Annotated in this window: 61 protein-coding genes (1 of these 61 only partly in view); 7 read left to right on the top strand and 54 right to left on the bottom strand. The window is 32.3% G+C overall.

What is annotated here, in order from left to right:
• From CKV72_RS01695 to CKV72_RS01580, 25 genes are all read right to left on the bottom strand, one after another.
• Nucleotides 1-1,130, bottom strand: the 5' portion of a protein-coding gene (locus tag CKV72_RS01695) for a hypothetical protein (protein WP_095177290.1). Its footprint begins 82 nt before the window's first position; 1,130 of the gene's 1,212 nt are visible here — the first part of the coding sequence; it begins with the start codon at nt 1,128-1,130; its stop codon lies beyond the left edge, outside the window.
• A gap of 11 nt (nt 1,131-1,141) precedes the next feature.
• Nucleotides 1,142-2,158: a hypothetical protein gene (locus CKV72_RS01690; RefSeq protein ID WP_197696945.1), complete on the bottom strand. Its 1,017-nt coding sequence runs from the start codon at nt 2,156-2,158 to the stop codon at nt 1,142-1,144.
• Nucleotides 2,159-2,172: 14 nt separating this feature from the next.
• Nucleotides 2,173-3,024, bottom strand: a complete 852-nt coding sequence (locus tag CKV72_RS01685) for a phage distal tail protein (RefSeq protein WP_095177289.1) — start codon at nt 3,022-3,024, stop codon at nt 2,173-2,175.
• A gap of 10 nt (nt 3,025-3,034) precedes the next feature.
• On the bottom strand, nt 3,035-6,268 hold the full coding sequence (locus CKV72_RS01680; RefSeq protein ID WP_095177288.1) for a phage tail tape measure protein: 3,234 nt from the start codon (nt 6,266-6,268) through the stop codon (nt 3,035-3,037).
• A 179-nt stretch (nt 6,269-6,447) separates the two neighbouring features.
• Complete coding sequence (locus CKV72_RS01675) at nt 6,448-6,768, bottom strand: type II toxin-antitoxin system RelE/ParE family toxin (RefSeq protein ID WP_095177287.1); 321 nt, start codon at nt 6,766-6,768, stop codon at nt 6,448-6,450.
• The gene (locus tag CKV72_RS01670; RefSeq protein WP_095177286.1) at nt 6,755-7,021 is read right to left on the bottom strand and encodes a type II toxin-antitoxin system Phd/YefM family antitoxin; all 267 of its coding nucleotides are present in this window, start codon (nt 7,019-7,021) and stop codon (nt 6,755-6,757) included. The genes CKV72_RS01675 and CKV72_RS01670 overlap by 14 nt, the downstream gene beginning before the upstream one ends.
• A gap of 89 nt (nt 7,022-7,110) precedes the next feature.
• Nucleotides 7,111-7,266: a hypothetical protein gene (locus CKV72_RS12195; protein WP_169712335.1), complete on the bottom strand. Its 156-nt coding sequence runs from the start codon at nt 7,264-7,266 to the stop codon at nt 7,111-7,113.
• A gap of 11 nt (nt 7,267-7,277) precedes the next feature.
• Nucleotides 7,278-7,577 (bottom strand): phage tail assembly chaperone G, encoded by a 300-nt coding sequence (gpG, locus tag CKV72_RS01665; protein WP_095177285.1) that lies wholly within the window; start codon nt 7,575-7,577, stop codon nt 7,278-7,280.
• A gap of 3 nt (nt 7,578-7,580) precedes the next feature.
• Nucleotides 7,581-8,147, bottom strand: coding sequence for a major tail protein (locus CKV72_RS01660; RefSeq protein WP_095177284.1), 567 nt, complete (start codon nt 8,145-8,147; stop codon nt 7,581-7,583).
• The gene (locus tag CKV72_RS01655) at nt 8,148-8,474 is read right to left on the bottom strand and encodes a hypothetical protein (RefSeq protein WP_095177283.1); all 327 of its coding nucleotides are present in this window, start codon (nt 8,472-8,474) and stop codon (nt 8,148-8,150) included.
• Nucleotides 8,471-8,833 (bottom strand): HK97-gp10 family putative phage morphogenesis protein, encoded by a 363-nt coding sequence (locus CKV72_RS01650; RefSeq protein ID WP_242955753.1) that lies wholly within the window; start codon nt 8,831-8,833, stop codon nt 8,471-8,473. Before CKV72_RS01650 ends, CKV72_RS01655 begins: the two co-directional genes overlap by 4 nt.
• 1 nt (nt 8,834) lies before the next feature.
• A complete protein-coding gene (locus tag CKV72_RS01645; protein WP_095177281.1) occupies nt 8,835-9,161 on the bottom strand; it encodes a phage head closure protein in 327 nt (108 codons plus the stop codon).
• Nucleotides 9,158-9,448 carry a head-tail connector protein gene (locus CKV72_RS01640; RefSeq protein WP_095177280.1) on the bottom strand — a complete coding sequence of 97 codons (291 nt, stop codon included), beginning with the start codon at nt 9,446-9,448 and terminating at the stop codon, nt 9,158-9,160. Before CKV72_RS01640 ends, CKV72_RS01645 begins: the two co-directional genes overlap by 4 nt.
• Nucleotides 9,449-9,485: 37 nt before the next feature.
• Complete coding sequence (locus CKV72_RS01635; RefSeq protein WP_095177279.1) at nt 9,486-10,658, bottom strand: phage major capsid protein; 1,173 nt, start codon at nt 10,656-10,658, stop codon at nt 9,486-9,488.
• 33 nt (nt 10,659-10,691) lie between these two features.
• On the bottom strand, nt 10,692-11,390 hold the full coding sequence (locus CKV72_RS01630; RefSeq protein ID WP_242955731.1) for a head maturation protease, ClpP-related: 699 nt from the start codon (nt 11,388-11,390) through the stop codon (nt 10,692-10,694).
• Nucleotides 11,374-12,654: a phage portal protein gene (locus CKV72_RS01625; protein ID WP_095177277.1), complete on the bottom strand. Its 1,281-nt coding sequence runs from the start codon at nt 12,652-12,654 to the stop codon at nt 11,374-11,376. The genes CKV72_RS01630 and CKV72_RS01625 overlap by 17 nt, the downstream gene beginning before the upstream one ends.
• 13 nt (nt 12,655-12,667) lie before the next feature.
• Nucleotides 12,668-14,230, bottom strand: coding sequence for a terminase large subunit (locus CKV72_RS01620; protein WP_095177276.1), 1,563 nt, complete (start codon nt 14,228-14,230; stop codon nt 12,668-12,670).
• Nucleotides 14,230-14,700 (bottom strand): phage terminase small subunit P27 family, encoded by a 471-nt coding sequence (locus tag CKV72_RS01615; RefSeq protein ID WP_095177275.1) that lies wholly within the window; start codon nt 14,698-14,700, stop codon nt 14,230-14,232. The genes CKV72_RS01620 and CKV72_RS01615 overlap by 1 nt, the downstream gene beginning before the upstream one ends.
• A gap of 152 nt (nt 14,701-14,852) precedes the next feature.
• A complete protein-coding gene (locus CKV72_RS01610) occupies nt 14,853-15,311 on the bottom strand; it encodes a gamma-glutamylcyclotransferase family protein (protein WP_095177274.1) in 459 nt (152 codons plus the stop codon).
• Between the two features lie 146 nt (nt 15,312-15,457).
• Entirely contained in the window at nt 15,458-16,375 is a 918-nt protein-coding gene (locus CKV72_RS01605) for an amidoligase family protein (protein ID WP_095177273.1), read from the bottom strand.
• 93 nt (nt 16,376-16,468) lie between these two features.
• A complete protein-coding gene (locus CKV72_RS01600; protein ID WP_095177272.1) occupies nt 16,469-16,657 on the bottom strand; it encodes a hypothetical protein in 189 nt (62 codons plus the stop codon).
• Nucleotides 16,647-17,387, bottom strand: coding sequence for a virulence-related protein (locus CKV72_RS01595; RefSeq protein WP_095177271.1), 741 nt, complete (start codon nt 17,385-17,387; stop codon nt 16,647-16,649). Before CKV72_RS01595 ends, CKV72_RS01600 begins: the two co-directional genes overlap by 11 nt.
• A 117-nt stretch (nt 17,388-17,504) precedes the next feature.
• A complete protein-coding gene (locus tag CKV72_RS01590; protein ID WP_095177270.1) occupies nt 17,505-18,401 on the bottom strand; it encodes a nucleotidyl transferase AbiEii/AbiGii toxin family protein in 897 nt (298 codons plus the stop codon).
• Entirely contained in the window at nt 18,401-18,763 is a 363-nt protein-coding gene (locus CKV72_RS01585; protein WP_242955730.1) for a type IV toxin-antitoxin system AbiEi family antitoxin domain-containing protein, read from the bottom strand. The genes CKV72_RS01590 and CKV72_RS01585 overlap by 1 nt, the downstream gene beginning before the upstream one ends.
• Nucleotides 18,764-19,119: 356 nt before the next feature.
• Nucleotides 19,120-20,376 (bottom strand): site-specific DNA-methyltransferase, encoded by a 1,257-nt coding sequence (locus tag CKV72_RS01580; protein WP_095177269.1) that lies wholly within the window; start codon nt 20,374-20,376, stop codon nt 19,120-19,122.
• 126 nt (nt 20,377-20,502) lie between these two features.
• Here CKV72_RS01580 and CKV72_RS01575 point away from each other — a divergent pair, with 126 nt between their 5' ends.
• Nucleotides 20,503-20,871, top strand: coding sequence for an AbrB/MazE/SpoVT family DNA-binding domain-containing protein (locus CKV72_RS01575; RefSeq protein WP_095177268.1), 369 nt, complete (start codon nt 20,503-20,505; stop codon nt 20,869-20,871).
• Between the two features lie 2 nt (nt 20,872-20,873).
• Complete coding sequence (locus CKV72_RS01570; RefSeq protein ID WP_095177267.1) at nt 20,874-21,164, top strand: type II toxin-antitoxin system RelE/ParE family toxin; 291 nt, start codon at nt 20,874-20,876, stop codon at nt 21,162-21,164.
• A 121-nt stretch (nt 21,165-21,285) separates the two neighbouring features.
• Here the strand turns inward: CKV72_RS01570 and CKV72_RS01565 are convergent, their stop codons facing one another.
• The 21 genes from CKV72_RS01565 to CKV72_RS01475 all read right to left on the bottom strand — a co-directional run bounded on the left by CKV72_RS01565 (nt 21,286) and on the right by CKV72_RS01475 (nt 43,485).
• Nucleotides 21,286-21,660 (bottom strand): HNH endonuclease, encoded by a 375-nt coding sequence (locus CKV72_RS01565; protein WP_095177266.1) that lies wholly within the window; start codon nt 21,658-21,660, stop codon nt 21,286-21,288.
• A gap of 432 nt (nt 21,661-22,092) precedes the next feature.
• Nucleotides 22,093-22,545 carry a type II toxin-antitoxin system PemK/MazF family toxin gene (locus CKV72_RS01560; protein WP_095177265.1) on the bottom strand — a complete coding sequence of 151 codons (453 nt, stop codon included), beginning with the start codon at nt 22,543-22,545 and terminating at the stop codon, nt 22,093-22,095.
• A complete protein-coding gene (locus tag CKV72_RS01555) occupies nt 22,529-23,206 on the bottom strand; it encodes a Panacea domain-containing protein (protein ID WP_095177264.1) in 678 nt (225 codons plus the stop codon). The genes CKV72_RS01560 and CKV72_RS01555 overlap by 17 nt, the downstream gene beginning before the upstream one ends.
• Nucleotides 23,207-23,458: 252 nt before the next feature.
• Entirely contained in the window at nt 23,459-23,890 is a 432-nt protein-coding gene (locus tag CKV72_RS01550) for a DUF1492 domain-containing protein (protein ID WP_095177263.1), read from the bottom strand.
• A complete protein-coding gene (locus CKV72_RS01545) occupies nt 23,880-25,259 on the bottom strand; it encodes an SNF2-related protein (protein WP_095177262.1) in 1,380 nt (459 codons plus the stop codon). Before CKV72_RS01545 ends, CKV72_RS01550 begins: the two co-directional genes overlap by 11 nt.
• Nucleotides 25,256-25,534 carry a PDDEXK family nuclease gene (locus CKV72_RS01540; protein WP_095178344.1) on the bottom strand — a complete coding sequence of 93 codons (279 nt, stop codon included), beginning with the start codon at nt 25,532-25,534 and terminating at the stop codon, nt 25,256-25,258. The genes CKV72_RS01545 and CKV72_RS01540 overlap by 4 nt, the downstream gene beginning before the upstream one ends.
• A gap of 300 nt (nt 25,535-25,834) precedes the next feature.
• Nucleotides 25,835-28,246: a virulence-associated E family protein gene (locus CKV72_RS01535; RefSeq protein WP_095177261.1), complete on the bottom strand. Its 2,412-nt coding sequence runs from the start codon at nt 28,244-28,246 to the stop codon at nt 25,835-25,837.
• Nucleotides 28,230-28,394 carry a hypothetical protein gene (locus tag CKV72_RS12190; protein WP_169712334.1) on the bottom strand — a complete coding sequence of 55 codons (165 nt, stop codon included), beginning with the start codon at nt 28,392-28,394 and terminating at the stop codon, nt 28,230-28,232. The genes CKV72_RS01535 and CKV72_RS12190 overlap by 17 nt, the downstream gene beginning before the upstream one ends.
• Nucleotides 28,387-28,716: a DUF7768 domain-containing protein gene (locus tag CKV72_RS01530; protein WP_338031791.1), complete on the bottom strand. Its 330-nt coding sequence runs from the start codon at nt 28,714-28,716 to the stop codon at nt 28,387-28,389. The genes CKV72_RS12190 and CKV72_RS01530 overlap by 8 nt, the downstream gene beginning before the upstream one ends.
• Before the next feature lie 44 nt (nt 28,717-28,760).
• Entirely contained in the window at nt 28,761-30,707 is a 1,947-nt protein-coding gene (locus tag CKV72_RS01525) for a DNA polymerase (protein WP_095177260.1), read from the bottom strand.
• 6 nt (nt 30,708-30,713) lie between these two features.
• A complete protein-coding gene (locus CKV72_RS01520) occupies nt 30,714-31,250 on the bottom strand; it encodes a DUF2815 family protein (protein WP_095177259.1) in 537 nt (178 codons plus the stop codon).
• A 1-nt stretch (nt 31,251) separates the two neighbouring features.
• On the bottom strand, nt 31,252-32,412 hold the full coding sequence (locus CKV72_RS01515; RefSeq protein ID WP_095177258.1) for a DUF2800 domain-containing protein: 1,161 nt from the start codon (nt 32,410-32,412) through the stop codon (nt 31,252-31,254).
• Nucleotides 32,412-32,666: an rRNA biogenesis protein rrp5 gene (locus CKV72_RS01510; RefSeq protein WP_338031790.1), complete on the bottom strand. Its 255-nt coding sequence runs from the start codon at nt 32,664-32,666 to the stop codon at nt 32,412-32,414. Before CKV72_RS01510 ends, CKV72_RS01515 begins: the two co-directional genes overlap by 1 nt.
• Nucleotides 32,635-32,808: a hypothetical protein gene (locus CKV72_RS12185; RefSeq protein ID WP_169712333.1), complete on the bottom strand. Its 174-nt coding sequence runs from the start codon at nt 32,806-32,808 to the stop codon at nt 32,635-32,637. The genes CKV72_RS01510 and CKV72_RS12185 overlap by 32 nt, the downstream gene beginning before the upstream one ends.
• 136 nt (nt 32,809-32,944) lie before the next feature.
• The gene (locus CKV72_RS01505; RefSeq protein WP_095177256.1) at nt 32,945-33,379 is read right to left on the bottom strand and encodes a sigma-70 family RNA polymerase sigma factor; all 435 of its coding nucleotides are present in this window, start codon (nt 33,377-33,379) and stop codon (nt 32,945-32,947) included.
• A gap of 249 nt (nt 33,380-33,628) precedes the next feature.
• Nucleotides 33,629-33,856 carry a hypothetical protein gene (locus CKV72_RS01500; protein ID WP_095177255.1) on the bottom strand — a complete coding sequence of 76 codons (228 nt, stop codon included), beginning with the start codon at nt 33,854-33,856 and terminating at the stop codon, nt 33,629-33,631.
• A 153-nt stretch (nt 33,857-34,009) separates the two neighbouring features.
• Nucleotides 34,010-34,390: a helix-turn-helix domain-containing protein gene (locus CKV72_RS01495; protein ID WP_095177254.1), complete on the bottom strand. Its 381-nt coding sequence runs from the start codon at nt 34,388-34,390 to the stop codon at nt 34,010-34,012.
• A 15-nt stretch (nt 34,391-34,405) separates the two neighbouring features.
• On the bottom strand, nt 34,406-35,200 hold the full coding sequence (locus CKV72_RS01490; protein ID WP_095177253.1) for an ImmA/IrrE family metallo-endopeptidase: 795 nt from the start codon (nt 35,198-35,200) through the stop codon (nt 34,406-34,408).
• 379 nt (nt 35,201-35,579) lie between these two features.
• Nucleotides 35,580-38,138, bottom strand: coding sequence for a hypothetical protein (locus CKV72_RS01485; protein WP_095177252.1), 2,559 nt, complete (start codon nt 38,136-38,138; stop codon nt 35,580-35,582).
• A gap of 144 nt (nt 38,139-38,282) precedes the next feature.
• Nucleotides 38,283-42,164, bottom strand: a complete 3,882-nt coding sequence (locus CKV72_RS01480) for a cell wall-binding repeat-containing protein (protein WP_095177251.1) — start codon at nt 42,162-42,164, stop codon at nt 38,283-38,285.
• 289 nt (nt 42,165-42,453) lie between these two features.
• Complete coding sequence (locus CKV72_RS01475) at nt 42,454-43,485, bottom strand: acyltransferase (protein WP_095177250.1); 1,032 nt, start codon at nt 43,483-43,485, stop codon at nt 42,454-42,456.
• 215 nt (nt 43,486-43,700) lie between these two features.
• Here CKV72_RS01475 and CKV72_RS01470 point away from each other — a divergent pair, with 215 nt between their 5' ends.
• Nucleotides 43,701-44,198 (top strand): SEC-C metal-binding domain-containing protein, encoded by a 498-nt coding sequence (locus CKV72_RS01470; RefSeq protein ID WP_095177249.1) that lies wholly within the window; start codon nt 43,701-43,703, stop codon nt 44,196-44,198.
• A gap of 229 nt (nt 44,199-44,427) precedes the next feature.
• Here the strand turns inward: CKV72_RS01470 and CKV72_RS12330 are convergent, their stop codons facing one another.
• From CKV72_RS12330 to CKV72_RS01450, 4 genes are all read right to left on the bottom strand, one after another.
• Entirely contained in the window at nt 44,428-44,931 is a 504-nt protein-coding gene (locus CKV72_RS12330; protein ID WP_242955728.1) for a hypothetical protein, read from the bottom strand.
• 360 nt (nt 44,932-45,291) lie between these two features.
• Entirely contained in the window at nt 45,292-46,578 is a 1,287-nt protein-coding gene (locus CKV72_RS01460; RefSeq protein ID WP_095177248.1) for an ATP-binding protein, read from the bottom strand.
• A gap of 35 nt (nt 46,579-46,613) precedes the next feature.
• Nucleotides 46,614-47,183 (bottom strand): tRNA 5-(aminomethyl)-2-thiouridylate-methyltransferase MnmM, encoded by a 570-nt coding sequence (gene mnmM, locus CKV72_RS01455; protein WP_095177247.1) that lies wholly within the window; start codon nt 47,181-47,183, stop codon nt 46,614-46,616.
• A gap of 317 nt (nt 47,184-47,500) precedes the next feature.
• Nucleotides 47,501-48,856 carry a phosphomannomutase/phosphoglucomutase gene (locus CKV72_RS01450; RefSeq protein WP_095177246.1) on the bottom strand — a complete coding sequence of 452 codons (1,356 nt, stop codon included), beginning with the start codon at nt 48,854-48,856 and terminating at the stop codon, nt 47,501-47,503.
• 401 nt (nt 48,857-49,257) lie between these two features.
• Between CKV72_RS01450 and CKV72_RS01445 the strand changes: the two genes are divergently transcribed.
• On the top strand, nt 49,258-50,082 hold the full coding sequence (locus CKV72_RS01445; RefSeq protein WP_242955752.1) for a PLL family lectin: 825 nt from the start codon (nt 49,258-49,260) through the stop codon (nt 50,080-50,082).
• A gap of 230 nt (nt 50,083-50,312) precedes the next feature.
• Here CKV72_RS01445 and CKV72_RS01440 read toward each other — a convergent pair whose 3' ends face one another.
• Nucleotides 50,313-50,780, bottom strand: a complete 468-nt coding sequence (locus tag CKV72_RS01440; RefSeq protein WP_089865699.1) for an iron dependent repressor, metal binding and dimerization domain protein — start codon at nt 50,778-50,780, stop codon at nt 50,313-50,315.
• 146 nt (nt 50,781-50,926) lie between these two features.
• Between CKV72_RS01440 and CKV72_RS01435 the strand changes: the two genes are divergently transcribed.
• Nucleotides 50,927-51,166: a FeoA family protein gene (locus tag CKV72_RS01435; RefSeq protein ID WP_089865696.1), complete on the top strand. Its 240-nt coding sequence runs from the start codon at nt 50,927-50,929 to the stop codon at nt 51,164-51,166.
• Between the two features lie 12 nt (nt 51,167-51,178).
• Nucleotides 51,179-53,284: a ferrous iron transport protein B gene (gene feoB / locus CKV72_RS01430; RefSeq protein WP_095177244.1), complete on the top strand. Its 2,106-nt coding sequence runs from the start codon at nt 51,179-51,181 to the stop codon at nt 53,282-53,284.
• Between the two features lie 86 nt (nt 53,285-53,370).
• On the opposite strand, the gene CKV72_RS01425 is transcribed toward feoB, so the two are convergent.
• The 3 genes from CKV72_RS01425 to CKV72_RS01415 are packed head-to-tail and all read right to left on the bottom strand — an operon-like array spanning nt 53,371 to nt 56,331.
• Nucleotides 53,371-54,336 carry an acyl-CoA dehydratase activase gene (locus CKV72_RS01425; protein ID WP_095177243.1) on the bottom strand — a complete coding sequence of 322 codons (966 nt, stop codon included), beginning with the start codon at nt 54,334-54,336 and terminating at the stop codon, nt 53,371-53,373.
• The gene (locus CKV72_RS01420; RefSeq protein ID WP_095177242.1) at nt 54,317-55,417 is read right to left on the bottom strand and encodes a 2-hydroxyglutaryl-CoA dehydratase; all 1,101 of its coding nucleotides are present in this window, start codon (nt 55,415-55,417) and stop codon (nt 54,317-54,319) included. Before CKV72_RS01420 ends, CKV72_RS01425 begins: the two co-directional genes overlap by 20 nt.
• A gap of 26 nt (nt 55,418-55,443) precedes the next feature.
• A complete protein-coding gene (locus CKV72_RS01415; protein WP_089865690.1) occupies nt 55,444-56,331 on the bottom strand; it encodes an acyl-CoA dehydratase activase-related protein in 888 nt (295 codons plus the stop codon).
• Nucleotides 56,332-56,455: 124 nt separating this feature from the next.
• Between CKV72_RS01415 and CKV72_RS01410 the strand changes: the two genes are divergently transcribed.
• Nucleotides 56,456-57,217 carry an MBL fold metallo-hydrolase gene (locus CKV72_RS01410; protein WP_095177241.1) on the top strand — a complete coding sequence of 254 codons (762 nt, stop codon included), beginning with the start codon at nt 56,456-56,458 and terminating at the stop codon, nt 57,215-57,217.
• Nucleotides 57,218-57,671 lie beyond the last annotated feature (454 nt).

The following is a 57,671-nucleotide window of genomic DNA, read 5'->3' as shown; positions in this document are numbered from 1 at the left end:
GTGTCATATCTTTTAATCACATTATTTATATTTAAATACACTTCTATATCTTTTAAAGGTAGCATAACAGCATTGCCAATATAATTTTTATAATCTGGGCTTGTAGGATAAGCTATAACCCACAATCTACTATCCTCTTTTAATTTGTCTTTATTTATTATTGTATAGGTATTATTTGAAGAGTTATTTTTACGCCAAGCTCTATCTTTATCATTTTGAAAATAAAAAATATATTCAGCAGGTATTTCTCTTCCTTCTTTATCAATTAATTGGTCACAGCTTATCTTAAATTTATCACCTAAATCTTCCTTATTTAATGAAAGCTTTTGCTTTATAATACCATTTCTATATTGAGGTAGTAGTTTTGTCATACAACCATTATCAGTTTTTATTCCATCACTTGTAACATAATCAGTACCAGTAAATAAACCAGTTTTTACTTGTTTATATCTTATATAAAGGTCAATATTTAAATTATTAAACTTATCTTCAGGTATTTCAAATATCGGTATAGTTATACTTGTAATATTCGAATCGTTATTAGGAACAGCACCATTTTTACATACTCCATTTTCACAAAATACTATACCCATAAACTTAAGATAATAAAATGTAGTATACATATTCCAGTATGCATCTGCATAATAACTATGTCCTGTATATCGGTATTTACAATTAAAAATTATTTTCCCCTCTTGTATAGTCACTTTTGCGTATCCTAATTTATCATAAAACATTAAAGAGTTAATAAAATATGGTTCCTTTGGTTCCTCATATGCTATATAGTTCATATACTTATCACTATGATTCCTCTCTCTATTGTAATATACTCTATTATTAGAACCAAATGAAGTTAAATATGATTGCCCTTTGGGGGATGTTGGTAAATCTCCATACTCCCTATAAAGATATAAATTATTAACTAGATGATCCCAAGTACCTGAGCCATCCTTTTCATCATTTAAGCTCCCATTTACATATCTAAGAAGTCTAATAGAGATAAGTTGACAAGGAAAATGTACTTTGCTTTTTTGATAAGTATCAACAGTATAGTTTTCAACATTTTCAGAACCAAACCAACCTGCAATTAATCCAGCTGATGCTGCTATATTATCTAATATAAAAGCCATTTTATCCTCTCCTATTTGTATTTAATCCAAATATCTCCATTATCCATAAGAGCTAAATCTGCGTCATTTGGGGATAAGATTATATTCCTAATTTGTGCAATTGTATATGATGTATTAGAGTGTGCTTTAGCTATACCTGTAAAACTACCACCTGCTAATGGCATTTGTTTAACATCATCTACATTTGCTAATTTTCGAGCACCACTCTCAATTCCTGCCAACTTATCTTTTTCTGCTTTCGTTCTATGCGACACATAATCTGCCTTATGTTCATCAAAGTTAATTTTAGTAACAAGATTTGTAATATCTTTTATTTCATTGAACCACATTTTCCATTCTAAATAAAATTCACCACTTGGTTCTAATATCTTATCTTCTATCCAATCAGACCATGTTTTTTGAAAAAGATTTAATTTTAATTCTAGCCCATTTACAAATTCATTATAGCTTGAAGTTGAATCCTCCTTTTTATGTTTTAAATAATTTATCCATTCATTAAATATCTCTGTAGTATCCACCTGTTCAAATAAATGTGTAACAAGACCACATACTTCATTATTAACTCTTTCATCAGTTATTTGATAAGATTCAATAAAACTCTTTCCTGCAATAACTTCTACCTGAGCTAAAGATATTTCATAGATGTTATCATTCCTAGTTAACTTTGCTGGCACTGGTTCTTCTGCTGGAATTCCCTTTAAAATAAAAGCCCTGACATATCTTTTCTCCAAAGACTTATCAAGGCGAATAACTACTCTATCAATTCTATTAAATTCTGGATCTGCTGTGCCATGTTCTAATGCCAAAGACTCAGTGTCTATTTTATAAAGATATCCTTCAATCCAAGCATACCCGGGCTTAATAAATACTTTCATATCTTTTCCTTCAGTGCCCACTTGAAGATTTTCTCCTCCATTAAAAATACCATTTCTTATAAACTGCCTAAAATATTCTGCAAACTCATCAGCGGTATAATATCTTTCATCTTCTCCATCTATTGAGTCAAAGAATCGAAACCTTTCAGCCATGAATTTCCTCCTTTCTAAAGACCAATGTATCTATTTTTCCACTTTACAATAACTTTCGTTTTTATACTATCATTATTACTTTCATAGCTTAAAATATTCTCCCCTTGCAAAAGACACCAAAAGATGCTATCCAAATCTATATAGTGAAATGCATTTTCCCCATTAATCCTCACATACTTTTCTCCAAAGTTAGTGGATACTGTTAATACATCCTGTTCTCCAAGTTCCCTATTGACTTTAATGAATTCTCCAGTTGTTAAATTTGTTACTGTAGGATTAATAGCAGGGCCCCTGAATTCAATAGTAACTGGAGTAGAGACATCTCCTTCATTTACTGCCTTTCTTTTAAATCCTCTATCAGAAAAGCTGGTAGGCAAAAATAATCTAAATTTAAGTCCACCCATAATATAGGACATTTCTCTACTTTCATAATAGGTATCAAGCCAAAATGGCTGGTGGCAAAGTAGATATAATAAATACTTTTGATAATATAATCCTTTACTACCTTGACCACTAGGAAAAACTGGTGTAGTTTCTGCTATTGCTTTGATTTCTTTAATTATATCATTATGATAGTAGGTGAGGATTAGCTCTCCAAGTTTAGGATTTAATACTCTCTGCATCTCCCTTCTACATTCTAAAACCTCATTAGGATTACCTCTTGTTACAATTACTCCTTCAATGGAGATGGCTCTACTTTCTAGCATATTATCAATATAAGTAGAGCCATCTTGTTTGGGTGATTTTTGACTTTCAATTGTAACTGGAATATTTCCAGCTCCATCTAATATTTCTAAAAAATAAGGAGATTGATTGCCAAGGGTAATGCTTTCTCCATTTTTATTAGTAATAACAACTTTCTCCATAACACACCTCCTACCATTCAAGAGCAAGTTGTCTTGATGCATTTTTAATTTGTCTTGCTGTTTCAGATGGGGTTAACGGAGTAGAACTGTTGATAACTATGTTTTGAGTTATACCTTTATCCCCAGAAAGCATCTTTTTAGTCACATTATCGTTATAAATCCTACTACCTCTTGGAAGTTCTACAAGCTCTGGACCAAGTTCTCCTACCATAGTAAGTCCACCTTGAAAGAAGCTAGTTCCGCTAAAGTTAGAATCTGCCCCTCCACCTGAAAATACTCTTTTTACTTTTTCTACAATACTAAATACCTTTTCTTTTACCTTTGTGGCATTCCATTCTTTTATCTTTTCTATTCCTTCTGATATTTTACTTTTTACTTTACTAATACTACTAGATACAGAAGTTTTAACTACTTCCCAATTTTCAGAAGTAGATATCTTTATATCTTCCCATCTTTTAGTAACATCTTCTTTAATTTCTCTAGCTTTAGTAATAGTATCCTCTTTCATAGAACTCCAGCTATTAGCTAAGTTCGTTTTTATATTTTGCCATTTTTGAGATGAATCTTTTTTAATTTCTTCCCATCTCTTTATTACATTTTCTTTTATTTCTCTAGCCTTAGTGGATACATCACTTTTCATAACCTGCCACTTTGTCTTAATCTCTCCTGTTTCCCAGTCTACTTGGTTGACATGCTCTTTGGCTTGAGTTTTAGCTTCATCTACTACTTTCTCATGCATATCTTCTGCTTTTTTAATGGATTCATCTTTTTGACGAGTAGCTTCTTTTATTAATTTATCTGCCTGATCTTTAGTAATAGTTTTTGATTCATCTCTTTGTCTGATGATTTCCTTAACCACTTCTTTGTATTGTTCCTCTGCTGCTTTAATGGTTTTATCCTTTTGCTCTAAACTATTTTTAACAACCTCTGCAGCTTGCTTTGCAGTAATCTCTCCAGCTTGAGCCTTCATCCTTTCCATAATGGACTTTGATTCTACTTCATTTTCAGATAGAACCCTAATTCCCGTATCTACCATCTCTTGTTGGATAGTATTTATCTCTTCCTGCTCAGATTTAGTTAAGGCTCTTTTTTCAATGGAAGCTGTATCTAATATCTCTTTTATCCTTGCTTCACTATCAGAAATTTCCTTCTTTCTATTTTCATAGCCCTCTTGCATATTATTTAAAATCTCATCTTGTTCTGTTTTAGATAGGGATGTACTGTTAGTTACAAAGTTTTGTATCTTTCCTAAAGACTCTTCATGGTGCTTATCTAGTCCAGCTTGAACCTCACTTGTCATTTGTGAGAAGTTTGCTGTTATCCCGTCTGCCATTTCTTTAGTTACTTCCTGACCACTCCATGAAAGTTGATTTAAAGCTAAAGTTGCTTCATCGTTTAATTCTAAAAACCCTCCTACAGCTTTCTTTGTAGACTCAGATACTTCATCTCCAAACAACTCTATAGTAGGAATACTTTCTTTTGAAAGATGTTTATATAGTGCAATACCTGCCACTGTAGCAGCTCCAATTCCTAAAGTCCATGGATTTAAAAGTAAGGCTCCAGCTTTAGCAGCTATTCCTGCTGCACTAAATCCAGTAGCCATTCCACTAGTAGCAACTGTGACTCCAGCAGTTCCTGTTTTTAATCCAGCTAAAGCTATTGATACTTTTGAAAAGGAAGTAATAATAGTACCTGCTCCACCTATAACCTTTCCACCAAGGATTAATAATGGTCCTATAGCTGCTGCAAGGGCTGCTACTTTCACTATAGTTTCCTGAGTAGCAGGATTTAGATTTGCAAACCATTCTACTACAAGTTGCAGCTTTTCAACTAAGGTTTGTAAATGGGGAACTAAAATCTCAAATATCTGTATTCCTACACCTTCAAGAGCAGATTTTAATTTAGTGATTTCACCTTGGAGATTATCCTCCATAGTTTCAGCCATCTCTTTTGCTACACCGTTGTATTCCCTTGTAGCTTGAGTGAGTTTTTCATAGTCTTCAGGACTTGCATTTATGATTGCAAGCATTCCACTCATTGCTTCTTTTCCAAATATAGTAGCTGCATATTGGGCCTGTTGTTCTTCAGAAAGTCCTGCAAACTTTAATCTTAATTCATCCATCACATCTTTAAATGGAAGCATTTCTCCATTGGCATCTGTAATAGATAGACCTAATTGATTCATGGCTCCCGCCATTTTATCAGTTGGATTAGCAAGGTTTGCAATGGCAGTCTTTAGAGAAGTTCCAGCTTGGCTCCCTTTAATTCCTGCATTGGCCATAAGTCCTAAAGCAAGGGCTGCATCTTCTGCAGAATATCCCAATGCACCAAAAAGAGGAGCCACATATTTAAAGGACTCCCCAAGCATTGCTACATTTGTATTTGAATTTGATGATGCACTGGCTAATAAATCTGCAAAGTTAGATGCCTCTTTTGCTTCCATTCCAAAAGCAGTAAGGGCATCAGTGACAATGTCAGAAACTAAACCTAAATCCTCACCACTGGAAGCTGCAAGCATCATAACTCCATCTAAACCATCAAGCATTTGTGTAGTGTCCCAGCCAGCCATGGCCATATACTTTAAAGCTTCGGCAGATTCAGATGCACTAAACTTTGTGGTAGCACCCATTTCCTTAGCTTTTTCCTCTAGCAATTTTAAATCATTACCTGTAGCACCACTTATAGCCCCTACTTCACTCATACCAGCTTCAAAATCAGAGCCTACTTTTATTGCAGCAGTTCCAATGCCTACAAGAGGAAGTGTAATCTTTTTAGTTAAGTCTTTACCTACAGCTTCCATCTTTTCCCCTACATCTTGCATCTTCTGCCCAACTGGCTCTAATGCTTTTCCCAGTTTATAAAAGCCTGAGGATTGCAGTTCTATTTCCTGATTTACCTTCTTTAAATCCTGCTCCATATAGGCTAATTGTGTCTTTGCCTTATTTAATTTTATCTCTAAATCCTGTGTAGCTTTGGCATCTTTTCCTTTTGTCTCTACTGACTTTTGATGGGCTTCTTCTAAAGCCTTTACTTTTTGCCTTTGAAGTTCCGTTTGTTTTGTTAAACTATCAGATTTTAGTTTAAGACTATCTAGTCCTTTTCCATGCCTTCCCATCTCAGCACTTGCTAGTTTAAACTCCGATTGAACTTTTTTCATCTCTCGGTTTAAGCTGTTTATTCCATTTTGAAATCCAGTAGAGTCTAGGCCTACCACTACATTTAATTTCCCTATTTCCTTTGCCACTTATTTCACCTGCCTTTGGGCATAAAAAATACACCTAGAATTTAGGTGCCTCTTGTTAAAATTATAAAAGGCCTCTAATATATAGAGACCTTGACCCCGTAGGGCATTGATTTTATTGATGCAATTAAACATCAAGACTCTTATTAAAGAGCTTTGTTTTTGTTTAATTAGATTATTTTTTAAAGTAAATCTTGATATTTTTGCCTACCATATAAAACACGCATTATAATTACTTGTTGTTCTTTTTCATTTACTAAATAAAAAGCAATGTAATTATCTATTATTAACTTTCTATAGCCTTTCTTTTTTAAAAACTCATCTGCTACATAATTACATGAAAACGGAAAATCTTTAAGTTGCATAATACTCATTTCTATTTTTTCCAAAAGATTTTTAGCAGCTTTTTCAGCGTATAGCTCTTTAGAAATATAACTATATATTTTATCTAAATCCTCACTGGCTTTTGGGGTAAATTTTAGACTATAATTATTCTTTGACATATTTTCCCCTTAAATCTTTAAAAACACTTTCAGCATCTAATAGCATTTCTCCGTTTTCAATTTGACTTTCTGCTTCGGCTAATTTTTTATATAAATCTACTTTAGCTAACTTTCTTTCATATGTTTCCATACTCATAACTACTAAATCTCCATAGCCATTCTTTGTGATAAAAATTGGTTCTTTAGTTTTATGACAAATCTCAGAAATCTCAGTTGTATTTCTTAAATCTTTTATCGGTCTAATTTCAGGCATAATATCAACTCCTTTATTAATATTATGCCTTAATTATAGCATAATTATGTTTTGATTACAATTAAACTTTTTTACTTTTAATTGATTTATTACAAAATTTCATCAATATATACTTTTTCCTCTCCAAGTTTCTTAGTCATTAGTTTCAAATAATAGATTATATCCATGGAGTCAATTTCATTTAATGTCCAACCTTTATCCAAAAGTGCTAGATACAACTGGTCTATAAAATCCTGGGGATCCATGGCATTCCCCTCTACTGGTTTTTTCCATCACCTGCTGTTACTTCTGACATCTCACCTACTACTTCATTAATACATTTTGTGATGGTAGGAATTAAGTCTTTAGATTGAAGTCCATCGTAGACATCATCTCTAGTAAATTGATTACCAAATAGTTCTACTATATAGTCAATTAGTTTATCTAATTCCTCTGGAGAAATGTTATCAAAATCTACTCCTTGGGATACTTCAATGGTTCTTCTAACCATCCTTGCAGATATAAAACCAGTGGTGTAGGTCTTATCTTTTTTATCCTTCTTTAATATAATCTCCATATATTAAACCTCCTGTGTTGTAGTATCTCCTGGAACCTTTTCAAACCAAGTATCAGCTCCTAGGAAATCTGCACCATCTTCATCTGCTGTGTGTTTCCAGTCTCCATCATGAAGTCTTGGCATAAAGGTAAGTTTAATCTTTGGTGTCTTATGCTCCACATTATCTTTCTTAGTGGAATAGTCTTCTGCCATAGGCTGGGCCACTCCTTTTAAAAGCCACACATAACGATATTTTCCATTGGATTTTAAGCTTTTAAATCCTAATGCGATATGTGGTGGAATATCTGCTTTGTTTTCTACAAGTACTCCTTCCACAATCTTATTTCCTAATAACTTGACCCTTGTTGCTAAAGGTAAATCTGCTGTTTCTACCTCCACATCAATTTTTCCTAATGCAGATACAGATTCCCAAAGCTGATCATCGGCATAGACTTCTTGAGTATTTACCGTTGGGTTTATCGTAGCATTTATAGCTCCCGCCATTGGTTCAGGAACAGCATAAGTTAGTTCTTCTATGGTGTCTTTATTTAAAATAGCAAAATGTAAATCTTTTAATCCTACTTGTGCCATTTACATGACCTCCTTAAAAAATCTCATTACTTTGTGATATATCTTTAAATCCTCTTCATATAAATCATAAAAGTTTAATTTAGTAAAATTGGCTGTTAGCATACTTTGGTGTACTTCTTTTCCGATTTCAGTGTAATCTGATCTGCTCCATATATCAATTTGCACGTAGTAACCAGTAGCAATTTCTAAATCATCAGCGTGTTGTTCTGGCCTATCTAGATAAGTGAAAAAGGTGATATATGTTTCTTCATTACCTGTATAAGTTTGAAATCTTACTGGAACCCGAATATCTCTTAAAGCTGATAACACTTCTTTATTTATACTCATAGCCCCAATCCTTCTTTTAAATTTTTCTCAATCGTCTCCATGGCATTTTCTTTAGAAACTTCATAGCCTCTTGCCATAAAAGGATTGGCCTTCATCTTTATTGTCCCAAATTCCACAAATTTACTATAAAATACATCCTTATTAGGCCCTACTTCCACCTGCTTTGCTCCATCCTTGTTTTTCACCCTAGATACAGTTATGCTTTCCTTTAACTTTCCACTTCTTATAGGCGTTTCCTTTTGAATGGCTTCTTTTACTACATCTCCAGCTTCCCTTAATGCCTTATTTTCAATTCTAGAACCAGTCTTACCTAGCTTTTCGATTTCATTAAGAAGATTCTCCATTCCTTCTAACTTCATATCAGCCACTCTTATCCACCTCCAATGCCTTTATTTCCATATACACATTTTTGTATTTTATATTATCAATGGCAGTGATGTTATATTGTCTTCCTTGAAAGAGTATCCTCATAGAAGTGTCTATATTTTTAAGGTAGCGAATAGTAAACTTAACTGTATTTTCTCTTTGTACTGCTGCAGCTTCAAAGTATTCTCTTCCATGAAGATTGGTAACAGCTGCCCATACAGTTTTAAAATCTTCCCATTCTTCAACTTCAAAGCCATTCTCATTGGTGGTGGTAGTTAATCTTTGAAAGGTAATTCTTTTATTTAGTTCTCCTGGATTCATTCCACCATCTCCTCTGAGTAACAGTAATTAAGCTGGGCTAGCATACTATCAATTACAGGCCTTATCTTTTGGCCTACCTTTCCAGCAGTTAAACCTCGGTTTTCATACCAATCTACTACTAGGACTAGACAAAATAGCCTAGCTAAAGGGTTTGTACTATTAAAGGTCTTACCTGTGGCATTTTTAAGATACTCTTCAGAAACATTGATTAAGGATTCTATTAAACTATCATCTTCATCTCCACCTACTCTTAAATATTCTTTAGTTTCTTTTAGTGTAATTAGCAAGGCTTATCACCTCCAAAAGGAGTGGAAAACCCCATCCCTATGCTCCAGTTGTTGAGATAGTAAGCTTTCCAAATACTGCTGCATCTGTATCCCATTTCACACAATCATCTCTTGTAATAGTTCTAAGTTCAGTAGTATCTCTTCTCCAAGCATCTCCACCAGTAGTTGTAGAAGCTAATTCATAAACTCCTTGATTAAATAGAACCATTAGCTCTTTAAAGTTTCCAACTATAAATGTAGCTTTTACTGTGGTAGTTCCAGTGGAAGGTAATGTTCTATTGGCTAATACTACAATTGGTCTACCTTTAAATAGTTTCTTTCCAGGTTGAGTAATATCATCTTGAAGTAGTGGTCTGCCATTACCATCTTCCTGTTCATCTAGCCATTGGAATCCATCTTGATTTGTGATGATTTTACTGGATAGACTTAATGCAGGATCTAAATCTACATTTAATACTTTTTTAATAGCCTTAATGTCTTTTAAATCTTTACTTGATAGAGATTTTAATATCTCTATAATTAAACTATTTTTAGTTACTACGTGCTTCTTGGCTATCCATCTTGTTACATAGGCTATAATATTTTGGTCGCTATCCTTTAATAGCTCATTAGTAATTGGTAAAAAACCTGCTCTTTTCACAAGCTTATATGTTACTGGTGTAAATTTAGGATTATCAATTTCTTTAATTTCTCCATACTCATCTACCACTTGAAAAGGAACCATATCCTCATCTTTTTCTAAAACCCTAGAACCAGATAGTGTGTTTACCTTCTCTACTCTAATAATCTTAGATAAATCATTCATGCTTCTCATAAGCTCATTAATTCTTGTTTGAATATCCTCTGGGACAATAATTCCCGTATCTCCATCAGAGTCAGTGCTTACTCCACCTTCATGCATAGCAGCTTTATATTCATTAATAATGCTATAATCATCTGCAGTAATTCTCTGTTTCCTTAAGCCTTTTAAAAATACTTGTTTATATTCTGCTTCTAAGTCTTTATCGGTATCATTAAGTGGTGTGGCATCTTCCATATCAAACTTTTCAGCTGCTTCTAATTCCTGCTGAAGGGTCACTTTCTTTTGTAGTGCTCTTACCTCTTCCATCAAATCTTCAGCTTCAGCTACTTTATCTTCTCCAAGTAGACTTCTTACCTTTGCTTTCTTTTCTTCTAGGTTTTGAAGTAGTTCTCTTAATTCTTTACTCAAATTCATCCCATCCTTTCTGAAATAAAAAAGAGCCTAAAGCTCTAGTTCAATTAATAATTTCTGTTTTAATAATGCTTGTTTTCTAACTTCCAAATCATTCTCTATTTCTATTAACTCTTTAGGTGTATTTTTGTATCTAGCCAATATATCCTTATCTATAGAAGCAGCCATATTTTTTTCTTCCTCTACCACATCACAAAATCCATACTCTTCACATTCTGTAGCTGTTAGCCAAGTTTCACTATCCATAATCTCTATAATCTCATCTCTTGTTAGTGCAGAGTGATTTTCATAAGCTGCAATTAAACTTTCTCGGATTTTATCTAAGTCTTCTGCTAGCTTTCTAAACTCATCTGCATTACCCATGCCTACAGTCCAAGGATTATGAATCATCATCATGGCATTTTTGGGCATAAAAATAATATTGCCTGCCATGGCTATGACACTCGCAATACTTGCAGCTAATCCATCAATATATACATTTTTATGTGCCTTATGCCTTTTTAATATGGAATAAATAGTCTGACCTGCAAATACATCCCCTCCTGGAGAGTTTATATAAATATTTAGTGTATCTATTTCTCCTAAATTATCTAAATCAGATTTAAACTCTTTAGGAGTTACTTCATCACCCCACCAAGTTTCATTTGAAATCTCCCCATAAATGGTTAACTCTCCCGTTTTTTCATCTAAGGATTTAAAGTTCCAAAACCTTTTATTCTTCTTTCCCAATTTCATCACCACCTCTTTTATACTGCTCACCTGCCATTTCAATAGGCATCATATTTCCATTGATTAAAAGTCTATCTCCTCCTTCTTTTGCCTCCATTTCCTCTAATGCTCTTACTTCGTTAGCTGTTAGAAAACCAGATTGAATAGCAATTCTATATCCTTCATATCTTGTTTTAGGATCAGCTCGGAGTATTGCATTTACATTAAACTTAATATAGTAGCCTTCTTCAAGTTCCCTATTAGTAAATAGCTTATATGTTAATTCCTGTTCATAGCCAGTTAGAATATCCATTAGTGTATCTACATAGAATTCCCTTTGCTGGTATTCTACATTGGTATGAGTTGCTCTATCTAAATCGTTAATCTGATGGTTCTTTATTCCAAAGGCTGCAGCTATTTGCTTTACGGTAAGCTGAGTGTTTTCTATAAACTGGGCATCTGCCATGGTTAAACTTAGAGGCTGAAATTGATATCCTATAGGAAGAAGGGATACCCTGTTAGCGTTTTTAAGTCCACTGGCCATCTGTTCAAATCTTTCACGAAAGACTCTTTGGGCCTCTGGGTTTAAATCTCCTATATAGTGAATAATTCCTTTGGTTTGAAGTCCTGTTTTAAAAGAGTTATTTAAATATTCACTTGCAGCTCCAGCATTTTCTATGGTGTTTTTAAGTTGATTTAATGGAGTCATGCCTACAATCCCATCACTGGTTAGTCCCTTGAAATGTAACATCTCATCAGGATCAATCCTATACTGAGTACCTTTTTTATCGGTGTAAACATACCAAAGTCTACCTTTATGAGGTAGTAGTCCTATATCATCAATATATATTTCTACTTTAGAACTATCTAAGGGATATATTCCTGTAACATGACCTGCATTTTTACCAACTGTTTCAAATTCAATCCAAGCATAAGCATTTCCATAGATATTTCTCTGAACTTCTAAAGCCTTAAAAAAATCCCTGGCACTCATCCAAGTATTAGGTCTAATCTTTAAAATTGGGGTTAGATAATGTTCTGTCGCACTTTGCCTTCCATTATTATTTTTATATACTTTAGTAGGAAGTTTACCTATGCTATCAGCCAATATTCTAATACAGGAAAACACAGTTGCTTCCTTTAGTGCATTTTTACCTTTGTAATTAAGCTCGCTATTTTCAACTCCCAATATTTCTAAAAGCCTTCTATTATTTAATGATATTTCCTCTGGTAACGCTTCAGCTTTAGGACTAAATATATTCTTTAACTTATTAAATACATTCAAATACCATCACCCCCTAACCCCAAAGTTTGTCTAGCATTTCTTCTGTTGAATACTCATTTAAATCAAATTTACTTCCTTCATTTCTTATAGCTCTATCTAGGGCCATAATTAAAGCTACAGCACCGTCTATTTTTTCAGTGGATTTTTCCTTATCAGGTTTTATATTTCCAGCAGGATCGGTTCTTACATGAATATTATCCATCATCCAAGATAGTACTGGGTGTTCACCATGGGCTATTTTCTTTTCCAGTGTTAATTTCATAAGTTCCTTTGTAGGTGGACTCATATCTTTATACCCTTGCCCAAAGGGAACTACTGTAAATCCTGCACCTTCTAGGTTTTGTGTCATTTGCACTGCTCCCCATCTATCAAAGGCTATTTCTTTAATGTTATAGTCCTTCCATAGTTCTTCTATGAATTTCTCTATAAAGCCATAGTGTATAACATTCCCTTCGGTGGTTTGAAGGTAGCCTTGCTGTTTCCAAAGATCATAAGGAACATGGTCCCTTCGAACTCTTAAATCTAAGTTCTCCTCTGGTATCCAAAAGTATGGAAGTACATAGTATTTATCATCTTCTGGTATTGGAGGAAAGACTAAAACAAAAGCAGTTATATCGATGGAACTTGAAAGGTCAAGTCCACCATAACATTCTCTTCCTTTTAGTTTTTCAGGATTTACTTCAAAGGAGCACTTATCCCATAAATGCATTGGCATCCATCTTACAGATTGCTTTACCCATTGATTAAGCCTTAGTTGCCTAAATAAGTTCTCTTCTGCTGGATTTTCCTTTGCACTTATAAAAGCTGCTCTTACCTTTTCTATATCAATGGTATGGTCTAAAGATGGATTGGCTTTATACCAATTAGATTCATCTGTCCAATCATCACCATCTTCAATTCCATAAATAATAGGGTAGAAGGTAGGATCATGTTTTTTCCCTCTTAATATATCATCTGCTTTTTGGTGAACTTCCCAGCAAATAGAATGCCTATCAGTCCCAGCAGTAGTAATTAAAAAGAAAAGTGGCTGGCATCTCGCATCTCCACTTCCTTTAGTCATTACATCATAAAGTTGTCTATTAGGCTGGGCATGTAATTCATCAAAGATTACTCCATGAACATTAAGCCCATGCTTTGTAAATGCTTCAGCAGATAGAACCTGATAAAAACTAGCTGTAGGCATATACACTAATCTCTTTTGAGATAGAATTGGTTTTATTCTTTTCTTTAAAGCAGGACATTGATCTACCATATCTACTGCTACATCAAATACAATAGATGCCTGTTGTCTATCAGCTGCACATCCATAAACTTCAGCACCCCATTCTCCATCACCACAAGTAAGATATAGGGCTATAGCTGCAGCAAGTTCACTCTTTCCATTTTTCTTTGGAATTTCCACATAAGCTGTATTATATTTCCTATAACCATCTTCTTTTACAGTTCCAAATATATCTCTTATGATTTTATCTTGCCAAGGTAAAAGGTCGAAAGGAACTCCATGCCATACACCTTTAGTGTGTTTAAGGTTACTTATAAATTTAACTGCTCGTTCTGCTTTCTTTTCATCAAACATTATTTAATCCTCAGTAATTTTTCCATTGGATCATCAGTATCTGTCTCCTCTGTATTTACCTGAATTCTTGTACGAGCAGCAGGAGTAAGTCCAAATTCAGAACAGAAGTCTTTCATAACCTTTAGATATGTTTGAGCAATGGATATCTGTGGAACCTGTTGAATATATCCTGATGGAGTTTTAAAAATAGTGCCATGCTTAGATAAGAATTCCTCAGCTTCTTTCCATCTAGCATAAGCTTGACAATATCCAGCAAAGGCTGCCATGTCTACTTCAGTAAGTATTCCAATGGCCTCCATCGTTTTAGCCATTCGCTCCCATTCTTTCTTAGCTTCAGGCTCCAGCCATGACGGACATTCGGGAGCTTTTCTTTTAGGTTTTGGCTCATTTTCATTTAAAGGCCTTTTTCCAGGATTCCCTTCCAAGACCTTTAGTGCAGTTGGCTTTGGCTTTCTTCCTCGTGTCGCCATGCTATCACCTCCAATTTATAGTGAAGAAAAAAGGCCCTTATTTTAGGCCTTCCTTCTGATTTTTCTATCTTCCAATTCCTTTGTAGTTTAAAACCCCTAGGGTAATTGCCCCATTACCTCTTTAAAAAGCCCTTACAGGGCAAGTGTGGGGCTTATTTTCCCCTCTTTGTGCTGATTTCAATGGCTTCATCAATGAAACTCAAATCAAATCCAGCACTTTTGTATCCTTCCTTTACAGTTCTTAAATAACTTTGACTTGGAGAATTTAAGTGAATTCTATCCTTAATCTTATTGGTCATAATGTAAACCATGGCAGTTACAATTTCTCCAGTTTCAAGTTCCACTGGTATATCTTCTTTGTAGTAAAAGCTAGGATAGCCTTCATACCTATCAAGGGCTATTTCATCTTTAGGCTGAACTTCCCATATAAGTACTGGTACTCTTTTACCTTTGTAGGGTTCAATGGTTAAATAGGCATTTCCAGGTACACCTTTAAAAAGCAGCCTGTAGCCATAGAGCATTCCCTTTCCATAAACCTTGGCAGTAGGACATCGGTAGCTCATTTGCTCTAGGTTAAGGTTTGAACCATAAGCAACATATAGTCTTTTCATTTTCAATCCATCCTTTCCAAAGGGCCCAATATTTCCCCACTACTTGGCCTGTGTGGCCTTTGCTTTAAGTGAGGGAGTCCTTCTACCAGCTTAAGAGGGGTTTCCCCCTCTGTGGCTCTTGGGCCTGCCGCTATTTTTAGGTTTCTCTATGCGGCTCTTCGAAATCTCCAAGCTGCACTTCCTTCTAGGCGTTTAGTTAAGTGCTCTCTGCAGTTTTTAAATTCATCCCCGATAAGTCCTATTCGGTTTAGCCAAGTTCTCATTGCAAACTTTGGATTTTCAATTTGTGGCTTCTTGGTGCTGGCACTCTTTTGGGTCAAGGCTTGATTGTTTATTGCTAAAGCCAAAACAATGTAGCTTCTAATCTTTCCTGCATGAAGGGTTCCGTTAAATCCCCTAAGCTCTACTGTTCCTACTCCATTGAAAAAGCTGTGAAGGTTTAGGAAATGGTATCTGCTTTCATGGTAGTGTCTATCTCTACTGGAGCCGTAGCCTTTGTACCAAATGTCCTCGATTTCTTTGAAGGTTTTAGGTTTTTTCTTATTCATTCTTTCCACTAAATCCTTATCCATCTTCTTGCAGTAACGCATCCTTTCCCTTTCAATTTGTAGGCTATCGTAAAGCAAATCGTTTCTAGCGTAGATGATGTTTACAAAGTTTCTTAAGCTTCTTGGTGTATGGTCAGCCCCATCTAGGTGTATATGTATTCCTGCTGTTGAGTTTGGAAAACCTCCTGCCTTTCTGATTTTTCTTACTATCTCCTGCAAAGTTTCAATGTCTTCTTCGTAGGTTAGGATTGGGCTTACTAGCTCTACGCTGTATTCTCTTCCTGCTGCAACCTTTTGCCCATTTACTTTTCTTTGGCATCTCAAGCTTCCGTCATACATAATCTTCCAATCCCTTCCATCTGGTGCAGTAACTTTGTAGCTATCGTAGTAATCATACTGTTTTTGAATGCTTCCCCCTAAATGCTCTGCCACAATTTTTGCTGCCTTTTCTCTTGTAATTCCTGTTAGTTCAATCTCAATTCCAAAGTTTCCTTTTAAAAAATCTCTCTCTGCCATGGTTTTATCTCCTTTCAGTGTGTTTTCGTTGTGTATATATATCACTCTAAAAGGGATAAATAGCAAGTCATATTTCAATTAAACACAGTATTTTCAATGTATTTCAACATATTCAGAGATTATAGCTAGAGCTTCTGAATAACTTTTAGCTGTTGTTGTTATTCTATCCACCATTTCATCTGCTTCTTTTTTCTGTCCTGCTTCTTTAAGTGCCCTTCCTGCTATTCCCATAAGGTTAAATATATTTCCATCTTCACCGATTAGTTTGCATTTAGGCTTCATGTCTCTTCACCTTCTCTTTTGGAATTCTAAAGGCACAGTTTCCTGATAGGTTCTTAAGAAGCTCTTTTCTAATTTCCTTGTACTCATCACCAGAAAGTCCAAGTCTATTAAGCCAAGACCTAAATGTGTACTTTTCATTTTCCATTGGACTTACTATGGCTGAAGCATAAGATTGTCTTTTAGCTTGCTTGTTTATTCCTGCAAATAGCCAGATGGCAGATTCAGTGCCATTATGTTTAAAGGTGAAGGTCTTTTCTTTAAAGTTAAACTTAATTCCAGGATGGCCCTTGTCTCCTCCAATTCTATTAAGTGCTCTTTCAAAACTGTCTATGCTGTTGATATCTTCTTCATTGAGCTTCTTAACAAAGTCACTATCAACTAAGTCTTCTTCCAAGCCTAGAGATTTCTTTATAAGAGGCTGTTTGCTGTGAATTATGTTAATGATGTTTCTTAAAGTCTTACCACTGTGACCATCCATTGGTATTTCAAGTTCATAGTTAATTTCTTCTTCAGGCTCTGCTGTTTCAGCTTGATTTATATCTTCAGGCCCAGCTAGCAGTTCTTCAAATTCTACTTCTGTTCCATCAGATGTCATAATCCTTCCCTCCCTATCTATGATGTAAGTTTCTTTAGGTGTTTCTATTTGGTAGTGAAAACTTGGTGCTCCTAGATACCTAGGCTTCACACCTAAGTACTCACCTAAGATTTTTATCATTTCCTTTCTATCCATTTCAATCCCTCCTGTATTTAGGTTACTTACATATATCACTCTAAACACAGGGAATTGCAAGGATTATATCGTATAATTGCATATAAAAAAAGCAGGCTAATAAAGGCCTACCTTTTATTAAATATATTTTTTATCTTTATAGCTCCAATTTTTAAAAAATTCATCTTCATCAACCATTGACTCATATGGTGGTAATGTAAAATCAATAATTATATTAACTACATCAGTAAAATCAAGTTCATATTTTAATATTTTTTTACAGAAATTGTCCCACCTCTTTTGAATTTGGTTATCTTTAGTAAGTCTTGCAATTACAGCAACAGAGTCCTTTTCATATGGTGTGCCTCGATTAGATAATGTTTCATATATTGCTTCTTGAAGTTTCCTACCCTCAAAATCAAATGTTGTTGCTAAATAATATATATCATAAAAATCCTTCATACGACCTGTAGCTTCCATTAAAGATATAATCGCATCTAATTTCTCTGCTACTGTAGATTCTAAAGAATAAGTTAATACCTCAGGTTTTTTAAACTCTGGAAGTAATACTGGTAGAGTTCTTTCAACTGGGGAAGGTACAATAATATCCCCAACTCCAAAGTCTATACTAAAAGGTGTCTTTGTCCTTCCAATAATACCAGTAAGGTTGACCCTGATACCATGATACTCTTTAACCTCACTAATTTCCTCTAAACCTCTAATTTTAAACTCTACAAAATCATTATTGCTAGGTGAAGAAATAACTTCTTTAACAAGCTTTTCTATAGCATCTAAATCATTTGAATAATTCTTTAAAAGATAATCTGCATCAACTGTTGGTCTTGTAGTAAATCCACTAATTGAATATAATAAAAAACCACCTTTAAGAATAAGATTTTCTTTATAATTACTCCCTGAAAGTCTTCGAATAAATTCTTCTTGACAAAATAAATTTAGTAGTTGTTGCAATGGGATGCCTTGTTCTTTCGATTTGTTTTTTAGTCTTGCTAAAACTGATGCTTCAATATTTCCCATTACAACCACACTCCTATATATGTCTGTACCTTATTCTTAATGTTAAAAACTTTAGCATATTCAAACAAGTTCCTCACATTTTTCTTTGGATCTTTTATATAACGCTTTATGGCATTAGTAAATACTTCTCTCTCCAACTTATTCTCATAGCGAAGAACATCACATATAGTGCGATCTCGATTAAATATTTTTATCTCTACCTCTTCTACTTGAATTACATCCAAGCCGATTTCTAGTAATTTTGGTTCAATATAAAAGACTTCTATTAATGGGTAGTCAATTTTATACTGACTTTTTTCACTGTCTCTATCAACAGCTATTTGCCATGCTAGAGGTATTCTATCTGTATATCCATAATGCATCAGTGCACTTTCAAGAAAAATTACTGCATCTGGAAATAGTCTTGCTATTACAGCTTCTTCTGGATAGATATTATCTGATAGTTCATAATAACCACGTTTAATTCTTGTAATATCTCCACTATCTACAAGTTTCTTTATTTGCCGACTTGAAAGCCCTAACGCATTAAGTTCTGATGTTTTAATACTCCACCACGATTTTTAAATTCTTCGTAAATAACACCTTTTTCAATCATAATTGCACCCCATTATCCGCATTACGATTAGCAGTGCGGGTATTTTAGTGCAATTATATCATTTATTTATCTGATTTTCAAGAATTTTAAATAAAAATAAGTCTAAATCACATACTTTGTATTTTAGTTTCTAGTAGATTTCATAAGCCCTTTATATGGTACTTTCTCTCCGTCTCTTATTATAAAAACTTCTTCATAAGAATCAACATACTCAATATATCTTTTCACAATAACATCTGCGTATTTTTCATCAAGTTCTATAGCATAACAAATTCTTCCTAACTGCTCGCAGGCAATTAAAGTAGAACCACTGCCAGCAAAAGGCTCTAATATAATACAATTACTCATACTGCTATTTTGGATCGGATAAGCTACAAGAGGTACTGGTTTCATAGTTGGATGAAGTTCTGATTTTGTAGGCCTATCAAAATTCCAGATAGTTGTTTGTTTTCTATCTGCATACCATCTATGCTTTCCCGTAGGTTTCCACCCATAAAGAATAGGCTCGTGCTGCCATTGATAATCAGAACGACCTAATACCAATAATTGCTTGGCCCAAATACACACATTAGCAAGATGGAATCCTGCATCCTTGAAAGCCTTTCTAAAATTTAACCCTTCTGTATCTGCATGGAATATATAAGCTGCAGCACCATCATCAAGAGAATTAAATATATTTTTAAATGAAGCTAATAGGAATTCATAAAAGTTTTTATCTTCCATATTGTCATTTTTAATTTTTCTCTCATTTTCACTTCCAGCTGTATAATTCACATTGTAAGGAGGGTCTGTAACACAGAGATTTGCTTTCTTTCCTTCCATTAGTTTCTCATAAATTTCTGCCTTGGTACTATCTCCACAAATAAGTCTGTGCCTTCCAAGTAGCCAAATATCACCCTGTTTTGAAATAGGCTCTTCTGCTAAAGCTGCATCTACATCAAAATCATCATCCTGCACATCTTTATCGTGGATATTACTAAAAAGCTCATCTATTTCTGCAGTATCAAAGCCTGTAAGGTCCATATCAAAATCCAGTTCTTTTAAATTTTCTAATTCTAAAGCTAACATCTCATCATCCCAGCCTGCATCCATAGCTAATCTGTTATCCGCTAAAATGTATGCCTTCTTCTGGGCCTCTGTCAGATGTTCCACTAACACACAGGGAACTTCTTTTATTCCTTCTTCCCTTGCTGCCATTACTCTGCCATGGCCAGCTAAGATATTATAATCCTTATCTATAAGGATGGGATTTATAAAACCAAATTCTCTAAGGCTACTTCTCAATTTATTAATTTGGTCTTTACTATGGGTTCTAGCATTATTTGCATAAGGTATCAACTCATCTATATTAATTAGTTTTAATTCTTCTGTTGTTTTCAATATTTCACTCACCTCTTTATTTTTTATTGAATTTTCTTTGTTTCTTTGTTATAATGTTTATAAAGATACAAAGATATAGGTATTATATTTATGAATTTAGCATATACTATAAAGGAGGTTACAAATATGCCTACAATTGTTATGGAGCGTGATATTATGGATCGTAAAATAATCAGCGTTTCAAAGAAGCGTCAAATTACGATACCTTTACAATTCTATAAACATCTTGAACTTGGAAGCGAAGTTGAATGCTCACTTGAAGATGGTAAAATTGTTATTCAACCTCTTCATAGAGAACCTAGTGAGTTTTCCGTTGAAATACTAAAAGACCTAGTTTCTCAAGGATATTCAGGTGATGAACTAGTAAAGCAGTTTGAAACACAAAGCAAAAATATTAAAAAAGCTGTTACCAATATGCTTGAAGAAGCAGATACCATTGCAGCTGGTGAAAAGAAAGCAGCAAACTTTGATGACATCTTTGGTTCAGAGGACTGATTATGTACGAAATATTATTCAGTCCTCAAGCTGAACGTTTTTTTAAAAAATTAAAGGAAAAACCTTTAAAAAATGCATATAAAACAGCTTTACTAAAATTAAGTGAAAATCCTTATATCGGTCAACCAAAACGTGGTGATTTGGCTGGAATTTATGGTTTTGATGTAAAGTATAAAGGTATCAATTATGAAATTGCCTATACCATAAGTGAGGTTGATGGTAAAAAAATTATTGTGCTTCTTGCTGGAACTCGTGAAAACTTTTATCAACAACTAAAGCGATATATTAAATAGCTCTCAAAAGAGGGCTATTTTGCTTCTATACCCCCCCTATGGAATTTTGCGAATTCTTGCACGAGGGGGCCGCCCCGTTCCTGGGCTAGAGGGTTTTAAAATCTTCACCCCGCCCTAGGGGTCAATAAGTGTAAACCTTTCTTTTCCATCTACCATCTTCCTTGGCAGTCTTCCTATCGTGGCAGGACTTACACAAAGATTGTAGATTATTAATGTCATAGAATAAGTCTTCGTTACCTTTATGAGGTTCTATATGGTCTACCACTGTTGCTGGGGTAATCCTATTATTCTTTAAACACTCTACACAGAGAGGTTGTTTGTTTAATACATACCTTCTTAAATCTTGCCAGCGACTGCTGTTGTATAGTTTCTTATATGGTCTATTACTACAGTTGTATTCTCTATTAATTTCCTTTTGATGCATCTTGCAATAGTTCCCTTCTGTTAGCTCTGGACAGCCTGGGTACTTGCAGGGCTTCTTTGGTTTCCTTGGCATCCTCTTTCACCTCTTTAAAGCAACTAGGGAACATGCAATACACCATATTAGGTGAGAGCCATGTTCCCCAGACGCATTTCTTACATTTATTCATTTGTTTCATCTCCTAAAATTGGGCATAGAAAAAGCCCTAAAGCTAAATGCTCTAGAGCTTGTCATTCTATAAAACTTTAGATCAGATCGTTTTAAATAAAAATGGGCGACCCAAGCCACCCTAAGAAATATTAAGTGCCTAACCAAATGTTAAGCTAAATAGTATTTGAACAAAAATACGAGTAGGTACAGGCACCTTCTCGCTAAAAACTTTATAAGTTTTTGTTCCTCAGTATAATTATACCAGGTAGCCCACTCGTGACTCCCCATATTTGACATTTATAACACTTTAGGCATTCATCCTAAAGTATCTTTGTATTTTACATTAATCTTAAAAATCTATTCTTGTAAAAGATCATCTAAATTAATCCCAAGAAGTTCTAACTTAATAGCAGCTACTTCTTCTTTCTTCTCATTTGATATTTCTCCCACTTTTTCATACATATCTTTTTTTAAAATAGGTTGAGTTAACTGTATTTGGGCCATACATTTTCTTAATACATCATCTCTTTTTATATCTCCTTCATTCGGGTATAAAAGAACATCAAACTTTTGTAGAAATCTTATAGTTGTTGTAATTGGTGCAACTCTTATTAGCAAAGATTCTTCATCATTATTCTCTAAACAATTTTGTACAACTAATACAGTCCTAGAGTAGTGTATTTTTCTTTTATCTACCACCCTATCACTTGGAAGTAATCTAATTAGCTCGTCCCTTAACTTCCAAATCTCACCAAATGCAAATTCCCTGGTATCCTTTAAATCCTGTACATCTTTATATAGTTCTACCATATTCTGCTCTCTCCGTTGTATCTAATGTAGCCTCATAGGAATTTAAGATGAATTTCTCATATTCTACATAATTATCTTCATTCACCTTAAAAACTTCCTTTTTTCTTAAGTTGTCCTGAGCTTTCTTTAATCTAGCGGGTGAAAATTTGAATATGTTATTTTTCACTTCTTTCATCCCCCTCTCTAAGGCTTTGGACTTATAATATCGCTTCATTAAATCAGTATCTATTACTTCATCACAAATCTCACTATCATTTAGGTCCCCTCTAGCTTCAATCCAAGGAATTTCTTGATGGTTCATCGCTTCTAGCTCATTTGCAGTATATGAACTATATGTTTCTAGAACTTTATTAATTATATTCAATTTATAATCAGAAATATTACTCATTGCACTCTCTAAAATATTGTTTACTAAGTTTGCATCCATGTGTATATTATTATACCCACATTTAGAATATTTAAAATATAAAGGTCTTAAAACTGCACCATGTCTCCAAGCCTCAAAACCATTGCTTATTAGCTTTTCATCATTTAAAGCCAAACTCCAGGCCTGACAATAATACATTAATTTTTGAAGTTTTTTATTTGAAATTTCTAAGTTATGCGAATTACAATAAGCAATTATATAATTAGATAAATCCTCATAATTCATACAACTCATTTTTATCCCCCATTTGTTTTAAAAAACATCTTTAGTATCTATATTACCATTGTATCACTCTTAGTTTTATATGTCATTAGCTTTTTTAAATTCCAGGCATAGAAAAAAGCCCTCTTTGGGGCTTGTATTCAAGAATGCTGCGTTTCCTTGGAATCAAACTGATATAACCTCGGCCTATACAAACAGCATATGGTGTTCTTGATTTTTCTATACCTTTACATCTTATATATTACTACATTCATTAAGTGGCTTTCAATGGCTTTTAGTGGCTTCTTTTAAAATTTCATCAATTTCTTTTAAAGCTCTACCATGAAGTCTCATTATCCACCTTTTATCATATCCCATACATCTAGCTACATCATCCCAGCTCTTATTATTTATATATCTCATCTCTAATAGCAGTTGGTAACTAACGTCTTCCACTTGGCTAATGGTTTCTAATATTTCTCTTTTCAAATCGATTAATCTATCAATGTCATCATTTATTTCATAGCTTAAATCTATAAGTTTAACAGTAGCATCTTCCATAGGACTTGTTGTAGATTTACCCCCAGATACCTTCTCCTGAGTAAAGTCTACAGTAACCTTCTCCGCTATAGCTTTCAGTCTTTCCATTTGATCCAGCTTATTATTTATACTTTTATCAAGCCACATAGCTTGAGATAGATATTCTTTAGCGTTCATTCTCATTACCTCCCATCTTTCTAACCCTCGCCTTCACTGCATTTAGCAATGCTTCTTGTCCTACTTCTTTACCTTCAAGTGCTTTCATAACATCTTCATCCATAGTACCTTTGGATACTAAGTGATGGATGATTACATTTTGCTTTTGGCCTTGTCTATAAAGTCTTGCGTTTGCTTGACTATATAATTCAAGGCTCCAAGTAAGCCCAAACCAAATGATGATATTTCCACCAGCTTGAAGGTTTAATCCATGTCCAGCACTAGCTGGGTGGGCCAGCATAATTGGTATTTTACCTTCATTCCAATTCTTTATATCTTCAGCTGTATCAAGAACTGTTAAATCATCTCTTTTTAGGTGCTTTTTAATTCTATCTAAATCATGCTTATAGGAATAAAAGATTAATACTGGCTTTCCATTTGCAGCTTCTATGCTGTCTTCTAATGCTTTAAGCTTTGCATTGTGTATTTCTTTTACATCTCCGTTTTCATCATAGACAGCTCCGTTGGACATTTGGAGTAGCTTATTAGCTAGAACACCTGCTGTATTTGCTACAATATCTGAATCTTTAAGTGGCAGTAATAAGTCCCTTTCCAGTTGGTCATATTTATCCTTTGCCTTCTTTGGCAGATAAATTGGTATGATATTATTAATTCTTTCTGGTAGTTTTAAATAATCCTCTGCTTTCATACTGACACAAATATCTGATAGTTTTTCATAGATGGCTTCCTCGGCACCTTCCTTTAACTTATAGGTGAATACTATATGCTGATTTCTCTTATCTGGTAAGAAGTATCTCTCCCTGTATCCAGTTATGGTTTTTCCTAGCCTTTCTCCACCATCTAGTAGATAAATTTGAGACCATAGATCTATAAGTCCATTTGGTGCTGGAGTTCCAGTAAGGCCCACTACTCGTTTCATAAAGGGCCTTACCTTTTTTAAGGCTTTAAACCTTTGTGCTCTATGGGATTTAAAGCTGGATAGTTCATCTATTACCAACATGTCAAAGGGCCAATCCTTACCACATTTATCTACTAACCACTTCACATTTTCTCGGTTGATGATGTAAATATCAGCTTTAGTATATAAGGCATTAATTCTTTCTTTTTCCGTTCCTAAAACCTTAGATATTTTTAGATGTTTTAAATGATCCCATTTAGCTGCTTCTTCATCCCATGTGCTTTCCGCTACACGAAGAGGTGCTATAACTAATACTTTTGATACTTCAAAGTAATCAAACATCAATTCATCTATAGCTGTTAGTGTAATAACACTCTTGCCCATTCCCATATCCAGCAGTAATCCTGCTTTTTCTTTATCTAAAATCCACTGAGTAGCGTATTCTTGATAATCATAAGGCTTATATTTCAATCAACCACCTCCTGTAAAAATACATCTATTTTTTCATATGAATCTATTACATAAACTTTAAAGCTTAAGCTTTCCAGTTGCTCTTTTCTTTTTAATTGGAGAGGCCTTAAATTTTTCCCAGGTGCTTTTAGTTCTACAAAGTAGATTTTTCCTTTTGGTAGTAAAACTAATCTATCAGGCACACCTGCCATTCCTGGAGAGGTGAACTTAAGTGCAAGGCCACCTAAATCTTCTACCTCCCGTTTTAATCTAGCCTCTATTTTACTCTCTAAAATCTCAAACACTCCCCATTTCTTAAACAAGTATAAATCTTGTTAACAATCTTGTTAATCTCTACACTCCAGTATTTATAAGGCTTTTAGTAACTTTTAAAAGGTTTTCAATAAACAAGTAACAAGAATTTCCTATAGACTACTCTTAATTATAGAGATTAGGCATATACATATACCTATATATTCTTTATTTTATTTATCTATATATATAATCTTGTTTATCTTGTTAATAATATAAATTAAAGCCTTAATATAACTAGGGTAGGGGTGGTAAACAAGAATGGTAACAAGCCTAAATCTTGTTTAATCTTGTTTATCGCATCTAACATAAATTCTTTGTATTCCATAGAGAGGAACTTTGGCATTTCCTAATTTATTTCCAGTGTACTTTTCCCATCCATCAATCTTTCTCATTATTGCATTTATCTCATAAGAGTCTATCTTTCTCATGGCAGTAGCTTCTTTACCAAATAGCTCACACCAAATTTCCATGGTGCAGACTTGCTCTCTTCTTACAGTTCCTATAACATTATCGCTAAACTCATCACCACGAATAAAGCTTCTTCTTGCATATAAGTCCATATCATCCCAGTTCGTTGGAAGGAGCATATCTAAATATTCTCTAACTACTCCTTCTCTATCATCACTTTCTAAAGCATCCACTTGGGCTGCATTTGCTATTTTTTCAGCTTCATTACTTAATACTAAAGATTCACCTTTATGGTAATATTCCATTACTTCTGCCCAAATCTGGTCTACATCATCTATATCCCAAGGTTTTAATTTAGTATCTCCTGGAGTCTTAACTGGCCAAAACCTACGCCCACCAGTAATATCCCTTAAAAATCCTGCTTCTTGATTTGTGGTGCCTACAATAATACACTGTCTTGGATGGTCTTCTACTGAGTATCCATAACTTGCTCTAAACTTATCATCTTGCCTTGATAAAAAAGACTTTAATGTCTCTTCATCAATTTTTCTAATTCCAGCTAGTTCTCCAATTTCAAGTATCCAGTAACCTTGAAGTTTTTCCGCTGCAGTTTTATCTCTCATATCTGAGATGGAAAGAGAATCACTAAAAAACTTTCCTCCTAGCTTTGAAAACAAAGTACTCTTTCCTATTCCCTGTGGCCCATTTAAAACTAGAACTGTATCAAATTTAATTCCTGGATTCATGGTTCTTGCTACTGCTGCAACTAGTGTCTTTCTCGTTGCTTCTCTGGTGTAGATATTATCTTCTGCTCCTAGATATTTAACTAATAGGGTATCTACTCTTTTAACACCATCCCATTTTGGAAGATTTAATAGATACTCCTTTACTGGATGTCTAGACCTTTCAACGGCTACTTTTAATACAGCCTCCTTAAGCTTTCCTGGTGCATAAAGGTTATAGTTTAAATCAATATATCCAGCAAGAGATGCTTCATCAGTTTTATTCCACCCAGACTTTAACCTTTTCCAGGGAACATCTCCTTCTACATCAACACCTTCTCGAAGCTCGTTATAAAAAATACTGTTAAGTTGTGGATCATGTCTTATTATAAGAATTATATTGGTAAGAGTATTTTTAAGCTCTCCCTTATTATTAATTTCAAGGTTTACTTGCCAATCTTCCTCATTAAAATCCTCACTAGCTGAAGTCATCCTTTCACTAGCTATAGTCTTTTTAACCTCTAAATCCTCTCTAGCTAACTTCTGCATAGAAAGATAAGATGGCAGCTTATTTACAGGTGTTCCTTCCTTTGCCTCTTCATCTAATTCACCGAACTTATGAAGTCTTACAAGGTCAAAAGCATTACATAGTTTGCCACTAATGGGGTCGGTGCCATGGTGTGAATATGCAAAGTCTCCATTTTCATATATAACTAATCCACCTGCAGATGATCCTGGAATATATGTGTATCTATTAGAAGTTTCACAAGGTGAGTATATATCAGATAAAAACTTCTCAATTACATCAATGATAGAGTATGTCCTACAAAAGGCACCTACTACACCTGGCTTTTCTTTAGGATCTCCTTGTCTTTCTGCTAATCTCTTTCTATTCTCTTTAGTCCTTGAACTTTCAGGCCAATAGGAAGAGTCTCTCCAATCTTTATACCTTGCAAGTATTTCATCTGGATCTACCCATTCTTCATCTAATACTTTGAAAATAAACTCTCCATCAGAAGAAGTTGATGGCCAATACATCAATCTATGTGGCTCATAGGTGGTATCATCAAAGAAATCTATGCCTAAATCTGCTGCAATTCTTCTTGATACTGCTCCATATTCATCAGAAGTTACTGCCCTTTTTAGTGGAATAACAAGTCTTAATCTTGGAGCTTTAGGACTGTGACTGTGAGTAGAATACATTACACATCCATATCCAAACATGGTCTCAACTCCTGCCCATAAATCTCCCTTAACAAAGTCAGCATCAAGTGTTACAATTTGCCTCCAAACTACATTATCAGCTTTTCTTCTGCCTTCCTTTAAAGTTCCACCTACAAAACCACCTACATCTTTTATTTCATCTTTCTTCGATTTAGATAGCTTCTTGTATTCTTCATAGGTTTCATAAGTTCTTATGGTACTGCTTAATTTATCTACCAATTCCGACCATAGCATCTCTCGATTCTTCCAGTTCATTTCTTTTCTACTTCTACCTGTAGCAATGGTAAGAACTCCATCATGTTTAAGTTTAGGTTCCTTAAGCTTATATGGCTCTTGCATATTTACTCACCTCTTTCTTAAGTCCTTTCTTTGCTCCTTCTATATCTCCAGCTAATGCCTGACCTCGTAAGGTTTTAATGGTTTGTCTTGGGAGAATTCCTCTATAGTCTTTTAGAAGTTTTATAAACTTAATGGTTTCCCTATTCATCCAAAGGTTCACACCTTTCATTAAACCTTCTTACTATAATCCCTAGTGACTTAGCCCTTTCAATTTCATTAAGCATTCCCTCAGAGATTTTATCTCCAAAGGCCCATAGTTCATCACATATATTTAAAAGTTCAAGTCCCATATCTATTCCTGCGTTTCTTTCATCTTCATCCTCGTCATCTAAAAACTGAGTAAAGATGGTATGAGGTGCCAAGGGAATACCACCCTTGACATAGACATACCTTGAATAACCTATAGCTTTATTTATATTCCTTTTAACATCTCCCCTTAAGGGAGAACATACATAGATAATTGGTTTCACTAATATCACCTTCCTCTTTAGGTAGGTCGTATTTCATGACCCACCTAATCTTTTTTATAGTAATCACTCTCAAAGGCTTCAGCTCTTAATGGAAGTCCTGGGGCCCAAGGGATATCAAGTCCCATAATTCCCTCCACTTCTTCTAATGAACCATTATCCTTTGGAACATCTAGTATAACTTCATCATGAACATGAAATACAATCCTATATCCGTACTTTTCAAGCCTTAGCATAGATTCAGCTAAACAGTCCCTTGCTATGGCTTGTATAATATTCTCTGTTAATTTTCCTCCATAGGTGTCAATACGACCCCACTTCATCCCTTCTATACCTTCATAGGTCAATTTATCTTTATTAAATCTTTCATCTATTTCAATCCTGGGCCTTACATAGGCAAGGCTTCTGCCAGAGGGTAGTCTTATAAATAACACTCCTGATTTAAAGTAGAACCTAAGACCATATTGCATACTAACTACTGTTCTTTCCTTAACTGCTTTAATTGCAGCACTTTCTACATCCCACCAAAGTCTAACTATATTTGAATTGGACTTTCTCCAAGCAGATACAAGCTCAGGTAGTTCTTCTTCACTAAGTCCCATGTCTATTGCACCCATAGCCTTTAAGGCACCTTTACTTCCTCCATATCCAAGGGCCAACTCTGCAATCTTTCCTTTCTGTCTTAAGACGCTGCCCTTATGAATTTCTTCTACAGGAACTCCAAACATTTGAGATGCTGAAGCTTCATATATCTTTCCATGAGAATTAAACACATCCATTCTCCATTTCTCTCCTGCAAGCCAAGCTATAACTCTAGCTTCTATAGCACTAAAGTCTGCTACTATGAATCTTGAATTAGGAGAAGGTATAAAAGCTGTTCTAATAAGCTGAGATAGAACATCTGGTACTGAATCGAAGAGTAGTTCTAGTGTTTCATAATCTCCAGCTAGAAGAAGTTCCCTTGCTAAATCCAAATCACTCATATCATTTCTAGGAAGATTGTGAACTTGAACTAATCTTCCCGCCCATCTTCCAGTTCGATTTGCTCCATAAAACTGTAGTAATCCTCGTATTCTTTCATCCTTACACATGGCTCTTTCCATGGTTTCATATTTCTTAACTGAAGTCTTAGACATATCTTGCCTTAACTCTAAAACCCTTCTTGCTATAGGGTCATCAACTTCATCTAGTAACTCTGCTACTTTTGCTTTGGATAGACTTTTCACTTCAATACCATGTTTATCTTTAAGCCAAGTCTTTAGCTGGGCTGGGCTGTTAGGATTTTCAAGTTCTGTTAAATCTATAGCTTCGTCTACTAATTCCTTTTGGTAGATTTCATCGCAGTGTATTGCATTTTCTACTAATTCGTTATTCACTCTAACTCCATAATCATTAATTCTTTGGTCTAAAAACCATAGCTTTAATTCTTTATCTGTCATAGGGTAATTCTCTAATCTTTTACGAATAGACCTTTCCACTTCCACATCTTGCTTACAATATGCTTTGAATGTTTCCCACTTATTCTTATCATGATGAGGAAGATTTCTAGTTCTTCCCCCATTAGCTTTAGTAGGCTTACAGGGAATTGAGAAGTATCTAATTAGTGCTTTCCCTTCACTCATCTTTTGCTGTTCTAGATTTAAACACCTAGCCACACCTGCTAAACTGGTAGGAAGGCCTAAAGTTAATGCGTGGGCCATACTGCATCTCCACTGTTCTGGTGGCATTTCCTCTTTAAAATATTTTGATAAACAAGTTCTTTCAAACTGTGCATTAAAAGCTGTTTTAATTACTTTAGGATTAGTTATAGCTTCTACTACATCAGCTGGAACCTTTTCACCACTTGCTAAATCTATAACCTGTACTTCATCATCATCATAGGCATAACCAATGATTAGTATTTCAAAATCCTCTGCTTCAGTGTAGGCATAGACCCCAGATTTACCGAGGTCTACACTACTATAAGTTTCTATATCTATAGCTAATATTTTCATAAGGCATTATCCTAAAATATCATCAAAATCATCATCTATAGCTTCAAAATCATCTTCAGGTCTTGATATTCCACCTAAGGGCTCTCCATCCTCAAGCTTCTGAAGATTGTTTAATCCAAATGTAATTCCCTTTGCCCCATTAATGCTATATGGGAAACTGCTAATACTTGCTCTACCATAGCAGCCTGAATAAAATTCTGTTTGGTCTAATATAGGCTCTACATTTTTGTCTACAATACCTGGTTTTATCTTGCTGTTTACATTTATAAAGTAACTATTTTTATATGCTGGGTCATCTGGTTTGTCTAAATCTCCATCTCTTAATGGTCTTCTAAAATTTGAACCGCTGGTAAACTTTGAACCAAATCTTGATATTCCCTCTTTCTCGGCAGCTTCAATTGCCTTATTTATCTTTTCTAGTGTTTTCCTATCATTCTTTGGAATAATTAAGCTAACAGAATACTTAGGTTCACTTCCATTAACACTTTGTGGCTCCCACACATTTGCATAACTAAATCTAACTTTACCTGTAACTATTTTCATATTAAAATTCCTCCTTAAAATCTATTTCTGCACTGCTTCTTATAGCAGGTCTTTTATCTTCCTCTGGAACTAACTGAAGTTTCCCAGGAGGTTTGATTATTAAATCTCCTATGGTTTCTTCAAATACTTTCTTTCCTAATTTCTTTTCAAGTTTGGTAAGGCTTAGTAAAGATTTACTGAATATCTTTTCTTCTTCAAATCCTGCAGCAAGTAAAGCTTTGGCAACTTTATCTTCATTTGAATATCTCCTACTACTTCTGCCTTCCACCAGCTTAAATCCAGGCCACTCTTTGCCTTCATTTACTGCTTGGTTGAATGCATATGCTTCTACATCACTTGCCCATTTTTTTAGTTCATCTATTTGATTTAGTACTTCTAAAATTTCTACATCTGTTAATAATGCTGGTAGCTTAAAATCCATACAAGCTAGTTTTATGTTTTCATCTGCTCTAGCTCGACATATGGCTTTTACCTTACAGAACCTGCAATGCTCTCCTACCTTAAATTCACCTTCCCCCTTCCAAGCTTCATCAGCCTTTGGCTTTACTATTTTCTCTCCCCAATGTATAAGTTCTTCTACTTCCATTTCATCGCTGGAGATATTATCAAGTCTTGGTTGGATAATGGTCATTCTAACTTTCTGGGTATCATAGAGCATTCCAAATCCGTTAATTGCACCTAAGGCATATAGACGCATTTGGGGATTTCCTATTGCTGATACTGCTACTCCTTTGCCACCTTTTAAATCAATAACTTCAATAATTCCATCTGCAATAATGAGGACATCTCCTGTTCCAAATCCTTCTTTAACCCAAGGGCTGTAATCTAATCTTTCTTCTATTAGAATAAGTGAGTCATAAGTATTTGCCCTTGCTTCATTAATCTTTTCAATTACTGTATCTACATAAATCTCTACTGCTTTTTTTATTTCATCTGTATAAAAATCATTTTGCTTCATTTCTTTTAGTCTTTTATTGAACTCTGCCTTTGTAATATCATCTAGAAAAAGTTTAAGATGTAACTCTCCTAATCCATGCATAAAGGTTCCTTCCTTTGCATAAATGCTTGTATTATCTTCCACCTCTTCTTCCAGCCTTACACTAGGGCTGCACTTAAGCCATCTGTGAGCCGATGAAGCAGAGAGTAGGGCATGTTCTCCCATTACATCACCTCGACTTTCTCAAGTAATTCTGGGTATTTTTCTCTTGGTATATCACTTAGCTTCTTAACTCCAAATCCTGTAATAAGCTCTCTTACCTGTGCTTGCTTTCCAGCTTTAGACAGAGAAGCTAACTTTGCTCTGACTTCCTCTAAAGTTGGTAGATTGTCTTTCACCTTTTCTTTAGGTTCATTTCCTTCTACAGCTCCTGCTAAGGTTTCAATACTATCTGCAAGACTTCGTAGATCCTCCACCACATCTAGTGCCAGTTTGATTTTGCTCATTCTCTTCCTCTCCTTTCTCTAGTTCTAATAGACGTCTTGCCAGCCTTTTTGATACAATGCTCATGGCTGTAAGTACTCCTACCATTTCTTCATGAGTTTCTTTATTTGCTTGCATTTTTGCACCTCCTCTTTTTAAATAAAACCCTTCACTTATTAGCCAATGGGGAAGGTAGTTTGATAACCAGTTTTTAAAAACATTTTTTACCCCCTCACTTATTAGCCAACGAGCAAGGGGGTTTGATAACCAAAACTTATGAAAAATATTTTTTTATTTTATTAATAACTTTCTTATGCCTTTTAACAATGGCTGGCTGAGATACATTTTCTTCCTTTGCAATTTCACGAGTAGTCTTATTTTTATAATAAATGTCCTGTATAAGTTCTTGCTCTTTGCTATCTAACTCTTTTAAAGCTTCCTGCAAAATTAAAAGTATAGCCTTATCACATACAATATCTTCTACAGATTGCTTGTCTTGAAATGTAGCTCCATTCTCCATCAATCTTTCTATTGAATCTTCTTTGCTTGGAATGTATATAGGTCTACCTGTCTCTGGATCAATATCAATGCCACCAACTTTAACATCTTGTTCTAAATATCTGCGTCTTCTATCCATTTTGTAATATTCTTTATAAAGCTCTTCACTTACTTCTACTTGCTCTTTGCCAATTTTAATAAATTTTTTCATTATAATTCCTCCTTGGATTTTTAAAATTTGATGATAGGTAATAGCAATAGGTCTAATGTTTAGGTCAGGTTTAAAATTGCTGTTCAAGCTCTTTATTACTGGTGAAAAATGACTATTTACACAGGCAAGTCCTAAAAAAAGACAAAAAAATAGCCAGACTGAAATGCAATGTCCGAGAATTTAATCTCTACACATTTGCATTTCAATCCGGCTATCTAGCAGCTCACTAGGGATTGTTTCTTATTTAATTTATGAAGCTTCTTGCTTTTTCTTTAAATATATTGAATTGCAGGTTTTTCTTATTCTTTTTATTGTAATTGAATCTACATAAGGCCCAATGATTTCCTCAATATTAATTAAGGTTGGCCCTTTATTACCACGAGCTTTAGCTGATATGATAAGTGAATCCTCTTCAATCAAAACCTTAAACAACAACCTATTGGTTTTATCCTCATCTCTAACTTCTTCTAATAACATAGGTACCTCCATAATTTAATGATTTTTGTAGTTTCCTGTTTCGTCATATATGCTTATTTGCGAACACAAGGATAAAAAAATATAGACTATGCCCCTTTAATTCTCATACAAGCTTATATGTGAACAGTAGGGTAGTAAAGTAGCAAAGAATCGCTACTCTTCTTCCTCTAAAGCTTTTATAAATTCCTCCCAGGCTTTTTCTGTGATGTCTTTTTTACCCTTGGCCTCATTTAGCTGTTTGGCTTTTCTTAAAGCTGTCCTAGCTAATTCGCTTCCCTTTATATACTCTGGTAAGTCCATAGGTATTTCATCTCTGTCTTCAGAAGCCATATCTATCATGTTTTCTTTTTCTTCCTGAGACAGATTTAAAATCTCTGCTATTTCTTCTAGCTTATCTATATTTGGTGGGTTCCTTCGTCCCTTTTCAATATCACTCCAATAAGCTGGAGAGAACCCTACTAAATCTGCCATCTTCCTTAAACTAAGCCCTTTCTCTTTTCTTCTTTTAGTTATAAACTTTCCAAATTTATTCATAAGTCATCCCTTCTTTTATATTATAGAGCATTGTCTTTTCTCTTCAACACTCTTTATAAATCCTAGATTCTTAAGTCTTATTTTTGCAGCTGTTAACGATACATCAAATTGTCTTGCCACTCCCCTTGATAGTTCTTCGGCCCAGAAATCATTATATAAATCTATTCCTCTTCTATTGAAAAACTCTTCTACTCCTAACAATCTTACATAATCTTTTACAGCTTGTGTAAAAGCGTCAACTGGCATTAGAAGTGCTGATGCTAAGTAGTCTGCTTGCCACTCCATCCAGTCATCGTCTGTCACTAACTGTTTTCTACCTGTAGATTCTATATCAGTTGTTCTACATTTAATAGCTGTTGTTTTTTCTTCTTCTCCTATATAGTCAAATATACTTATTTGATTTTTATCTACAGCATATATATCTCGGTGTAAAAACCAATGAGATATTTCATGGCAATGAGTAAATCTTCCTCTTCTTATTTGGTCTTCTTCTAATAAGCTATTGTCAATTAATATAGTTCCTTCATCTACTGGCAACTTTTCAGCTTTATTTTTTATTGGATTATACACTGGAACACAACCATCATTAAATACAATCATACCTAATATGGACCTGTTATGGCTTAAGTCCTTATAATCTACATCGAGTCCTGCATAACACTCTGAAAAAAGCTCTACATCTAAAGCTGTTGGTGTTTTAAGATTCTCAGGCTTGTAGTCTCTTATTATCCTTTCAGCAATATACTCTATATTTTCCTTGGATAGAATAGGTACCCCATTTGCTTTAGATCTAAAATCAAAACTTATCATTATATCACTCCTATCATAAATGCGTGTTAGCTACTATGAGAACATTATACTATACCAATATATTCCTTGTCAAGTGTTGGATACAAATAAAATAAGCACCCCAGTAAACTAACAAAGTCTACTAAGATGCTTATAAAAAGAAATAAAGACCATTGGATAGAGCATTCCCATTAATACTTTATCCAATAGCCTTTAATATGATATGTCTTATTTAGTTTTTCAGCCAGTGATGTGATCTGACTATTTTATGGATTTGGGTTTGAAATGTTTCCGTTCATTTATTTAAATTTGAGAAGGATAACCAGAGGTTACCCCTCTCATAATTTTTGTTTATGTTATCTACTCATTACTGAGTTATTAATAATTCTTATGCGTCTTGTTATTCGTTTGCTGGTGTTGTATCTACTTCATCTTTTACATTAAATGTTAGTTTATAAATATATCCATCTTTAGTTTTTACTTCAACCTCTAATTTTTCTATAGCATCATCTTTTGGAAGTGCTTCAAAATACCAACTTAAATTAGCCTTATCTGCATATTCATTACTAGGAGTATATAAGAAAGTTGTTGTTATATTATCTCCACTAACGCCTTGAGATTCACTACCTTCTCCAAATGCTAATCTATTAACGTTAGTAACTTTTTTTTCACTTTCAGTAATTGCAGTAACCTTAAAATCACCTTTAGCTATTTCTTTACCTTTAAAGTCTCCTGTTGGTATAGTTACTGATTTACCAACTTTTTGGTAATCTACAGCATTTATAGTATCGTCTTTTACTTCTTCTACTATAACAGGTTTAACAGTTACGTTTACTATTAAATTATCAACTTCTTGATCTGCTACTTTGCTTATAACTAATGTTGCATTTCCTGGTTTTACTATTTCTGCTTTACTTGCTTCACCTAATTTAATAACAGCCACGTTATCTGAAGATGCTACTTCTACAGTGTCTTTATCTCCTAATGCTTTTCCATCTTTTAAGAAAGCAGCTTTTAATGCTCCTTCAACATCTCCAGCATCAGCTTTAATTTCTATATTACTTGTTTTTTGTTCTATTACTGATTTCTTAGTTGTATCTACAACTTTGAAGCTATCTTTGAATACTTCAATTGTTCCTACTTTAACTGATACTGTGTAAGTTTCATCAGCTTTTAAATTAGTAGTAGCTATTTCCCCTACATTTACATCTTTTAAGCCTGTAACTGCCTTACCATCTTTATCTGTTACTGTCATTTTTGCTTCTGCTACTGCATCACCAGTTTTAACGCCATTAGCATCTACTGGGAATACAGATAGTGTCATTTCTTTATTTTTATTATCTTTATCGTCATTCTTATCTAATTCAGCTTTGAAACCTTCAACAACATAGTTGTCAACGATTCCAGCTTCAGTTACTTCTACTTCTAATGTTGTTTTTACTTTTTCACTAACAGCAATTTCAATTACAGCTTTTCCTGATTTAGTTTTATCAGCAGGTTTAACTTCTAATGTTCCTACACCTTTAGTTAAACTTAATTCATTAGCTACTGTTACTAGGTCAGATCCTGAAGTAACTTTTACTGTTAATTTTTCATTTGTTTCGAACACATTATCATATTGGTCTTTTACAGTTACTTTTACTTCTTCTGGAGTTTGAACTTGGTTTGAAATTGAAATTTCATTTTTATCAAGTTCAACAGCTGCTGCTTTAGCATCTGCTACTACTTTAATTTCTATTGTTTTAGTTATATCTCCAACAGTAATTCTTACTGGAACTGAGCCTTCTTTTAATGGAGTAATGCCACCATTAGTTCTATCTACTAATACTATTGTCTTATCTAATGATTCATAGCTAACAACAGGGTTATCTATTTTCTTACCAAATTGATCTTTAACTAATACATGAACTTTTTGTCCTTCTGCACCTTTTTGTAATACTAGGTTTTGTTTGTAATCATCAGCATCAAAATTTGCATTTTTAGCTACTGTATAATCAGATATTTCAGCAGGTTTAGCTGCTTCAGCTTTTACAGTAATTCTATTTGATTTTATTTTATTTCCATCTTTATCTGTATATACTACGTATACAAATGCTGTTTCTTTATCAGCTAATGTGATTTTTCCATCTTTATCTATTTTATCACTTGCTGTTGATTCAAATGTAACATCAGTAGTTGCTGTAATATCTAAGCCGTTAGCATCTAATACCTTATATTCAATTGCTGTAGCTTCTGTTGGTACTACTTGAACAGTTTTAGCTTCTATTTTAGCTACATCACCAATTACAAAGTCAAATTCTTTTTCAGCACCAGCTGCAACTACTTTATAAGTATTTTTTGTTGCTAATGCATCATAGAATGATATTTCTGCTGATTTCTTATCTTCAGCTAACTTAACTTCTTTAACGTATTGTTTTTCTGAAGTTTTTACATTTGTTACTACTACATCAGCTTTTGCTAACTCTTCAACTTCTTTGTTGAATACTACTTTTACAGTAGTAGGATTAATAGCACTAACTGATTCAACTTTTAAATCTTCTTCAACTGGAGTTACTGGAACTACTTTATCATCTTTCCATTCAGCTTCAGGTTTAAAGTCTGCTAATGTCTTTTCAGTATTTTCAGTGAAATCATTTAAAACAAATTTCTCTCCTAAAGCTACAGCATCTTCTGCTGCTTCTTGAACAGCTTTATAATCTACAAAACCATTTGTATCATCAAGTAATGCTGTTAATCCTTCTCTTTCGTTATATTTATTAAATAGTTCACTATCTAAGCCAGCTGCTTTATTTTCATAAGCAGTAGTTAGCTCTTCAAAATTTATTTTAACTTCTTGACCATCTATTTTTGCAATTACATCTGTAGTTTTTGCAAATGCTGTTGTTGAGACTGCTGCTGCAATCATAGTACTAACTGCTGCTGCAGATAGGACTGCTAAAAATTTCTTTTGCTTTTTCATTTATACCCTCATCCTTTCAATTTAACAATTTTAGATAATTCTAAAATTATTAGTAAATATTAATAACATCACAACCTGTTTTCATTTTATAACGATAAGGGCACATAGCCCTTATCATTAATATTAATTTATAATAGAGTATTATTATTTTACTACAACAAGTTTTTGAGCTTCTTCTTGTGTTACTGTCTTATCTAATGTAACAACAAATACTCCATTTACGTATCTTGCTGCTTTTCCATCTACAGTTACTGTATTTTCTTCCTTAGGTCCTGTAACTTTAACTATAGTTTGACCTACTACTGCTCCACCTGATACTTCTACTTTGTAGTCTTCTACTACTGGTGCTTCTTCTTTTTCTACTACAACAAGCTTTTGAGCTTCTTCTTGTGTTACTGCCTTATCTAATGTAACAACAAATACTCCATTTACATATCTTGCTGCTTTTCCATCTACAGTTACTGTATCTGTTTCCTTAGGTCCTGTAACTTTAACTATAGTTTGGCCTACTACTGCTCCACCTGATACTTCTACCTTATAGTCTTTATTTTCTTCTTCTGGCTTTTCAACTGGTTTTTCAGCTTCTACTTTAAAACCATCTCTTTTAACTTTTCTTCCACTAATATCCTTATCTGATGGCTTATATTCTTTGTAATTTCCAGCTAAATCTTTCTTAGTTCTAATATCTACTTTATCTTTATTAGCTTTTACAGTAAGTTTAGTTGTATCTTTAAGTGCCTCAGAGTCTTCAAATTTAAATTCTAGGTAAACTCCATTTATAACCTTAACAGAATCTATATCAAGGTTCTTACCATTATTACTTATAAAATCGAAGTCATCTTTATATGCTTGAGCCATGCTTTTGTCTACTTGAGTATCGAATTTAATAGTAACTGTATTTTCCTCTACATTGAATCCCCAATTATCTACATATCCATCTTTTTCATCTACATCTAATTCTGGAACTACTAAATTGTCATAAACTTGAATTTTACTACCTCCGATTACATTGTTACCTGATTTATCTTTTGCAGCATCTCCTTCGAAGGATACAGTTAAATCTGATCCAAATGATTTAACTAATTTAGCTCTATTTACTTCATTTTTGTCTTTTTCATCTTTAAATTTGAATATTAATTTATCTCCTTGAACCTTTACATTATTTGGTCTAACTTCATCTGAGCCATTAACACCAAATTTAAATAGATATTCTTCATTTTCTTTAGTTACTTCTTTTATTGCTCCTGTAAATTGAAGTTCAGCTTCAACATCATCTCCATCATCTTTGATTTTAAATGATGTCACTTTAGCTGATACTCCTAAATCTTCTTTCATCTTACTTTTTTCAACTCTAGCATCAGCTTCCATTCTATTTCCAGCTAAATCCTTAACATCTGAAGTTACAACAATTCCATCTATTGTATTAGCATCACTCTTACCAGTAAATTTATAACTATCTGGGAACTCTATTGTGACAGTTTTATTATCTGATGCTACAGAAACAGACGCTTTTGATGGAAGAGTTTTTATCTCACCTTTTCCATTTATAAATTTATAATTTTCAGCTTTTCTAATTGTTGAAGAATCCATTTCTTCTGAGAACTGAACTATTACTTTATCTTTTCCATCTTCGCTTAATTTTGCGACTTTATCTACTTTTGGTGCCTTATCATCTTCACCATTAAATGTAGCTGTATAGTCATCCATTACGTTATCTGAAGTATCTGCAATGTTCTTAATTTTTAATGTGTATTTATTTCCTGTTAACTTATTTTCACTATCTATCTTAAGGTCATAAACATCTACACTGTCTCCTTTATCTCCATTTACAACCTCTACCTTATCTATATATGAACTTATATCTGTTCCATCTGAATCTTTTAATTCATAATTTTCTGTAGTTGTTGCATGACTATTTCTAACATCTTCACTAAATCTTATTCTTATTGTTTCTGAATCTATAGCCACAACACTAGCAACTGTTGGTTTAGTATCATCTTTTTCAGATATAAATGAAATTCTTGTATCTTCTTCTACTTTATTTCCATAGGCATCTTTTACATTATCACTTATTTCTATAACATTAGAACCAGTCTTTATTCCGTCTTCTGCATTTTTAATTTTAATTTGAGTATCATCTTTCTTTAGGTCTATATCGTCTTCACCTATATATGTTGATATATCATGATCATTCAACTTAAAATTCCTAAGTTTTACAGCTGTTTCAGCATCCATTGGTCTGTCAAAGTTTATATAAATCTTTCCATCAGTTCCACCTTTAACAGATTTAACCTTTGGCTTTGAAGTTACTTCTTCCACTTTGAATTCTTTAGTACTTTCTTTTACTGTGAATCTTGCTGCATCATAAAGTATCTTGTCTGTTTCCCCATCAAGAACTTTTAGTTCATTTTTTCCTGAATCAAGAGGTGAACTAAAATAAAATTCGACTTTATTTACATATGCTTTATCATCATATATCAATGAATCTTTAACTTCACTTAATTCCCTATCAAGAGCCATACTATTTATCTTTTGTCCATTAATTTCAAATTTATTTGATAATTCCCAAGCAGCATCCTCTTCATTATTCACATTATCTACAATTACAGCTTCTGAAAATTCAACTATTAATTTACTATTTCCTCTTACTTTTACTGAACTTATTGTTGGAGCAGTTATATCCTTAAATGTTACATCCTTTTCACATTCTGGAATAGTTTTAGTTTTATCTTCAGTTAAAATTCCTTTTCTAACTTTAACTGTCATTTCATCATGCTGTTCTATTGAATTATCAGCTAAAGTTAATATAACTGTTCTTCCATCATCTTGAGCAACAGCTTTAGCAGCTTCTTCTACATTATCTGCATCTTTAGCTTTTTTCAATCTAGTTCCATTTATCTCATAGTTTGTAACATCTTCTGCTGAATCTTCATCAACTTTTGATGCAAATACAACTTTTACTTGGTTAAGGTTTAAAGCTTCTATTGATTGAACTTCTGCTTTACCAGTTGATTCTTTTTCACCTTTAATGTCTTTTTCTATTGAATCGCTTACGGAAGCTGTTCCACCAACGATTGTAACCTTAGTGTTGTCTCCCATTTTGTCTTTAACATATTTAACGGACTTGTCAACATTGTCTTTGTTAGCACCTAGTCCTGTTAATACAACTGGAGCACCGTGCTTAGCAGCTGCTGCTGATGCTACAAGAGCGTCTGCGAATTTTGATGTACTATCATCTCCACCTGCTGCTACGAAGATATTTTCAAAGTTGAAATCTCCATCAAAGTGTTCTAATACTTTTAAGTTAGTGTCGAATCTATCTGCACCTTTAGCTATTCTCTTAGCTTCTACTGTTTTAATAACAGCATCTGGTAATACACCTTCTCCACCTACTGCTAATATTTCTTTAACATCTTTAACAGCATCTTTTACAACTGTAGGAACGTTATTTTTGTTACCAAATATAACTGGGTATCCTTTAGTTGCAGCTACTGAAGCTACTGATAAAGCGTCAGCATATCCATCTTGTCCATTTACAAGTATAGCTTTTTCTGCTTTAGTTTCAGCTATAACTTTTTTAGCTATTTCAGCGTTTGTTTCATATCTTGAAGTTCCGCCGATTCTTTCTACTGTGTAGTTTTTAGCAAGTTCTTTTTCCATTGCTTCTGTAACTACGCCTTTTCCACCTACTATATAGATGTTTTTAGCTCCTAGTTCAGTTAAAGTAGCTAATAAATCTGCTGATGGCTTATCTTCAGCATCAGTTAAAAGGATTGGAGCATTCTTTAATTTTGCAAATGGTGTAGCAGATACGGAGTCTGCATATCCTAATCCATTAACTAATACAACATTTTCAGCCTTTCCAAAAGATTTTTTTGCAACTGTTTGTGCTGTTGTATATCTGTCAGCACCTGGCATTCTTGTTACTTCTGCTGCTGCTTGTACATTTGTTGCAGCTAGTGTTGAAGTTAATACTAAGCTCATTACTGTAGCACTTGCTAGCGCTTTATGGCTGTTTTTACTCATAATTATAATTACCTCCTCATATTAAGTAATCTAATACTTATATGTTATTTTTTTAGGTTTAACTAAATTTAATTTGAACAAATCTAGCAATTTACCCTAATTATCTAAAATTACTATATAATGATTATAATAGTTTTTCAAGGGTAAAATTGAATATTTAAGATTTTTTTATTATTTTAGCATATATACTCATTTATTGTAATAAGCTACAAATTATTATATCATGAAGCTTTTATAAATGACATACACTATATATTATATCTCAAATCTTCTATATTTGTCCAATAAATTAATATTTAACAATTAAATCTTTGGTCTTCCATAACAGGTATGAAATTCCTCCACTCACTAATATAGACGAAACTAAAAACCAAAGCGTTCCCATATTTAAATTATTTTTTGAAAAAATTTTCATATAGTAATAAAGAACCATAGGATGAATTAGATATATACTAAAAGAACTTTTAGATATTTCTCCTAAAATCTTTACTAATATAGATTTTTTATTGTATGTTTTTGAAAAAACATATAGCATTACAATATAGGAATAAATCATTACACTAGGTCTTATAAAAGTTGTGGAATAGTCTAAGGATTTTCCTGTGTTTAAGCCTATGAAGCTTTCTCCTATTAGACAAATTACACATACTATCACTATGACCATAATTTTCACTTTATGAGTTTTTGTTCTTCTAATTAGATTATTTACCTTTCTACTAATATAGACGCCGCTTATAAAATAAACGTTCCAAAAAATCGCATTTCTTTTTGAAAAAATATCTAAGGTTAAATCTGGAACATTATAATAATGTGCAAAATAAGTAACTCCAAGGCTTATTAAAAGAGAAATAATTACACCTTCTATCCTTTTAAATAAAGGATAGAGTATAGGAAATATTATGTATAAGGTCATTATTAGTGGTATGTAATATAAATGGTAGAATACTTTATCCCCTTTTAAAAAAAGTTCTACCCAATTTTTATAATCATAATTTTTTTGTATTAAAATTAAATACAAACTTCCCCACAATATATAGGGAGGAATAATTTTAAAAACTCTTTTTTTTAAAAACTTAAAATAACTTTCATCTTTTTTATAAGAAATGCCTAAACCAAGTCCTGATAAAAATAAAAAAAGAGGAACAGAAAATCTAGCAATTTGATTTAATGAAAGAGAAACATTATAAGATACAGATCCCTCTGCACTATTTATAAGGGTATAACCTGATGTATGTATTATAACCACTGCTAAGGCACATATTGCCCTTAACATATCCATTTCTATTATTTTTTCTCTTTTAGCTCTTCTGCGTTTTTCCATATGATGATTGCTCCTTTTTATAACAAATACTTTGTATGATCTACCATTTATTAGATATTATAACACCCCTTCTGGAAAATTAACAATTAACAATTATTCATTATTAGTTGTTCATTGGATATATTTTGTTTATTGATTTTTTTTCCTATTGTGTTAAACTGTTTTTATGTATTATAATATTCTTGGTACTATACTTAATAAAAGGAGAATAGGATATGAGTTTGTATACTGAATGGAAAAAAGTAGTTGTATTTTTTGTTCAAACTAAAGGTGAAGATGAGTTTTGGAAGGAATTAAATTCTGTTCAACAAAAAATAATACCTGTTGTTTTGAAAAATCATACAGAAATTATGGAAGGTTCTGTTGAGGACTTAGCAAAGAAATTTAATGTTTCTACTATATCTTTTGTAGGATTTTTAGATGGAATAAATTCTTCTTTAAAAGAAGCAATTGACTTAGAAAGCTTAACTGAAGATACTAATGTTAAATTAGATATAAATTTTGAAAAATTATACATAGACATGCTTCAAGGAAATATAGATGACTTTTTCAATTTACCTGAATGGAATATAATATTTCCAAAAAACAAGCTTACAGATTTAAAACTTAACTTTGGAGTTTCTAAAACCATAGAAAACCCTAACAAAGTAAAAAGAAATGATCCTTGCCCTTGTGATAGTGGTAAAAAATATAAACACTGCTGCGGGAGATAAATAAAAAGTGTAGACTTTTTATAATGAATAACTAACAATGAATAATGAATAATTATGGTGGAAATTCCTTAGGGAATTTCTGCGATTTTAAAAAATGAGCTATATCAAAATTTTATTTTGATATAGCTCATTTTTGCATTTAATGAATATATTTTTAACTTTATCTAGGGTATCATATACATCAAAAGACTGTTGAATAGAAAATGTTATTCAACAGTCTTTTGTATGGCTATTTTATAGCTTTTAATTTTGCTATGTCATTCCAGTTTTTTGAGGTTACCACTTCAACAGCACTTAAGTCATCTTTTATTATGTCTAATTTTCCATTAACTTCTGTCCTAAATTCAGTTAAATCAGCAGTCTGTTCATAAACTGCATCTAATTTATTAGTTATATTATCAAGTTTATTATTTATTTCATCTCTAAATTCTTTATTATCTTTTTGAATTTGTTTTATTTCATTCCTAAATTCCTTATTATCTTCTTGAATTTGTTTTATTTCATTCCTAAATTCTTTATTATCTTCTTGAATTTGTTTTATTTCATTCCTAAATTCCTTATTATCTTCTTGAATTTGTTTTATTTCATTCCTAAATTCCTTATTATCTTCTTGAATTTGTTTTATTTCATTCCTAAATTCTTTATTATCTTCTTGAATTTGCTTTATTTCATTCCTAAATTCTTTATTATCTTTTTGAATTTGTTTTAATAATTCTAAAATTTCTTTATTCATTTTTTCACCACCAACAACTTTTATGGCTACATTTTAACATTAATAAATATTAACTTCAAGTGGCTAATTGTAATTTAATTGTAATTTCATTAGTTGTTCATTATTAAGCATTATATATTCAATTAAATATACTATTCAAAGAAATTCCCTAAGGAGTTTCCTCCTTCAGTACTTTCATTGATGTTATATATTTTGTAAAAAACATTCGAAAAAGCTCTAGAAATTCTTATTTGATTTCGGCATAAATGCGTAAAAAAACATATGTCTGAGCGTAGCAAGTTTATGTTTTTTAGCATTTATGGCAAGAAATCAAATTAGAATTTCTTAGCGAATTGAGGGTTTTTCTAAAAATATATAACATCAAAAGTATATATCTGAAAACTCTATATGAGTATTTTCTTCTTCTCCACAAAATCTAGTTTTCACATTATTGCTTTCATTTTCTTGTAGTTTTACATTTGGAAGTTCTACAAAAAACTTGCTGCCTTTGCCCCAAATACTTTCTACCCATATTATACCCTTATGCATTTCCACTAAAGATTTTATTATAGGTAGTCCTACTCCACTACCTTCTGCTGTTCTTGAAAGGCTCTTATCTACTTGAACAAAGGGTTGAAAGATTAAGTCCTTTTCTTTTTCTGGAATTCCTATACCTGTATCTTCTACTGATATTCGTACAAAATCATTGCCATCTTTTACTTGGACAAATATGCTCCCTCCTTTGGGAGTGAACTTTACTGCATTTGAAAGAAGATTTAATATCACTCTTTCAATTTTTTCTTTATCACAAGCTATTATTTTTTCTTCTATATCTGTATCAAAGGTTATATCTATATTTTTTTCAGATACATATTTTGCTACTTTTAAAGTTACGTCTTCTACTATACTTACAATATCATTATTTTCTTTAAACAAAATAAGCTGTCCACAATCTATTTTAGTCATGTCTATTAAATTATTCACTAACTTTAATAGTCTATATGCATTTTTCTTTATATTTTTTAAATATGTACAAACTTTTAAATTTAAAAGGCCATCAATATTATCTTTAGTTTCCTTTACAGAACTTTCGCACATATATAGAGAACTTAATATTATTGTAAGTGGTGTTCTAAATTCATGAGATAGATTAGCAAAAAATTTATGTGTTAATTTTTCATAAGTCTTTTCTTGGTAAGATACATTACTTGCCATTTTATTATTTATAATAAATTCTATTAGCTCTTTTTTATATGTTATTATATTTTTAACCTGTTCTTCATTTAATACAGGTATTTTTTCCACATAATCTATATATTCTGAATCTTGTTTTGTACAAGATTTACAATACTCCTTATCTTCCTGTTTTGTAAAAAAATCTTCAATAGCAACATATCCTATTGTTTCTTCTTTTACTTTTATAGGCATTGCTATTTTTTTTGTACATTGTTCACAAGTTAATAAAAAATAGTCTCCTTCTTTTTTAATATCTTCTTTATTATAAATAAAACATTGTCTATAATCTTCACTTTTATAAATACCCTTTTCCCCTATGCCAATTATTAAATTTCCCTCTAAATCCAATATACTATGAGATATACCTACAATAGAATACAACTTTACCATAAGACTTTGTATCTCCTCTGATTCAATAAGCTCCTTTAACATATAATCTTATCCTCCTTAATATTAAAAACCCTGCTTTATATTCTTTTTTCTATACAAATAATCATAGGTGGATTATTTATTTGGTTTATGAATTGCAGTTTTATCACATTAAATTTTTTTTGACATATACCTTTACTGTAATCTATCAATGCCTCCTTTTCTAGCATGCCCTCATAGTGTCCAGGATATATTACTAAAATTATCACTCCTTCTTTTTTTACAATATTAAGTGCTTTTTTTAATGCTTCTAAAGTGGTTTCTCTTTTAGTAGTTATTTTTTTAGAGTTTCCAGGTAAATATCCTAAATTAAATAATATAACTTTAGGCTCTTCTTCTAAATACTTGTCCATATTCTCATGTCCATCTAGTATTAATTTTGCACAATGTATATTATTTTGGTGTAGTTTATTTTCTGTACTCTCTAAAGCTTCAACTTGTACGTCAAAGGAATACACTTTTCCCTGTTGTCCCACTAAATTGCATAAAAAAAGAGTATCATTGCCATTTCCCATAGTGGCATCTACTGCTATATCACCCTTTTTTAATTTATTTTTGCATATTTCCTTAGATATATTAACTGCATTTGTAAAAAGTAATTTTTCCATGTAGTAATCAACCCTCTTATTTATAATAATTTTATAGTAATTTTTTGTTTTTATAATAATACATTTACAGTTTACAGTTTTTATTATTAGTTCTCAAGATTTTTTTTAAGACAGTTCTCAACTTTTTATCAATTATTCCTACTCTATAAGCCAAAAGTCGCCTTAAAAATATATTATTTACTATTATTTTTTACATTTTTCACGTTTTTTCCTATAAATATAAGTTTTATATTTATATAATACCCTATAATATTAACACAAATAAAAAATAAAGCGTAATTTCCATAAATGGAAATTACACTATAATATTGCATTTATTATATTAAAGCTTTTTTAAGTTCTCTTTTAATAAGTTTTAACTCATTTTTATCCCTTGATTCACATCTTAATATTAATTGTTCTCCTGTATTTGAAGCTCTTATAAGCCCCCATCCATTTTTAAAGTTTACCCTTACTCCATCTATTGTTATTATATCCATATTTTTTTCTTTAAAATATTTTTTAGCTTTCTCCACTTTTTGAAACTTTTCTTCATCCTTACAAGGTATTCTTATTTCTGGTGTAGAAAAATATTTTGGAATATCATAAAAAAGTTCTCCTAAGCTTTTATCAGTGTTGGATAAAATCCTTAAAAGTCTAGCGGTGGCATACAGAGCATCATCAAATCCGTAATACTCATCTCTAAAAAACATATGACCAGACATTTCACCTGTAAATGGAGAATTTATTTCTTGCATTTTAGCTTTTATAAGAGAATGACCTGTTTTATAAAAGAATGGTTTTCCCCCTAATTTTTTTATTTCTTCTACTAGGGCATTTGAACATTTTACCTCTACTATGGCATCTATATTTGGGTATTTAGGAAGTATTTCTCTCCAAAACAGAATCATAAGCATGTCTCCCCAAATTATTCTTCCTGTTTCATCTACCACTCCAATTCTATCTCCATCTCCATCATAAGCTATACCTAAATCCGCCTTCTCTATTCTGACTTTTTTTATTAAATCTATTAAATTATCCTCTACTGTAGGATCTGGAAAATGGTTAGGAAACTCTGCATCGGAGATACAATATAACGGTACTACATCACAACCAAGTCTTTTTAAAATTTCAGGAGCAAATAAAGAGGCTGTACCATTTCCACAATCCACAACTACCTTTAATTTTTTATCTCCCAATTTTATTTTTTCTTCTATGTTTTTAATATATTCTTCTACAGGTGACCTTTCTAAAATATAACCATATCTACTTCCTTTAATAAAGTCTCCTTTTATCATTTCTTCTTTTAAATTTAAAAGTTGTTCTCCATATATAGTTCCTTCTCCAAACTGTATCTTAAATCCATTATAATTTGCTGGATTATGACTAGCTGTAACCATTATTCCACCTTTTATTTTATATAAATAAGTAGCATAGTAAAATATAGGAGTTACTACAATTCCTATGTCTATAACATTTACTCCTGTACTAATTAAACCCTCTATAAGACTTTTTTTAATACTAGGTGAAGATTTCCTATTATCCATGCCTACTATGATTTCACTTTCCCCATTCCTTATTAAAAAACTTCCAAAAGTCTTTCCCAATAGTTCTGCAAAAGTTTCTGTTACTTCTTTTCCATATATTCCCCTTATGTCATATTTTCTAAATATATTTTCATATACGTTTCCCATTTCTACCCCCTATAATAAAGTGCGTGCTAATTTAATATATGATTATTGGCTGTTAAATAGTTACACTGTAAAAAAATGCAAGGCATTTTTTTAACAGAGGACAGAGGACAATTGACATAGGACAATTGACATAGGACAATGAAGGAGATTTTTCGTAACGATAGAGAAGAAAAAACTTCCACCATTTTCCACTTTCCATTCTCCATTCTAACTAATACGATTAAAGATTTTCTGACGTAAGGAAGAAAATCCACCTAAATTGTTCATTATTCATTATTAGTTGTTCACAAAACTTTTAGGGTAAGAATATTATAATAAAGTAGTAAGTCATGGAGGATTTTAAAATTATGTATTATTGGAATGCTAATTGTGAAAACTGCTTTTATAGACAACAGCAAGCAATGGAAACTGATAGAAGATGGTCACCTTGGACAGTGATTCCTGGAAGAGTTACATCTGGTTTAGGGGTTTCATCTTGGGCTCCCAATAGATTGGATTTATTTGCTAGGGGAGCTAATAGGGAACTTACTCATAGGTGGAGACAAAATTCTCGCTGGAGCAATTGGGAAAGTCTTGGTGGCATTTTAACTTCTTCACCTTCAGCAGTTTCTTGGGGACCTAATAGAATTGATGTGGTTGTAAGAGGTACTGATAATGCCATGTACCACAAATGGTGGGATGGTTCTCGATGGAATGATTGGGAAAGCCTTGGTGGTATTTTAACTTCTGCTCCTTCTATATGCTCTTGGGCTTCTAATAGACTGGATTGTTTTGTAAGAGGTACTGATAACCAGCTTTATCATAAGTGGTGGGACGGTTCTCGTTGGCATGACTGGGAAGCTTTAGGTGGAAATTTAACTTCTGCTCCTGGATGTGTATCTTGGGGTCCTAATAGAATTGACGTTTTTGCCAGAGGAAGAAATAACACTTTAATCCACAAATGGTGGGACGGTTCTCGTTGGCATGATTGGGAAGATCTTGGAGGTCAGTTAACTTCTGCTCCTTGTGCTTCTTCAAGAGGTAGAAATAGAATTGATGTTTTTGCTAGAGGAAGATTTAATCAGTTAATTTATAAAAACTGGAACGGATCACGTTGGAGCAACTGGCAAAGTCTTGGAGGATTTTTAACTTCTCCACCAGTATCTATCTCTCCTACTTCTAACAGAATAGAAGTTTATGCAAAGGGATTTAATGATATAATTATAAACAGAAACTTTTCTTCTTAAAATATTTATTTATATTAATTTTTCACATAATAAAAAAGTTCAGATGGAGTATTTATTTTACTCTATCTGAACTTTTTGAGGTATATATATTATATCTTGAGGGCATATTTTAGTTAGATAAAACCGCCTTATTTTTTTAATTACATTATATCGTTTTATCAATTTATTAATTTTAACTTTATTTCATTGATAATTCTATACTATGTGCATTTAAAAGTCAAGAATTTTTTCTACTTTGTAAAATTTTGAAGTTTTTCTTTTATATCATCATTTTCTTTTAAAAATCTATTGAGTAAATCTATTTTTTCTAATGCTTCTTTTGTTACACTATGTTCTATAAGCTCTATGTTTACTAATATGTCCTTTTTCACTCCTATATTTTTCAAAAAATTTTCTATTATACTATGTCTTTTTAATAAAAAGCTCCCCATATCCTCCCCTTTTTTTGTAAGTTTGATTATGCCATACTTTTCATAATTAACAAATCCAATTTCCGATAGTTTTTGTACCATTTTAGTTGCAGAAGAAGGTCTTATATTTAAGGATTTAGATATTTCATTTATTCTGGTATATCCACATTCTAAACTATTTCTATATATCATTTCTAGATAATCTTCCATGCTATTGGTTAAAAGATTTTTGTGTTTTTTTAATATCTCGTATCCTCTTACAGTATGAAATTTTTTATTGCTATTCATAAAATCCCACCTTAATTTTTTATATATATTTTATATATATGTGTAACCAAATCTATAAATTTGCAATATATTAGAATTATGTATAAAAGTTTTCACGAGACTAAATTTTATTGTAATAAGTAAAAATTTTTATGGAGGTTTTTTTTATGGAGAATAATTTACTACCTTTAAATAAAGCTCCTATGGGAAGCATTGTTTCTGTTAAAAAACTTATATCTGATGGAATTTCTAGAAGAAGGATGTTAGATTTGGGTTTGATACAGGGTACAAAAGTTCAGTGTCTTAGACAAAGTCCTTCTGGAGACCCTACTGCTTATGAAATAAGAGGTGCTGTTATAGCTCTTCGTTCTGAAGAAGCTTCTAAAATATTAGTGCAATTAATATAATGGAGGGTGTAAATGAGTAACATAAACCATTTATCTAATATAAATGCTTTATCTCAAATGTTAGGCAACAAAGTAAACCCTATGGAGGATATTGTTATTGCTTTAGCTGGAAATCCTAATACTGGGAAAAGCACTTTATTCAATACTCTTACAGGATTAAAACAGCATACAGGTAACTGGACAGGTAAAACTGTTACTACTGCTCTTGGCAATTATACATTTAATGAGAAAAATTTTGTTTTGGTAGATTTACCTGGTACCTATTCTTTGCTGTCAAGTTCTGTAGAAGAAGAAATTGCAAGGGATTTTATTTGCTTTGCAAATCCAAGTGCTACTGTAGTTGTTACAGATTCTACTTGTCTTGAAAGAAATCTTAATCTAGTTTTGCAAGTTCTTGAGATTACAGATAAGGTTGTAGTTTGTGTAAATCTTATAGATGAGGCCGAAAGAAAAAAAATCACCGTAGATATAGATAAGTTATCTCAGCTTTTAGGTGTTCCTGTAGTTGCCACTAGTGCTAGAAATGGTAAGGGACTTGAAGATTTAATGGAAGCTGTATATAAGGTTTCTACTGGGGATATAAAAACAAATCCTATAAAAATAAATTATGGAGATGATATAGAAAAAAGAATTGAAAATCTTGAAAATGAAATTGATAAATTTAATAATAGCAGTTTGAGTAATAGATGGATAGCTTTAAAATTATTAGATGAAAATAAAAGCATATTAAATTCTATGAAAAAATATTTAGATTTTGATTACAATCTTTTACCTTTAAATCGCAATGAAGATAAGGACTTAAGGGATGATATTGTTTTAACTATGGTAAGTATTGCTGAAAATATAAGCAAACAAGTAGTTTCCTTTGAGGATAAGTCCTACAATGAATTTGATAGAAAAATAGATGATATTTTAACTTCTAAAATATTTGGAATACCTGTTATGATAGCACTTTTAGCTTTAACACTTTGGATAACTATAGAAGGTGCAAATGTGCCATCAGAAATGCTTGCTAATATGTTTAGTAATTTAGAAAAAAAACTTACTGCCTTTTTTATGTCTAGAGGATTAGAAAAACTTCATGGTCCTTTAATTTTAGGAGTTTATCGAACTTTAGGCTGGGTTATATCTGTTATGCTTCCTCCTATGGCTATTTTCTTCCCACTTTTTACTCTTTTAGAGGATTTAGGTTATCTGCCTAGAGTTGCCTTTAATTTAGATAATTTCTTTAAAAAAGCTTGTGCTCATGGAAAACAGGCTCTTACTATGTGTATGGGATTTGGCTGTAATGCCGCTGGAGTAATTGGCTGTAGAATAATAGATTCACCTAGAGAAAGGCTTATTGCAATTATTACAAATACCTTTGTCCCATGTAACGGTAGATTCCCTATTTTAATTTCTATAACTATGATTTTTATAGCTAGCAATTTTTCTGGTTCTTTCAATGGTGTTATAGCTGCACTTACCGTTACACTTATAATAATTTTAGGTATAATTGCTACCTTATTGTCATCTAAATTACTATCTAAAACGTTATTAAAAGGAGAACCTTCTTCTTTTACCTTAGAACTTCCCCCTTACAGGAAACCAAAGGTTGGACAAATATTAATAAGATCCATATTGGATAGAACTCTTTTCGTTTTAGGTAGAGCTATTGTAGTAGCTGCCCCTGCAGGTTTAATACTTTGGTTTTTTGCAAATACCTATGTGGGAGATAATAGTATTCTTCAAATATGTGCTAATTTTTTAAATCCCTTTGCTAAAGCCATTGGTATGGATGGATATATTCTTCTAGCTTTTATACTAGGACTTCCTGCTAATGAAATTGTAATACCAATTATAATTATGAGCTATATGTCTGCTGGAGCCTTAATAGAATTTCAAAACCTTTCAACTTTGAGAGATCTTTTAATTGCTAACGGTTGGACTATTGTCACTGCAATAAATGTAATGATTTTTACACTTATGCATTTCCCCTGTGGAACTACACTTTTAACCATAAGAAAAGAAACAGGTAGTTTTAAATGGACTCTAGTTTCTTTCCTTCTTCCAACACTATTTGGAATTGTAGTTTGCTTTTTAGTTACTCAAACTTTTGCCTTGTTTCCAATTTGTTAACAATTTGTTAATAAATTGTTAATATGCCCCGGGGATGAAAAGAAAAAAATCTAGGGTATTGAAATAATTCAATACCCTAGATTTTTTTAAATTGCCTTTGTCATAATTTTATTGCTCCATTTGCTGCACCTGTCTCCGAAAAATCCTACAACTTTTCCACCACTTAATATTTTTATTACTTCACAGCAGTTTCCACAACCATCACAGTTGTGGGTTTCTGTTTTAAAATTGCTTTCCCAAAAGTTAAATCCTTTAAATGTGGTATTGCCATTTTTTATAGCTTCACTTTTTCCTAAATGTGATGCTCCTATGGCCCCCATTAATTTATGATTTTTAGGTACATATATTTTATATCCCAAAGTTTCTTCAAAGGCTCTTTTTATACCTTCATTAGCAGCAACTCCACCTTGAAAAAATATTTTTTCTTTTATTTCTTTTCCCTTTGCTACATTACTTAGATAGTTTCTAACTAAAGCCTTACAAAGTCCTCTTAAAATATCTTCTCTACTGCATCCTATTTGCTGTTTATGTATCATATCTGATTCAGCGAATACAGCACATCTTCCAGCAATTCTTACATCTCCTGTTCCCTTTAATGCTAAATCTCCTAGCTCTTCTATGGAAATCCCCATTCTTTCTGCTTGCCTATCTAAAAAAGAACCTGTACCTGCTGCACATACTGTATTCATAGCAAAATCATTTATAATTCCATTTTGCAGGGTTATTATTTTTGAATCCTGTCCTCCTATTTCTATTATAGTTCTAACTTCTGGATTCAATTCTAGCGAAGCTACTGCATGAGCTGTTATTTCATTTTTAACAGCATCTCCTCCTATAAAAAAAGAAGCAATTTTTCTACCACTTCCTGTAATTCCAATAGATGCTATTTCTTTGTCTTTATATTTTTCTCCTAATTTTTTAAAGCCTTCTCCCAATATTTTTATAGGATTTCCCAAAGTTTTTAAATATAGACCTTCTACTAAATTATCCTTTTCATCTAAAATAACTATATCTGTACTAACAGAACCTACGTCAACTCCCATATGATACATCTTTAAACCTTCTCCTTTCTAATAAGTCTACAAAGGCTTCTACTCTAGTGTCAAAGCCAGATTCTCCCGTTAGTTCATCCACTACTAAAGACATTATAGGAAAGTCCTCTTCTTTAGATATTGTAGGAAGTATTGCCTTGCAAACTATTTCTGGCATACATCCCATAGGAAATATTTGTATAGCTCCATTAAAATCTTTTCTCTTAAATAAAACCGCATCTCCTACACTCTCTCTACAATGTCCCCCTATGTAATAAGGAAGATATTTTCTTGAAGCAAGTCTCATATCTAAAGAATTTAATTTAATAACAGATAATAAAGTATTCTTTACCCACCAACTAGGAGTTAAAGATTTTAAAGTACTTACTCCCATATTCATAAGTTTATCTTCTATATATAAATTAGAAAATGGCTCTAGTATGGTATATATTTCTCCTATAATTGCTATTTTTATAGGGTCTTTGTTTTTATCTATTTCTATATTTTTTATTTTCTTTTTGTACTTTTTTAAAACATCTAATGTTCCCTCAGTACCATTGCTATGTAATGCTTCTTTCTTGCAAGCTTCCAAAAGTTTTCTACATTGTCCTTTTTTCTTTTCATAACCCGCTAAAAATCTTAATTCTCCTTCTATACTATCCATTAAATTTATTATTTCATGAGAAAGCTTTATAGCTTTTATTTTTAATAAAGGACTTACTTTACTTTCTTTATTTATTTTATTTATTCTATTTATAAATTCATTTTTTCCAATAGCTGCAGGTTTATCTAATAGTATAAGATCTACCTTATATCCTAACTTTTCTAATGCATTTTTTTGAAGTTCTCCATATTCTCCAAATCTACAGGGACCACAGCTACCTGGTAATACTAAAGTGTCTGCCCCTTGTTCTATAGCTTTTATATAAGAACCTAACATTAATTTGTAGGGTAAGCATATTTCCTCTGGTGAATATTTTGAACCTATTTGTAGCATCTCTTTATTAGTAAAAGGAGGCATTGTATACTTTATATTTAAATCATCTAAAAGAGCTTTAACTGCAAAGCAAGTGTTTCCCAAGTGTGGAAAAGTTATATTCAATTTTATCCATCCCTTTCTCTTTTCAACTAAGATATTTGTAACATATCAGAAAAAGCCTCTAATCTAGTATCTATGCCAGCTTCTCCTCTTTGTTCATCCAATTTAATTTCAAGTATTGGGACTTTTTCATCTTCATTTTTTATAAGCTCTAAAATAACAGAATCTATACCACATCCAAAAGAGGATATGTAAATTATACCGTCTACTATTTTATTTCTTGCCATGTAAGAAGCAAATCCATAGGAGTTTCTAACGAAAGTCCAGAATGGCTTCTTATACAATCTTTTTACTTCTTTATTTATATAATTTTGTCCTAAACACTCTTCTGTAATAACTCCTATACCTAATTTATTTAATTTCTTTGTTATATCCATATTTATATAATTATCAAATATATTATAAGGATGACCTATTAATGCTATTTTTTTAGAAAAATTTTCGTTATTTATACCTGATTCGTATTGTTGTTGAACTTTTAATGCTTTCTTTAAGGCATTATTTATTAATAGCCTATTTCCTTTTAAAATTTTTCCTGTTTTAAAAGCCCACTTTTTTAATTGCTTTTCTCCATAAGCATAAATAGGTTCACTTATAATAGGAGGTATGTTATCTATGCTATTTGCAATCATTTCTACTAACCCACAAAATTTAGGACAAATATATTCATCTTTATTAATTTGCATAATTCTTGGTACAAAAAGTAAATCACATTTATCTTTTAAATAGGAACAATGTCCATGGAATACCTTTACCGGAAGACAACTTTCATCTACACAGGTTTTTATTCCATTATTTAATATATCTTCATTGGTATCTGGTGAAGTAACAACTTCAAATCCTAAATTTTTAAAAAAACTTATATAAAAAGGATAATATTTATAATATAAAAGTCCTTTTGGTATACCTATTTTCATTTTTCTTCTCTCCTAATTTTAATTTAATCATTTACATTATTGACCAATATATAAATTTTATTCATCTATATTAAATTATGGTATATTATATATATTAGATTTTTGCAAGGAAGGCGGTTTTTTAATGACTAATAAAGCTAAAATTCATTATCTTTATCATGATGGTTTTGCAGTAGAAACAGAAAATTATTTTTTAATATTTGATTATTATGTTGATACTCCTAAAGGAGATGAAAGAAATATTGAAAATGGGGTTATTTCTAAAGAGGATTTAGAAGGTAGGAAAAAAGTTTTAGTTTTTTCTTCTCATAGTCATCACGACCATTTTAATCCATTAATACTAGAATGGGAAAAATATAATAAAAATATAAAATACATTTTAAGTAGTGATATTTTTTTAGAAAACTATAATAAAAATCACTTAATAGCCTATGAAAATAGAAAACTTAATGTAGATGGGGCTAATATTAAAGTCTTTGGCTCTACAGATATTGGAGTTTCTTATTACGTTGAAGTAGATGGTATCGCTATATTTCATGCTGGAGATTTAAACTGGTGGCATTGGGAAAATGATCCCATGGAAGAACAAGCAGATATGGAACTCAATTTTAAATCCATTATAAATAAATTACATAATTCTGTGGATAATGTGGATATATCTTTCTTCCCTGTGGATTATAGATTGGATAAGTTTTTTTATTTAGGTGGAAATTATTTTATAAATAAAATAAGACCTAATTTATTTGTTCCTATGCATTATTGGGAAAACACTTACATTGTTAAGGATTTTATTGAAAAAATGGAAGAAATAAATGAAGTGGTTCCTTGTGAGATAGCTTTGGTAGAAGAAAGAGGGCAGGTTATTAAATTTAGTAAAAGTGTTTGACACTTTTGCTAAATTTAATAACAATGAACAATATAAAAAAAATTACGATGTAATTTTTTTAACAGAGGACAGAGGACAATTGACATAGGACAATGAAGGAAGATTTTCTTCCGCCTTGCTACAGAAAATCTTTAATTTTATAATATAATTGAAAATTGAAAGTTGAAAATTGAAAATGATAGACATTTTTTCTTCATTGTCATTACGAAAAAATTTTAATTTTATAAAATCTGATGAGATTTAAAATAAATTAATCTTTATATAATAATTTATTTTATTTATTTGTTAAATAAAAACTTTTGATTTTAATTTTTGTAGAAACTGAAGTTATGTTTAGCAAAGCTTTAACAAGCCATCAATAAAAATGTCAATGTAGATATAATTGAGAATGGAGAAAAGTTGTCAATCATTTTCCACTTTCCATTCTCCATTTTCAATTATAACTAATAAGATT

The organism is Clostridium cochlearium (genome assembly GCF_900187165.1).
GTDB lineage: Bacteria > Bacillota > Clostridia > Clostridiales > Clostridiaceae > Clostridium_G > Clostridium_G cochlearium.
The sequence above is the reverse complement of the archived record's forward strand: the minus strand, read 5'-3'. Positions and strand labels throughout refer to the sequence as shown.

Excerpts from the sequence above, each read along its gene's own strand:
- CKV72_RS01555 (WP_095177264.1), bottom strand. The coding sequence starts at position 23,206 with ATGAGTTGTATGAATTATGAGGATTTATCTAATTATATAATTGCTTAT.
- CKV72_RS01495 (WP_095177254.1), bottom strand. The coding sequence starts at position 34,390 with ATGAATAAATTTGGAAAGTTTATAACTAAAAGAAGAAAAGAGAAAGGG.
- CKV72_RS01440 (WP_089865699.1), bottom strand. The coding sequence starts at position 50,780 with ATGAATAGCAATAAAAAATTTCATACTGTAAGAGGATACGAGATATTA.
- CKV72_RS01575 (WP_095177268.1), top strand. The coding sequence starts at position 20,503 with ATGCCTACAATTGTTATGGAGCGTGATATTATGGATCGTAAAATAATC.
- CKV72_RS01650 (WP_242955753.1), bottom strand. The coding sequence starts at position 8,833 with ATGAAGTTAGAAGGAATGGAGAATCTTCTTAATGAAATCGAAAAGCTA.
- CKV72_RS01485 (WP_095177252.1), bottom strand. The coding sequence starts at position 38,138 with ATGAAAAAGCAAAAGAAATTTTTAGCAGTCCTATCTGCAGCAGCAGTT.
- CKV72_RS01480 (WP_095177251.1), bottom strand. The coding sequence starts at position 42,164 with ATGAGTAAAAACAGCCATAAAGCGCTAGCAAGTGCTACAGTAATGAGC.
- CKV72_RS01475 (WP_095177250.1), bottom strand. The coding sequence starts at position 43,485 with ATGGAAAAACGCAGAAGAGCTAAAAGAGAAAAAATAATAGAAATGGAT.
- CKV72_RS01560 (WP_095177265.1), bottom strand. The coding sequence starts at position 22,545 with ATGGTAGAACTATATAAAGATGTACAGGATTTAAAGGATACCAGGGAA.
- CKV72_RS01570 (WP_095177267.1), top strand. The coding sequence starts at position 20,874 with ATGTACGAAATATTATTCAGTCCTCAAGCTGAACGTTTTTTTAAAAAA.
- CKV72_RS01620 (WP_095177276.1), bottom strand. The coding sequence starts at position 14,230 with ATGTTTGATGAAAAGAAAGCAGAACGAGCAGTTAAATTTATAAGTAAC.
- CKV72_RS01610 (WP_095177274.1), bottom strand. The coding sequence starts at position 15,311 with ATGAAAAGACTATATGTTGCTTATGGTTCAAACCTTAACCTAGAGCAA.
- CKV72_RS01425 (WP_095177243.1), bottom strand. The coding sequence starts at position 54,336 with ATGTATCATATGGGAGTTGACGTAGGTTCTGTTAGTACAGATATAGTT.
- CKV72_RS01415 (WP_089865690.1), bottom strand. The coding sequence starts at position 56,331 with ATGAAAATAGGTATACCAAAAGGACTTTTATATTATAAATATTATCCT.
- feoB (WP_095177244.1), top strand. The coding sequence starts at position 51,179 with ATGAGTAACATAAACCATTTATCTAATATAAATGCTTTATCTCAAATG.
- CKV72_RS01450 (WP_095177246.1), bottom strand. The coding sequence starts at position 48,856 with ATGGGAAACGTATATGAAAATATATTTAGAAAATATGACATAAGGGGA.
- mnmM (WP_095177247.1), bottom strand. The coding sequence starts at position 47,183 with ATGGAAAAATTACTTTTTACAAATGCAGTTAATATATCTAAGGAAATA.
- CKV72_RS01675 (WP_095177287.1), bottom strand. The coding sequence starts at position 6,768 with ATGTCAAAGAATAATTATAGTCTAAAATTTACCCCAAAAGCCAGTGAG.
- CKV72_RS01605 (WP_095177273.1), bottom strand. The coding sequence starts at position 16,375 with ATGGCAGAGAGAGATTTTTTAAAAGGAAACTTTGGAATTGAGATTGAA.
- CKV72_RS01410 (WP_095177241.1), top strand. The coding sequence starts at position 56,456 with ATGACTAATAAAGCTAAAATTCATTATCTTTATCATGATGGTTTTGCA.
- CKV72_RS01590 (WP_095177270.1), bottom strand. The coding sequence starts at position 18,401 with ATGGGAAATATTGAAGCATCAGTTTTAGCAAGACTAAAAAACAAATCG.
- CKV72_RS01490 (WP_095177253.1), bottom strand. The coding sequence starts at position 35,200 with ATGATAAGTTTTGATTTTAGATCTAAAGCAAATGGGGTACCTATTCTA.
- CKV72_RS12185 (WP_169712333.1), bottom strand. The coding sequence starts at position 32,808 with ATGCAAGCAAATAAAGAAACTCATGAAGAAATGGTAGGAGTACTTACA.
- CKV72_RS01550 (WP_095177263.1), bottom strand. The coding sequence starts at position 23,890 with ATGAACGCTAAAGAATATCTATCTCAAGCTATGTGGCTTGATAAAAGT.
- CKV72_RS01435 (WP_089865696.1), top strand. The coding sequence starts at position 50,927 with ATGGAGAATAATTTACTACCTTTAAATAAAGCTCCTATGGGAAGCATT.
- CKV72_RS01600 (WP_095177272.1), bottom strand. The coding sequence starts at position 16,657 with ATGAAGCCTAAATGCAAACTAATCGGTGAAGATGGAAATATATTTAAC.
- CKV72_RS01615 (WP_095177275.1), bottom strand. The coding sequence starts at position 14,700 with ATGGCGACACGAGGAAGAAAGCCAAAGCCAACTGCACTAAAGGTCTTG.
- CKV72_RS01670 (WP_095177286.1), bottom strand. The coding sequence starts at position 7,021 with ATGCCTGAAATTAGACCGATAAAAGATTTAAGAAATACAACTGAGATT.
- CKV72_RS01460 (WP_095177248.1), bottom strand. The coding sequence starts at position 46,578 with ATGTTAAAGGAGCTTATTGAATCAGAGGAGATACAAAGTCTTATGGTA.
- CKV72_RS01535 (WP_095177261.1), bottom strand. The coding sequence starts at position 28,246 with ATGCAAGAGCCATATAAGCTTAAGGAACCTAAACTTAAACATGATGGA.
- CKV72_RS12195 (WP_169712335.1), bottom strand. The coding sequence starts at position 7,266 with ATGGATCCCCAGGATTTTATAGACCAGTTGTATCTAGCACTTTTGGAT.
- CKV72_RS01500 (WP_095177255.1), bottom strand. The coding sequence starts at position 33,856 with ATGTTATTAGAAGAAGTTAGAGATGAGGATAAAACCAATAGGTTGTTG.
- CKV72_RS01660 (WP_095177284.1), bottom strand. The coding sequence starts at position 8,147 with ATGGCACAAGTAGGATTAAAAGATTTACATTTTGCTATTTTAAATAAA.
- CKV72_RS01565 (WP_095177266.1), bottom strand. The coding sequence starts at position 21,660 with ATGCCAAGGAAACCAAAGAAGCCCTGCAAGTACCCAGGCTGTCCAGAG.
- CKV72_RS01445 (WP_242955752.1), top strand. The coding sequence starts at position 49,258 with ATGGAAACTGATAGAAGATGGTCACCTTGGACAGTGATTCCTGGAAGA.
- CKV72_RS01525 (WP_095177260.1), bottom strand. The coding sequence starts at position 30,707 with ATGAAAATATTAGCTATAGATATAGAAACTTATAGTAGTGTAGACCTC.
- CKV72_RS01515 (WP_095177258.1), bottom strand. The coding sequence starts at position 32,412 with ATGGGAGAACATGCCCTACTCTCTGCTTCATCGGCTCACAGATGGCTT.
- CKV72_RS01655 (WP_095177283.1), bottom strand. The coding sequence starts at position 8,474 with ATGAGTATAAATAAAGAAGTGTTATCAGCTTTAAGAGATATTCGGGTT.
- CKV72_RS01520 (WP_095177259.1), bottom strand. The coding sequence starts at position 31,250 with ATGAAAATAGTTACAGGTAAAGTTAGATTTAGTTATGCAAATGTGTGG.
- CKV72_RS01505 (WP_095177256.1), bottom strand. The coding sequence starts at position 33,379 with ATGAAAAAATTTATTAAAATTGGCAAAGAGCAAGTAGAAGTAAGTGAA.
- CKV72_RS01595 (WP_095177271.1), bottom strand. The coding sequence starts at position 17,387 with ATGGATAGAAAGGAAATGATAAAAATCTTAGGTGAGTACTTAGGTGTG.
- CKV72_RS01585 (WP_242955730.1), bottom strand. The coding sequence starts at position 18,763 with ATGCATTATGGATATACAGATAGAATACCTCTAGCATGGCAAATAGCT.
- gpG (WP_095177285.1), bottom strand. The coding sequence starts at position 7,577 with ATGGAGATTATATTAAAGAAGGATAAAAAAGATAAGACCTACACCACT.
- CKV72_RS12330 (WP_242955728.1), bottom strand. The coding sequence starts at position 44,931 with ATGAATAAAGAAATTTTAGAATTATTAAAACAAATTCAAAAAGATAAT.
- CKV72_RS01685 (WP_095177289.1), bottom strand. The coding sequence starts at position 3,024 with ATGGAGAAAGTTGTTATTACTAATAAAAATGGAGAAAGCATTACCCTT.
- CKV72_RS01470 (WP_095177249.1), top strand. The coding sequence starts at position 43,701 with ATGAGTTTGTATACTGAATGGAAAAAAGTAGTTGTATTTTTTGTTCAA.
- CKV72_RS01690 (WP_197696945.1), bottom strand. The coding sequence starts at position 2,158 with ATGGCTGAAAGGTTTCGATTCTTTGACTCAATAGATGGAGAAGATGAA.
- CKV72_RS01645 (WP_095177281.1), bottom strand. The coding sequence starts at position 9,161 with ATGAATCCAGGAGAACTAAATAAAAGAATTACCTTTCAAAGATTAACT.
- CKV72_RS12190 (WP_169712334.1), bottom strand. The coding sequence starts at position 28,394 with ATGAATAGGGAAACCATTAAGTTTATAAAACTTCTAAAAGACTATAGA.